Below are 52,937 nucleotides of genomic sequence, written 5' to 3' on the forward strand. Positions count from 1 at the left end.
CCGCTTGTACCAGCAAAGTACCAATGATAGGTCCGGTGCAGGAGAAAGAGACTAAAGCAAGTGTTCCAGCCATAAAGAATAATCCGGCTAAACCACCTTTATCAGAGTTGGCATCCATTTTATTTACCCATGATGAAGGTAAGGTGATTTCGAATGCACCCAAAAAGGAAATGGCAAAGATCATCAACAACACAAAGAAAAGGAAGTTGAATACCCCATTGGTAGAAAGGCTGTTTAGTGCATCAGCACCAAAGATCACAGTAACCAATAGTCCTAAAACTACATAGATTACAATGATCGACAGGCCATAAAATAAGGCCCGGCTTACTGCTTTGCCTTTTTCCCCACCTTTGGTGAAAAAGCTCACTGTAAGTGGCAACATCGGGAAGATACAAGGCATTAAAAGGGCTGCAAGACCACCAATAAAACCGGTGATAAAGATACCAATCAATGAGTTGTCTTCTTTTTGATCTGCAGGCTTATCTGTACCAGCTGTTACCGCTGTTACTGTAGCAGAATCAGTTACCGCTTTAACCTCTGCTGTTGCAGTATCGATTTTAGTATCTTTTGCTGTATCTACGGCTGTTTCAGTGCCCATCTCGGTAAAATCGAGATCAGCCGTTGAAGTATCAGCTTCCTGCGCTAATGTCAGGGTTGCAGAACCGAAAAATATAAAAAGTCCAATTACAAGTACACGAAGACTTATAAGGATATTGTGATTTAACTTCATTAACAAACTGTTTTAAAGTAAAAAGTATATTATTTTAAACGGCAAATTGGTTTGTATCCTGTAAACACAGTATCAGTAGATAAGAATGAATCCTTAATGGTTTCTTCTTTTACCAGGTCAGTGCTCAGGTACTTTTTATTACTATCGCTTAAAATAGTAACTACTACTGCATCCGCTCCCATTTGCTCTTTTAATTTGATAGCTCCGATCACATTTGCACCTGAAGAAATACCTACTGCTAAACCAAGTTCTTTAGCTAATTTCTGTGCCATGATAATTGCATCACCATCGTTAGCCTGAATCACTTCATCCAACTCATCAAGTTTTACAATTTCAGGAATAAACTCGTCAGAAATACCTTGAATACGGTGACTACCAACTTTATAACCGGTTGTTAAAGTCGGACTTTCCGCCGGCTCAAGCGGGTGAATTTTAATATTTGGGTTACGGGATTTCAATCCTTTACCAACACCCATTACGGTACCGCCAGTTCCAACACCTGCAACAAAAGCATCAGGAGTTAATCCGTTTAATTTTAGTTGCTCCCAGATCTCCATACCTGTCGTTTTCTCGTGAGCCTCTTCGTTATATTGATTTTCGAATTGTCTTGGTAAAAATACGCCACCTTCTTTAGCAAGGTCTTCGCACATTTTAATACTACCTAAAAAGCCACCTTCTTCTTTGCTGATCAGAATTACTTCTGCACCCATGCTTCTGATGATATCAATACGCTCTTTACTCAACCAGTTAGGCATGATAATTTTAACATTATGACCTAAAGCTCTACCTATCGCGGCAAATGCAATCCCTGTGTTTCCACTGGTAGCTTCAATAATTGTATCACCTGGTTTAATAGCGCATGATTTATAAGCTTCGTACATAATGTTCAAAGCCATTCTATCTTTTACACTACCGGTAAGGTTGTAATGTTCGCACTTTACATAAATTTTTCCCGGTTTTCCTTTGTAATCATACTGAAGTTCCAACATTGGCGTATTACCTACAAGGTGCCATAAGTGTTCGAATTTATTGGTAAGATCAGTAGTTAAGCAAGCCTGCTCTTTAGTTTCAACTAACATGTTTATATTAATATTATTTCCGGTAAAAATCCATAATGCAAGCTATAATAACAATGCTTACCTTTATTTCCGGAAATTTTACAGAAAAAAGATCATATTTAATAATTTCTTTCAGTTTGACTAAAGAATTAATACTATTGGCTGTTTTTTTTTCGATCCCTACTTTTGTTTACAACAAAGAACTTGCCTTTAGGCTCAACAAATCCATTGCTACAGTACCTGAGCGGATCCGGCGACTAAAAGAGCAGGGCTATATTGTACTCTCGGAGACGAAGCGCGATACAGTTTATCCTTTGTATTTTTTTTAGGCTCAATCAATCATAGCTCAGTTACCTTCAGGTTTCTGAAATGAATTTCTGCACCTTCAGATTCCAGGCACAAATAGCCTTTTTTTATGGTTGATTTACTGATGCCATTTACAAACTTCCCATTTACCGACAGTTTAATGGTACCATCTACACAAATCACTTTGTAGCTATTCCATTCTCCCTTCCCTTTGCACCGGTTTTCCACCGACTTACTACGGGTACCCCTTGGGTTATCCGGAACGGTCTCTACACCACCTACGCCAAAGAGTTCGCCATGCACATAGGCTATGGGCTGCTGCACACCATCTTTAGCATTTATATTGATCCAATCAAGTTCCAGCATCTGAACTTCTACTCCGCCCGGCAAGCGATTTTTCTCGCCAGGTTTCGCATCACTCCATACAAATACGCCCGAATTCCCTCCTGATTCCATATGCTTCCATTCTACTTCAAGTATGAAATTCTCATATATTTTTTCCGAACGCATCACGCCAATAGGCTTTCCCTTGCAGATCAGTAATTCCTTTTCTCTTCTCCAGGTGTCCGGATCAGTATTTACATTGACCCAGGTGATGACCTTATCCCTGGAACGTCCTTTGACAACATCAGTTTCGACTTCTTTTCCAAACTGGATCGTACCGCTTTGAGCATACATGGTAGAAGCGCATACTAAAATCATAGAAAAGGCCATACCAATCCCATTTAATAATTTCATCGTCATTATTTTTAGCGGTAAGAATTAAATGATTTTAGTAGATCCTGGCAATGCAACCGGCAGGTCATCCCATTTAAGGTCCCAGTTATAATCCTCTATTTTTGGTCCAAGTGCAATATTTGAATTTAATGCCTGCTCGAAAGTAACGGTCTGCCCGCTATATGCCGCCATCCTTGCCCAGATGGACAACAAGGTGCTATGTGCCATAAATTCACCGTTATTGATTGGCTTTCCACTACGGATAGAAGCAAAAAGTTCGTCATGCTGAGTCTGATACATGTTCTTCTTTTCCCCCTCGTACTTCCATGGATTTTTTCCAGATATCTCGTACCGCGTACCAACATTCACAAAGGCACTGCCATCGGTTCCCAATACATCAACTGTATTACGATGTGAGGTACCTTCCTGCTGCCTGCAGAAATGAAACCCTTTTGCACCATTCGCATACTCAAACTCTACAGCAAAATGGTCGTAAATATTGCCATAAATTTCATCAACACGAACTTGTCGCCCACCGGTACCTGTTGCACGAAGCGGCATTTTATCGCCCATTACCCACGACATCATATCCAGACTATGCACAGCTTGTTCTACAATAAAATCGCCAGAAAGCCAGTTGTGATAATGCCAGTTACGCAATTTATAAGTCAGGTCGTTCCAGTTTGGCTGGCGGGGATTAGACCAGTTCCCCGACCCATTTCTAAAGGTAGAAATGGTTTTAATCTCACCCAGATCGCCATTTAAAACACGGCTGAATACACCCCTGCTTGGCAGGTCGTACCTAAAGCAAAACCCTGAAACCAATGCCAGGTTCTTTTCCTGCGCTTTTTTTGCGGCATCCAAGACTTTACGGATACCCGGTGCATCAACAGCTACCGGCTTTTCGCAAAAAACATGTTTACCGGCATGGATAGCCGCAGTGAGCTGATCTGGTCTGAATGCAGGTGGGGTGGTCAGCAAAACCACATCTACACCTGAATCTATTACTTTCTGATAAGCATCAAAGCCAATAAACTTTCTTTTCTTATCTACTTTAACTCTTTTGGCATCAATGATGGTCAGCGCATTGAAAGCCGTTTCAAGTCTATCTTCAAAAATATCTCCTAAAGCAGTAATTACAACGTCAGGATCTGCCGCCAATGCCTGTGCCGCAGCACCGGTCCCACGCCCTCCACACCCAATCAAACCGACCTTGATGGTTGATTTTGTTGAAGAGAATAATGGGGAGGCAAAACCCGTCTGATAAGCCAGCGTGCTTCCCAGCAATACTATGCCCGACTTCTTTAAAAAAGCTCTGCGGTCGGCAGCGTGTAAATCATTAGTTTTCATTGCGTTTAGGTTTTTTGTGTGAACCTAAAAATAGGAAAATATTTTATTCTTCGCAAAATCAGAATCCCCTAAACTTTCCGCTTACCTTCTATATTTGGCAAAAGTCCGGTTATAACTCCTATCAAAGGCAGGAAAGCACAGATCCGAAATACATATTCGATGCTGGTCTGATCGGCTAATTTACCAAGAAGAGCAGAACCTAAACCACCCATACCGAAGGCAAAACCAAAAAATAATCCGGCGATCATGCCTACTTTTCCGGGAATCAGTTCAGTAGCATAAACCAATATGGCCGAGAAGGCTGATGCAATGATTACCCCAATGATTACCGACAATACCCCTGTCCAGAACAGAGACACAAATGGCAACAATAGCGTAAAGGGAGCTGCACCAAGTATCGATATCCAGATAATGTATTTCCTACCGAAACGATCACCCAATGGACCACCTATTAACGTTCCCGCAGCAACAGCACCTAAAAAGGCAAACAAATAAACCTGCGATTGTTGTACGGAAACATGAAACTTATCAATAAGATAAAAAGTATAATAGCTGGTCATAGAGGCCATATAAAAGTACTTAGAAAAGATCAGCACCAATAATACTCCCATTGCAAGGATTACACGCTTCTTTGTAAAAGTATGCTTCGTCTCTTCTGTAATGATGTGCTTACTTTTTGCTTTAAGCATCAGCTGTTGCTGGTACCATTTGGCCACTCTGGATAACACAACGATTCCTAGAATGGCGATCAGCGAAAACCAAACGATATACAATTGTCCGTTAGGCACCACAATAAGCGCAGCTAGTAAAGGTCCTATTGCACTTCCCGCATTTCCACCTAATTGAAAAATAGATTGGGCTAATCCCTTTTTACCACCTGAAGCCAAATGCGCAACCCTTGAAGATTCCGGATGAAATATGGATGAACCGATACCAATCAAACTCACAGCAAATAGAATATTAATAAAACTGTTGGCAAAAGATACCGCTACAAGACCTACAAGCGTAAAAGCCATAGCTATAGCCAGAGAATAAGGGCGCGGCTTCTTGTCTGTATAAAAACCAATAAAAGGTTGTAAAATTGATGCCGTAAGCTGATAGGTTAAGGTAATGAGTCCTATTTGCGTAAAACTAAGACTGAATTTCTCCTTCAATATCGGATATACAGCGGGAATAACAGCCTGCAACATATCGTTAAGCAGGTGTGTAAAACTAATGGTAAATAATATAGAGAAAACTGTTTGTTGCGCCAGTTGCTTAGGATCAATGGTAGAGGTAGTAGCTGTTTCTTTCATTTTTTATTGGGATACATGTCCGGTTATTTTTGCAGCAACGCTCCATGCTTTCTTTGCATCGCCGGCAATAATACTTTTTAACAATTGTTCATGGATATTATAGGTCTCTTCAAATACTGCAGCATCGGGATGGGTCTGCAGAAACCAGTTTTTTAGATGTATGGAAACAGATCTATAAAGATCTGCCAGAATTTCGTTTTTAGAAGCTTCAGCTATCGCGATGTGAAACTGTACATCCGCCTCGATACAGTCTTCGATTAAACCGGCCGCAGCCGCTCTTTTTCTATTTTCAAGATGCCCCCTGATGGCAATAATATCTGAATCTGTCCGATAAAGGGCTGCCTTTTCTGCAATTTTCATTTCCAGCAGCTGTCTTATTTCGTCCAGATCCTGGACCTTGGCCCGTTTTAACCTTTGGTCCATGGGCTCCCTGTTGCTGGTAGACTGCTCCACAAAGGTACCTATCCCCTGTTGCACCCTAAGCAAACCTGAATTCGCCAATATCTTTATGGCCTCCCTAATGGTAGATCTACCTACACCAAAGCTTTTCATCAATTCAGGCTCAATAGGTAATTTTTCATTTACCCTATATTTCCCTGAAGAAATTTGCTCTTGTATTCTGGAGGCGACTTCGTCCGCAAGTGATTTTTTCCTGATCAAATTACTAATATTAATTCATCATATCATCAGATGAATTTCAAAGGTATGAATTTCTTTTATATCAAACCACTTACTGAATTTAAATTTGCTATATAATCACGAATTTTTAACTTTCAGAGTACTATATTTGCTATACCTAAAAGGGACATTTTTTATTATTTTCAAAAACAACGCATAGCATAAAATATATGAAACACGGACTTTTGATTGACATGGACGGTGTCATTTATAGCGGAGAAAATTTAATTGAAGGGGCAGATAGGTTTATAGACAACTTACTCAAAAATGATATTCCCTTCACATTCATGACCAACAACAGTCAGCGCACCAGACTTGATGCCGTACGGAAATTGAAACTTCTTGGTATAGAGGTAACAGAAAACCATATTTACACCAGCGCTATGGCCACTGGAAAATTTCTGGGTGATCAGGGAAAACACGGAACAGCATATGTTTTGGGTGAAGGAGGTTTACTAACCAGCTTACATGAAAATGGTATTAGCCTGGTTAACACCGATCCTGAATTTGTTGTTTTAGGAGAAGGTAGGAACTTTACATTGGAGATGGTTCAGCGCGCGGTAGACATGATTCTGGCTGGTGCAAAATTCATCACAACCAACAGAGACCCCTCGCCTAAAAAACCAGGCTGGAGCAATTTAGGTATTGCAGCTACTACCGCGATGATTGAAGAAGCCACAGGCCGAAAAGCTTTTGTAATTGGCAAACCCAGTCCGGTAATGATGCGATCGGCACGTAAATATTTAGGTCTGGAAACAGCAGAAACAACCGTGGTTGGCGACACCATGGAGACAGATATTCAAGGTGGCGTACAAATGGGTTACAAAACCATATTGGTACTCTCAGGTATTGCTAAAAAGGAACACCTGAGTCATTATGCTTTTAAGCCAGATTTAATAGTAAGCTCGGTTGATCAGATTGATTTTCCACTAAAGTGGTGGTAATATTATACAAATATTTAGTGTTAAACACAAAGCCATACCAACGAACAGTACCCTGTACATTGGTATGGCCTAATTGTTTCGTATGCCGACATTTGTTTAAATGTCTACTCAACTTATATATATAACCGACACCAATATTATATATTATTCTCCCTTTTCCGGAAGATAATCAACAAAAGAACCCCATATTTTTATGAGGTTTTCTTGCCCTGGAATACCCCTGTGCGTTTTTTCCAACCTTTCAGTTAAAATTCTTCTTTAAATTCAATTAATACAATATTTTGGGTATATTAGATCTACTCCTTATTGAATATATTGAATCATATGCGTTGTCTAATATTGTTATTCATTCTGTTTGGGTACACTAATATTTTTGCTTCGGACCAGACTATACGTCTGGACAGCACCGCAAGCTACCGTAACTTAGGTAAAAGCATTTCTTATTTTGAAGACAAAAGTGCAAAGCTGAACCTAACTCAGGTGCAGGCCCTATCAAGGGGACAGTTTAAGCAAGGACAAACAAACATCCTCAACTTTGGAAATTCAAAATCAGCTTTTTGGTTAAAGATTGATTATGTAAGCGGCAGCGCCAGCAATGAGTATTTAATAGTAGACATTTCCAGTATTGAAAATGTTGATTTTTACACCCATACGTCAAAAGGCATTATCCATAGAACTGCAGGCTCTATTCATAAATCAGAACGAGGTGTAATTACCACAAACAATTTCCTTTTCGACTTACCCAGGGATACACAAAGCCAAATTACCAAAACCATATGGCTTAGATTAAAAACCAATAACATACTTATTGTGCCGGTTAAAATGGCTACTTCCGAAAACTTTATACCGGGGATTTCCATAAAAAAAAATCTGGAAGCCATGTATATAGGTGTATTGCTAACCTTATTCCTGTTCAATACCTTCCTATATTTCAGTATAAAAGACAGCGCGTACCTCTATTATAGCATATATGTCATTTCAATGGCTATTTACGTAGTTACCTATTTAAGAGGCTATAGCTATGTTTTGGGCGATAATTTCAGGATCTTCATCAACCACTACCCCCATCTTTTCCTTAGTGTATCCGTTATTTCTTCTATCTTATTCTCTGCCAAATTCCTAAATCTCAGGAAGCTATCTCCAAAACTAAACAGAACTTACCAGCTAGTTATTGCTTGTTGTCTGCTTATGTTTTTCTTTAGTCTAATCGGATTCAAAAGCTTTTCATCAACAATGGCCCAGCTCATTACCTTAATAGCTTCTGTAGTGATATGGATTTCAGGAGTGGTAGCCTACCAGAAAGGTCACAGAGCAGCAAAATACTATGTTTTAGCATGGACATTTATGTCAGTTACAATTGTTGCTGTAGTATTAAGTCTGGCCAATATACTTTCGTTTCAAGACTATACCTTTGATTTTGTACCCGTAGGCTCTACCATAGAGCTCTTATTACTGGCCTTTGCACTGGGCGACCGCTACCGAACCATCCTGAGCAATGAACAACTCGTACGCGATGAAAATTATCTGTTAATTCAAACGCAAAATCAGCGACTGGAAAAACTGGTGACCGACAGAACATTAAAGTTAAGCGATACCATCGTACAATTGAAGGCTTCAAATGCAGTGAAAAACAAACTGTTCTCGATCATTGCCCACGACTTGAGGAGTCCCTTTAACAGTCTAATGAGTATTTTTTCTTTAAAAGAAATGAACCTCCTCTCTTTTGACGAGCTTAAAATGTTACTCAACGAAAACAAGAAGAATATCGATACCATTCACAATACGCTCAATAATCTTTTATATTGGGCAAAAAGCCAGATGGAAGCTGTAAAAACAACGCCTACGACTTTTAACCTGGGGACACTTATTGAAGATCTTACCTTGGTTTACGCCCCTCTTACACAAATGAAGGGTATTAACATTGACGTTCAAATTCCTGAACAATCTTTGGTTTATGCTGATGAAAACCAAATTCAACTTGTCCTGCGTAACCTGATTGATAATGCAATAAAATTTACGCCATTTTCCCATACTATAAGCATTAGCTTATCCCACAAGAAGGAGCATTTGCAGATATGCGTGTCTAATACCGTTTCGAGCACCAATGAACTGAACATTGAGGGCATTACAAATCCTGACAGCCATGAGTCCACTTATGGTACAAGTCATGAAAAAGGGATAGGCCTGGGGCTGCATCTATGCCGCGAATATGTTAAGGGTAACGGCAGCAAACTACAGGTCAAAATAAACGACAGACTTGTTTCATTCTGTTTTGAACTTCCGCTTGTTCAGCAAACTAACACTATTCTGGCATAATTATCGTTTTAGTCTTTGTTATGAAGACCAAACTGATTCTATTTTTCCTGCTTTGCCATACAGCTATATACGCTCAACCATTTAAATTCCCTGTTCTTCCGGAGTCCGGAAAATCCGCAGAATCGCTTATTCCTTCCAATTGGAAAATAATTGACAGCATATCTGGAGATCTAAACAACGACAACATAAAAGACTTCGCCTTTGTAATAGAATTTTATCGCCCTGTGAAGGAAAACAGAGCCTATGGCGACAATGAGACTGAACTCATTACAGAAATACAAAAGCCGAGAATACTAGCTATTTATTTTAAAAGATCTGCAAAAGGAGCCTATCGTATGGCTACACAGAATAACAATTTCATCTTGCGTTCGGAAGAAGGCGGATCGATGGGCGATCCTTTAAGACCTTTAGCAATCAAGTCGAACAAGTTGTTATTGTCCTTTGAAGGTGGCGGCAACTGGCGCTGGATATTGAATTACCAGTTTAAATATCTCGACAAGGATTGGCAACTAACCGAAGCTAATAACTACACCTATCATAGTGCTTCAGGAGAAATGAATGATAAACAGTACGATTTTGTCAATAAAAAACGTAAAGTCATCAGCGGTAAAATCAATGATACTACAGCCTCGAATGAAACCTTTGAACAGCCTTTAACGGTAAAATCATTACGAACATTTAATAGTTTTAAAAAACCATGGACCTGGGAAATCAGTCCAGATGAGTTTTTATAGGACATAAAAAAGGCGTGTTAAAATTATTTAACACGCCTTTTTTATTATATATCTAAATACTAACGAGAGTAATTAGGGGCTTCTTTAGTGATCGCAACATCATGTGGATGACTTTCTCTCATACCTGCAGCAGTAATGCGTACAAATTTAGCTTTCTGTAAGTCTTCGATAGTAGCAGCACCACAGTAGTGCATTCCGGCTCTTAAACCACCTACATATTGATAGATTACTTCTGCCAAAGTTCCTTTGTAAGCTACACGGCCAACAATACCTTCCGGTACAAGTTTGGTAACTACATCAGTTTCATCCTGGAAGTAACGGTCTTTAGACCCTTGTTGCATGGCTTCTACTGAACCCATACCACGGTAAGATTTAAACTTACGTCCTTCATAAATGATCGTCTCACCTGGTGATTCTTCAACACCTGCGAATAACGAACCTGCCATGATTACACTTGCACCAGCTGCTATTGCTTTTACAATATCACCTGTTTGCTTGATACCACCATCGGCAATTACTGGAATTCCTGTTCCTATAAGTGCCTGAGCACATTCAAATACAGCATATAACTGAGGTACACCTACACCAGCAATGATTCTTGTAGTACAAATAGAACCTGGCCCGATACCTACTTTAACAGCATCAGCACCAGCAGCTGCCAAAGCAAGCGCTGCGTCAGCAGTTGCGATGTTACCCGCAATTACCTGTAAATCCGGCCATCTTTCTTTAATGGCCTTAACCATATCAATTACACCTTTTGAGTGACCATGGGCAGTATCAACTGTTACCACATCAACTCCTGCCTGTACCAATGCAGCTACGCGATCAATGTTATCTGCAGCAACACCTACAGCAGCACCAACGCGTAAACGTCCGCGCTCATCTTTACATGCTTTAGGGTAATTTTTATACTTCTGAATATCTTTGAAAGTAATCAATCCGGCTAAGTGGCCTTCTTTATTGATAACAGGAAGTTTTTCAATTTTATAATCCTGTAAAATCTCTTCGGCCTGTAAAAGCGTTGTTCCTTCAGGTGCAGTGATCAGATTTTCTCTGGTCATTACTTCTGAAACCTTACGCTGCATATCTTTCTGGAAGCGCAGATCTCTGTTGGTAATGATACCTACCAGTTTATTATCAGCATCAATAACCGGTATTCCACCGATTTTGAATTCTTTCATAATCTGGAATGCATCCGCAACTTTAGCATTTGCATTTAAAGTAACCGGATCCTGGATCATTCCGCTTTCTGAGCGCTTTACCTTCCTTACCTCCTCTGCCTGACGTTCGATGCTCATGTTTTTGTGCAGCATACCGATACCACCAGCCTGGGCAATGGCAATAGCCAAACCAGATTCAGTTACAGTATCCATAGCAGCAGAAACTACAGGAACATTAAGACGTATTTTTTTGGTTAAGAAACTTCCGGTATCCACGTCACGTGGCAAAACTTCAGAATAAGCTGGTACTAATAATACGTCATCGTATGTTAGTCCTTCGGCAATAAATTTATTGGGATCGAGTTGCATAGCAAATAATTTAAGAGTTACTATTTGCCGGGCAAAAATACGATTATTATTTATATCCCACAATAGTTTATCGAATATAGTCTGACTGCACCAAAAGATTACAATCAAATTAACAACGCATCTACCAATGTTAAAGGAGGTTAGCTCAATTAAAAATCAGCTCTTTTTATTTTACTACGCAATACCTAAAAGCAACGATAACATCTACCAGTTGAATCACAACAATTAATTTCGGTTACAATCAAAAAGGTGTAAATTGACCCTAGTCAATTTAACTGAAACATGAAACATCTTTTCTTTCTCGCTATTCTTATTACCTTCTTTTTAAGTACAAATGCGCAGACTTTTAAATATGCATTTGTTACCGATACACATGTAGGTACTGCTACAGGCGAGGAAGATTTGAGAAGAACAGTAAAGGACATCAACAAACAAGATGATCTTGATTTTATTTTGGTTACAGGCGATGTAACTGAAATGGGCACCACACAAGAAATCCAACGGGCCAAAGATATTTTGGGCAAACTGAAAAAACCATGTTATGTGATACCGGGAAATCATGATACCGGATGGTCTGAATCAGGCGGTGTAGATTTCATTAAAGCATTTGATGGTGATAAATTTACTTTCGATCACAATGGTTATCGTTTCATAGCATGCGCTTCAGGCCCTTATGTAAGGATGTCCGACGGGCATATCCCAAGAGATGCCATTGTTTGGCTGGATGAAATCCTAAAAAATACACCCGATACTTTGCCCATTGTATTTATTAATCACTACCCGCTCGACAATGGTTTAGATAACTGGTATGAAGCAATAGATAGGTTGAGAAAATACAACGTAAAATATGCCATCTGTGGCCATGGCCATAACAATCAGGCTTTTGATTTTGAAGGAATCTCCGGAACTATGGGGCGATCAAACCTAAGAGCTAAAGACCTTGTTGGCGGTTATAATATCGTAACCATGCGTCAGGATTCAGTCTTGTTTGCCGTAAAAAAACCTGCCCTGGAAATAGAAACGCCATGGAGAAAAATTAACCTGAAAACCACATTACCACCGCCGCCCTTAAAATATGCGCGTCCCTCCTATATATTAAATGAAATATATCCTAATGTTGAGCAAGCCTGGACCTACCACGCGCCTGCTAACGTTGTATTAACGCCTGCGGCTAATGATAGCCTGGTTGTATTTGGAAACAGTATCGGCGAAGTTGTGGCTCTATCTCTAGTGGACGGCAGCAAAAAATGGACTTTTAAAACTAAAGGCGCAATTTACTCTTCTCCGGCAATGGCGGATGGTATTGTTGTACTTGGCTCAGGAGATGGTTGCATCTATGCATTGGAAGTAAATACGGGCAAGCAGATTTGGAAGTTTAAAGCAAAAGCAGCAGTCTTGGGTACGCCTGTAATCGAAAAAAACGTAGTATATATTGGGGGAAGTGATCACCAATTCAGAGCCATAGATTTAGAAACCGGCGATCAGATTTGGTCATTTAAAGACGTTGAAGGAACGATCGTCGGCAAGCCTTTGCTCTATGAAGATAAAGTTATTTTTGGCTCCTGGGGCCGGCATTTATACGCAATAAACCAAAACAATGGCGACCTCTTATGGAAATGGAACAATGGACACGCTAACCGCATGTTCTCTCCGGCTATGTGTACCCCAGTAGCACACAAAGGTATTGTATATGTGGCCGCGCCCGACCGCGTACTCAGTGCTATCGATGCTAACAAAGGCACTACCCTATGGAGAAATAAAGAAGCCACAGTAAGGGAATCCATCGGTATTTCCGAAGATGGCTCCATGATTTTTGGAAAAACCATGAATGATGAGGTTGTTGCCTATAAAACACAGTCTACCGATCCTCGAGTAGCATGGAGATTAAATATGAGCTTTGGTTACGAACACGTACCATCCATGCTGATCGCAAAGGATAAGCAAGTATTTTTCGGAACTAAGAACGGTGTAGTTTACGCTTTTGATCCAGCGCTTCGTAAGCTTGTCTGGGCACATAAGATTGATAATTCTATGGTAAATACGGTAAATGTACTAAGCAAAAATGCCGTATTGGTTGCAACTATGGACGGTGTAGTTACGTTACTTAAGATTAAATAATAACAGGTATCCTGGCTAAAATAGAATAGCCAGGATATCTGTTATTATTTTTTACCCACTACAACTTTTGTAAAGTCATCCGTATTCAGGTATTTATTAGCCAAATCTTTCAAATCGGCTGCTGTAATTGATTTTACAGTTTTAATATAGTTTTCATAATAGCTGTAATCCAGCCCTGAGAAGTAAACATTCTTAAACTTATCAGCATGAGAGAAGGCATTTTCAAGACTACCCAGCATAGAACCCAGCATGTAGTTTCTCACTAAAGCCAGCTCACCATCCTGAACCAGTTCATCTTTTAAGATACTGATCTCTTTTTCGATTTCATTTAGTGCGCTATTGCACACTTCTGCTCCTACTTCCGTAGCAATAAAGAAGTAACCGGCATCTTTTAAAGAAGCTACTGCAGACCCAATACCATAAGTATACCCCTTATCCTCACGGATATTAGCCATCAAGCGAGAACCAAAATAACCGCCAAGCAGACAGTTCAACACCTGGAAGCCTGGGAAATCAGGATGATTCCTGGTAATTGCCAGCGTTCCCATCCTTATCGCCGATTGAATAGCATCCGGTCTTTCAACCAGGATCTCTCCCTTATGAATACTACTGAAGTTGAACTTATTGCCTACAGATGCTGCATCATTGTTCCATCCATTACCCATAATCCTATTAAGGATATTGAATTCAGTCTCTTCAAACTTTCCCGCAACAAAAATAGTACAGTTCTCAGGCTTGTAAGCTGCTTTAAAATAGTCGCAAAGATCAGCCCTTTTTAAGTCATCATAGTGTGAAGGCTGAATATTAGAACCATAAGGCGTATCGCCGAAAAGCGCATTTGCGAAATGCTTCCTGGCTAAGAAATCATTCTTTTGAAGGCTTACCTGTAAAGACTGCTTTTGATTTTGTATGAAAATTACCAGTTCCTGCTCTGGAAATATACTGTCATTTATGATAGAATGCAGAATTGGCAACACCGAGTTTAAGTGTTTATTTAGCGTATATAGCTTAACACAAGTTTGGTCTGCGCCATATTCTGTTTGCAGAAATGCACCATAATAATCCACCTTATCTGCAATTTCCTTAGCAGTGAGTGTGGTCGTACCATTATTGATTAAATGACTAACTGCAATCGCTTCAAGCGGCTTTGAAGGATCCCAATTTACATTTTCGAATATAAACTCAATACGAACAAGTTCCTGTTTACCTGCGTTAATAGTGAAAACCGGTATACCATTGTCCAGTACTTGTTTTAAGGGTTCAATGAAACTAATTTCATCAACCAATTTTGATTCCGGGGCTAGTGTACGGTTAAGCATCTTGGGTAGTTAATTGGGTGGTTAAATAGTATAAAGTTGAACATTGTTCCTTCGTAAAGGTAGCTTTTGCAGCTTGCTGTATGCGTGCTGGAGTAACCGCCAGATACTTGTCTATTTCGGTATTCAAAGTCGCCGCATCTCCCAACAATTCATAATAAGCAAGATTCATCGCCTTATCTAAAAGACTCATCTCTGCAAATACCATGATCGATTCCGACTTATTTTTCACCTTGGTAATCTCTACGTCAGTAACTTCTTCCGCTTTAAGTTTATCCAATTCAGCCCAGATTGCTGCTTCTGCATTTTCTACACTTACGCCCTCAACTAGTTTGCCTTCGATCACAAAAAGCCCTTCATCAATACTGCTAGAGATGTAAGCATGGATATCGCTAAACAGTTGCTGCTCTTTTAACAAACTGTGATACAACCTCGAAGATTGTCCCTGAGAAAGCACATCCGACATTAAATCGAAAGCCTGGTATTCACTATCAATTCTTGCCGGCATTTTAAAAGCCATATAAATGGCATTCAATGGAACATCAGTAATAACCGTATCTTTTCTTCCTTCAGTTTGCACTGCTTCCTTAGGCAGATTTCTAACGTATTTTTCTCCTGTTGGAATAGGTGCGAACCATTTTTCAGCCAAGACCTTTACTTCTTCAATTTTAACATTCCCACCAACTACCATAATGGCATTTTGCGGGTTATAGTGCTTTTTGAAAAATGCTTTCACATCTTCCATTTTAGCATCTTCAATCTGTTTCAAATCCTGACCAATAGTAGCCCAACGATAAGGATGGGTTTTATAAGCCAACGGTCTAAGCTTTAACCAAACATCGCCGTAAGGCTGATTCAGATAACGTTGCTTAAACTCTTCGCACACTACATTACGCTGCGTTTCCAAACTCTTCTCAGAAAAAGCAAGACTCAACATCCTGTCGCTTTCCAACCAAAATGCTGTTTCAAGGTTTACCGCAGGTAAAGTGATATAATAATTGGTGATGTCGTTGCTGGTGAAGGCATTGTTCTCACCCCCTACCCGCTGCAATGGTTCGTCGTAACTTGGAATATTTACTGACCCACCAAACATCAGGTGCTCAAACAAATGCGCGAAGCCGGTTTTATCCTGCTCCTCATCTCTGGCACCTACGTCATATAAGATATTTAGCACCGCCATAGGTGTTGTGTCATCTTCATGTACAAGTACACGCAACCCATTGGCTAATGTAAAACGGTTAAAATCTACCATATAATATATTAAAAATAATTGCGCCAAAGATAGGAATTATGGGCAGCCGAAAGCGGATCATATTTAATTAAGACAAACAAATTATATTGATAAAAACAACTTATGGTATATTTGCCCTATGAATACTGCCGAATTATTACACAGGGCCTTGCATTTCGACTTTTTAACAAAGGAAGAGGGTGTTTTTTTATATCATCATGCAGCAACTGCAGAGCTCGCTTACGTAGCCAATGAATTAAAGAAAAAACAAGTTCCCAGTGGTAAAGTTACCTGGCAGATCGATCGGAATGTAAATACCACCAACGTGTGTATAGCAAACTGTAAATTCTGTAATTTTTTTAGAAGACCCGGTCACGATGAAAGCTATATCACCGATATAGAAACCTATAAGGTAAAAATAGAAGAAACGTTCAGATTAGGTGGCGACCAATTGCTGCTGCAGGGCGGACATCATCCCGACCTGGGTTTAAAATTCTACGCTGACCTGTTTAAGCAGCTTAAAGAACTATATCCAGATTTGAAACTTCATGCCTTAGGTCCACCCGAAATTGCACACGTTGCTAAACTGGAAGGACTTTCACATACTGAAGTTTTATCGGCATTAAAAGCCGCAGGAATGGATTCATTACCTGGTGCTGGAGCTGAGATTTTGAACGACAGGGTTAGAAGACTGATATCAAAAGGCAAGTGTGGCGGACAGGAATGGCTGGATGTAATGAGGGCTGCACATCAGCTTGATATCACTACTTCTGCAACCATGATGTTTGGTCATGTTGAAACTATAGAAGAGCGTTTTGAGCACCTGGCATGGATCAGAGAAGTACAAAGTGAGAAACCGGCCGATGCCAAAGGTTTCCTTGCCTTTATTCCATGGCCTTTCCAGGATGACGGCACCTTGTTAAAACGTTTAAGAGGAATTAGCAACAATGTTTCCGGAGATGAATACATCAGGATGTTGGCTTTGAGTCGTATCATGTTGCCAAACATTAAAAATATACAAGCCTCATGGCTTACAGTAGGTAAAAATGTTGCTGAGCTTTGCTTACACGCAGGTGCTAACGATTTTGGTTCAATCATGATTGAAGAAAATGTGGTATCTGCCGCAGGTGCACCACACCGATTTACTGCAAAAGGAATTCAGGATGCCATCAGAGAAGCAGGTTTTGAACCTCAGCTACGTGGTCAGCAATATAATTACCGTGATTTACCAGACCATCTGGAAGAACAGGTAATTAATTACTAATAGCCGTATTCGCTTTTTTTTAATAAATTCACAAGATTAAATTAAAGCCGTGCTAAATACTATTATTGTTGATGATGAAGAATTTGCCCGCTCTTCATTGTATTTTCTATTATTGGAGAATTGCGAGAGCATACATATTTCGGGCATTGCTAAATCCGTAGCCGAGGCGCGTAACCTCCTCGCTCAGCACACTATTGATTTGATTTTCCTGGATATCGCAATGCCTGGAGAAAATGGCTTTGAACTGATCCCCGATGTGCAGAAGAGCAAGGCCCATATCATTTTTACCACAGCCTATGATCAATATGCGCTTAAGGCAATTAAAGCAAATGCCCTCGATTATCTTTTAAAACCCATAGACATTGATGAGCTAAAAGTTGCAGTTGAAAAAGCTGTAAAACTCATCGCCCTGAATAAAAATGGCAATGGTCGTAATGAGAATATGCAAAACCTGGCTGTAAACCTTTCGGAAAGAAACGAAATCAGGAAGATCAGCTTACCCAACGGACAAGGATATAGCCTGGTAAATATTGATGACATTATTCATATTGAAGCAGATAGCAATTATTCCGTTTTTTATCTGGCCAACAAAGACAAGATCACCGTTTCGAAAGTATTAAAGGAATATGAAGAAATATTGCCTGATAACCAGTTCATAAGAATACATAAATCAAGTATTGTAAACCTGAACTATGTGAAAGAATACAACTCAAAAAACGGGCTGGAAGTTATCCTTAAAAATGGAGAAAAAATTGCAGTATCGAGAAGACGTGCCAGTGATTTTGCTGAAAAAATTAAATCCTATACCCGTTTTGACAGTGATAAATAAACAGTTAATACCAAGGTTTTTGATCCTGGTGGGGCTAATGTTAACATTTAGCTATACCGGTAGTGCTCAAACTACCTATATTCAACATTTTAGCACAAAAAATGGACTTCCAAGCAACAACTGTTATTATACGTTACAGGATTCTAAAGGCTACATCTGGATCGCTACCGACGCCGGTGTAAGCAGGTTTGATGGTAAAGTATTTGAAAACTTCTCTATCGACGATGGACTACCCGACAACCAGATCATACAGCTAAAAGAAGACAAAAGCGGCAAGATTTGGTTTTTAGCACTAAACGGTCAGCTCAGTTATTTTTTCAACGGGAAAATTTATAATGAAAACAACGACAAGCTGCTAAGATTGCTAAAATTTAATGCGGTTGTTGTTTCTTTTCTGGAAGACAGCAAAGGCAGAATCTGGTTCGGAACCAATAAGAATGTATTGGTGATGTGGAATGGAAAAACAATTACGAAATACATTTCAGCTGATTCGGAGCACCAATATACCAGCACATTTGTACATGAAGATAAGCTTGGAAAAATATGGGCTTTCAGCAATCAATGCGTAAGGATTTTTGACAACAAAACATTCACCATTGTATCACATGGCACCCTGCCCATATCCTACAAAACCATATTAAATCTGCCCGACAAAAGCTTAGGTTATCTGGACAAAAACGGGCTAAACGTCAGAGTAGGCAGCGATCAACGTCTATCGTTAAAATTAGATTCCGCCTTATTGAACAACGACCCTGGGTTTTTCCTTGTGGATAGCAACAAAGACTTATGGCTGAGCAACAGCTCTGGGGTTTACTGCATCGAACCTTCCGGAAAAACAACCCAGTACCTCAAAAATATCCCATCCAGTCAGGTTATCAAAGACGCAAAAAACAACATGTGGTTTACCACAAACAGCGGGATCTACATGCTCCCTCAAAAAGATGAGCGCTTATATATCATCAATAAAACCAATGGCTTAAACACAGACATGGTAAAAAGCGTGGTAAAGGATAATAACAACAACTTATGGCTTGGCCTGGATGAAGGAAGCATGAACATACTGGACTTGAAAACCTATGGTGTCAACAGAAAGATCCAGCTGCCAGACAAAAAGAGATACAATGTCATCAAACAACTGGTTTATGATACCCTTCAGCAAACCATGTACTTTGCTTCCGATTATGGCTTAGGAAGAGTAAAAAACATTCATAGCAAACAAAACATCGAATATCTGAAAGAAACAAACAACAGTATGTTTGTTGTTAAAAGCTTTGCACTAAAAAACAACCATACCCTTGCACTTGCTTTGTCCTCAGGCGTATTTGTTTTGTCAGACCAGTTAAATAGATTCGAGTTCACATCCCTTAATTTTAAACAAGGTGTAGATTTATTCAATAACCGGGCTTACCGTGTTTTTTATGACCGGGGGCAGAATCTATGGTTTTCGAATATCAATGGTCTATCAGAATATTCGAAGGGCGCTTTGTATAATTATCACGGGGAGCATCCACTCCTTACAAAAAGAATTAACGACATACAGGAATTAAATGATGGCACCATTGTACTGGCTACAGACGGATATGGGCTTGTATTCCTTAAAAACAAAAAGGTGACCAGCGTAATCACTCAAAAAGACGGACTCGCTGATAACATTTGTAAAAGGTTATATGTAAAAGACAATTACATATGGATCATTACAAACAATGGTATAAACCGAATAGCATCAAATAAGAAACCGCTTTCAGTAGAATCATTTGAGTATACCAATGCCATGCTGGCTGATGATGTAAACGGCATGTTTATAGATGATCATTATGCTTATTTCGCTACAAATAATGGGCTTATATACTTCGATTACCACGGAGCAAGCAATAAGCATGAATCACCAAAAGTTTTAATCTCATCCATCATTAGCAACAAGACCAAACTTGGGCTGAATTATGCCACACATACCCTCGCTCCCTCAAGTAACAACATCACATTCACTTACAGCGCTATTGATTTTCAGAATAAAAGCATCACCTATCGCTATCGACTGAAAGCCGATGCAAACTGGACGGAAACCAGGAGCCGCCGGCTCGAGTTTTCTTCATTGGAGCCAGGAGACTATACTTTTGAGCTCAGCGCAAAATCAAACAATAGCAACTGGAGTACGCCTACCAGGGCCAACTTCTCTTTAAAAAGACATTTCTGGCAAACCATATGGTTTATGGCGGCCCTGTTTCTTTTTGCCGGATTTGCTTTTTACAAAGTGGCCGTTGTAGTCACCAGAATACAAAAAAACAAAGAACAGCAACAACTACTGCTCAAAAACAAGATTCTAATGCTCGAGCAACGTGCCTTGCAAGCCATGATGAATCCGCATTTTGTCTTCAATGTCATGAACTCTATTCAACATTACATCAATACAAAAGACACCAACTCGGCAAACAAGATATTAACAGGCTTTGCCAAACTGATCAGAAAGAACCTGGAAATATGTACAAAAAGCTTCATTAGTCTGGATGAAGAAGTTGAATACCTTGAACTTTACCTGAGTCTGGAGAAAAAAAGATTTGGCGAAAAATTTAAATACCACATCAAGCTAGGCAGAGACATCGATAAGGAAGAAACCTTAATCCCTTCTATGATCCTCCAACCTTACATAGAAAATGCCATATGGCACGGATTAATGCCTAAGGAAGATGGTGGTAACCTGAATATATGTATAGATCTTAAAGATGAAGATCATTTATTAATCCAAATTATTGACGATGGTGTGGGTATTGATAATTCACTGAAAAACAAAAAGGGACACCACGTAAGCAAAGGGATGAACCTGACCAAAGAACGCATCAATCTGTTAAACCAGGTTGAACCATACCCAATACTCTTGAAGATAAAACAGAGCGGCGATTCGGGTACGCACGTATCCATTTTGATTCCTTTGAATCATTAAATTACCGTTTACTCAATTATTCATACCACTTACTAAGTTTAAAAAAAACGTTTTAAAAATAACATTAAACTTGTTATAGATATTAAAACAAACAGCAGTTTGTAAGAACGTTCTTATAGGATTGATCAAAGATATTTTTACCTAACCTAAAACTATATCTCAATTCAGGTTTCATTTGTGTGTTAAAAAATGGTAAAGTTCATAGCTTTACCATTTTTTTTATCCCCTCTTTTTGCAAGGCAGCTAAATAGCTATCAAGCAGAAATACCCCCTCTCATTTATTTAATTCATCCTTTTTGCAGATTATTTTGAAAAAAAATTCTTTATGAATTTTCTTTTTGTCTTACTTTTGACTTACTGAAAATTTAAAAAACATCGTTCTTTTGAATCAAAAGATTTTTAGTAAATTTATATTATCAAATAAAACCCTTACGGAATTTATATTTTTTGTAATGAAAACTCCAAAAAAACCAATTAACAAAAGCAAAGCAGAAGATCCTGAAAACGACATGGAAGATTCGTATGAAGGAACAAGTAACAAAAAGTCGTATGATGACGATGATGACGATCTCGACATGCCATTAGATGACCTTGACACTTTTGATAGTTTTGGTTCGGAAGATGACGATGACGACTATTAATAGTTACAAAAATAATTACTGATAAAGCATCCCTCAAGGATGCTTTTTATTTTAATTCCATTAGGAGAAATGCAAATAACCACTGTATCCGGGAAGCGTTCCAGGAAAGATTTTTTAGCCACTGCCCGTTTTATTTATAAGGATGACAAGAATTGGATCTGCCCGCTGGATCAGGATATTGAAAACATATTTGACCCGGAAAAGAATCCATTCCACCAGCATGGTAAATGTATCAGATGGGTACTGCAGGACGACAATGGAAACAACATCGGTAGAATAGCCGCATTTATAAACGATAAAAAAGCATACCAGTATGAACAACCTACTGGTGGCATTGGCTTTTTTGAATGTGTAAACAATCAGGAAGCAGCTTTTTTACTGTTCGATACCGCTAAATCCTGGCTTCAGGAAAACGGAATGAAAGCGATGGATGGTCCAATCAACTTTGGAGAAAATGATTCTTTCTGGGGACTACTCGTTGAAGGCTTTACTCCCCCATCCTATGGAATGAATTATCATCACCCCTACTACCATGCTTTCTTTACCGATTATGGATTCAAAACAGAGTACGAGCAAATTACCAACCACCTGGCCGTAAGAAATCCTTTTCCGGAACGCTTCACAAAAATTGCCAATTGGGTAGCTAATAAACCGGGATATACATTCGAGCACTTCTCGAAAAAGAATGCAGCAAAATATGTAGCTGATCTAATGGAGATCTACAATGATGCCTGGAAAAACTTCGACAACTTCGTTCCGATAAAAAAAGAAACACTTGAGGAGAGTTTTCATAAGATGCAGACCATAATGGATGAAAAATTAATTTGGTTTGCTTACATCAACGGAGAACCGGCTTCATTCGTAGTAATCATCCCTGATGCTAATCAGATGATCAAAGGGTTTAACGGAAAACTAGGGCTGATAGAAAAACTGAAGTTTGTGTACAGACGCTGGGTGGGCGTAAGCCGAATGCGGGCAATCGTAATGGGCACTAAGGCTGCTTATCAAAAACATGGCTTAGAATCAGCACTGTTTATTAAGCTTAAGGAGTATGTTTTGCCAATGAATCAATATGATGAACTGGAACTGTCGTGGGTGGGTGACTTTAACGATAAAATGCTTTCTATTCATCAAGCAACAGGTGCCACTTTTGGAAAGCGACACCTGACTATGCGAAAGATCTTTTAGACCTATTTCTCTCTGATCTCTTCGTAAAGATCTATAACCTTCTTTTGAAGTTTTATAATCTCTTCTTCCCTTTGAGCAAGTCTCTCCTTTAAGTTGTTAATTTCCTCAAAATTAAGCGACTGAGGATTTTCTCCTTCTTTAGAGATAATATCCATGGTTGAAACCTCAAATAAATTTGCAATCTGTGCAAGTCTTGAAATGTTTATATCTGTAATACCAGTTTCGATTTTTGAGAACGCAGGGATAGAAATATTTAGACGTTTAGCTACTTCTCCCTGACTCCAACCATTCTTCTGGCGCAATTGTCTAATGTTTTTTCCAATGATATTCATATTATAAATTTAGGTGTGTAATCTTGTAATTATATTCTTTGCCCAACTGTATTCAACTCGCGTGCCAAATTAACAAGATCTACCCCACCAAAATTCCCTGAACTCATCAAGAGTAAGTTCGTACGATAAAAATTTACCTTAAGTAAACAATCCCTTAACATCTCGGAATTATCAAAAAACTGCAATTCATCGCTTTTAAATGCTGTTTGAACATCAATTTTGGTGAAAGGCTCTAATTTTTTATGCTGAAAAGTTTTTTCATCAATATATACAATTGCCGTGTCCGCATCCTTCATTGTATCCGCATATTGAACTAAAAACTCTTTATTCAGACTACTAAATGTATGTAACTCTATACAAGCAATTAATTTCCTGTCAGGAAACTGAGCTTTAACAGCTTCTATCGTTGCCTTTAATTTAGACGGAGAATGCGCGAAATCCTTATATACATTTGTCTCATTTTCGCTTAACAGGAGCTCCAGTCTTTTAGCCGCCCCCGTAAAGGAAGCAATAGCCGAATCAAATTTTTCATTGCTGATACCTAGTTGCGCACAAATTAATTTAGCAGCATTAAGGTTCATTAAATTATGATCACCAAATACTTTAAGTGCTGTTTCATCAGGTAATAAATAGGTAATGCCATCCTTCACTACATGCTCAGGAATTCCATAACCAATCTTTTCTATATCCGCAGTCGATTTCTTAACAATATCATTCAGGTCCTGGTCGGCATTACAATAAATTAACTTACCACCAGGTTGAATCGTATCAATAAATAACTCAAACTGTCTGGTATAATCCTGATAAGTCTTAAACACGTTAATATGATCCCATGCAATTCCACTGATCACCGCAAGATTTGCCTTATACAAGTGAAATTTAGGCCTTCTGTCTATAGGTGATGCCAAATACTCATCCCCTTCAATGATAACCACAGGTGCTTCGTCGGTAATTTTCACCATCGTATCAAAGCCCGCTAACTGCGCGCCAACCAGGTAATCAAAATCCCTTTCGTAAAAATTTAGCACATGCAGAATCATAGAGGTAATGGTCGTCTTACCATGACTACCACCTATTACAACCCGCACTTTGTCTTTAGTCTGCTCGTAAATATATTCGGGATAGGAATAAATCTTAAGTCCCAGTTCCTGAGCTTTCAGTAATTCAGGGTTATCAGTCAAAGCATGCATACCCAATATTACCGCATCAAGATCAGTTGTAATATTGGCTTCATTCCAGCCCATTGTTTCAGGCAAAATACCATGCCTGGCTAACCTGCTGCTTGAAGGTTCAAAAATAACATCATCCGAGCCTGTAACCTGATATCCTTTTTTATGAAGTGCTATTGCCAAATTGTGCATCGCACTTCCGCCTATAGCGATAAAATGTATACGCATACTGTGTTTTTATACCAATTAATCCTTTTTAAAATTAGCTGCAACCCATTCGCCAATCTTCTTATGATCAACATATCTGATTCCAAATGGTTCACAAGCTTCTTTGATCATATCCAAATCCGGCGACTCGTAAAAGCCACTAAAGAAGATACTTCCACCCGCTTTCAGCACATTTGCATAAGTAGGGATCTGGTCAAGAAGAATGTTCCTGTTGATGTTGGCCAGGATCATATCAAACTCCACCGCAGGAATAACTTCCTTCCCGCCACAAATCGCTTCCATGTTGTCAATGCCATTCAACGCTGCATTTTCAAGGCTACTTAAGTAACAAACCTCATCGTAGTCTATCGCAACAAGCTTCGAAGCCCCTTTTTTGGCAGCAAGAATAGCCAATATAGCCGTACCACAACCCATATCAAGGATTTCTTTATCCTTCACATCAGTAGCCATAATGTACTGCATCATCATCGTAGTCGTTTGATGATGTCCGGTACCAAAGGCCATCTTTGGATCTATAATAATTTCGTATTTATACTGTGGCTGCGCTTCATGAAAGGTTGCGCGCACATAACACTGATCATCAATAATCAATGGCTCGAAATTCTTCTCCCACTCCTCATTCCAGTTCTTGCCTTCAATTTCTGAGGCTACAAAACTGCAATCAAATTCCCCTTCAAACTGGTCCAGTACATTTTTCAGATTCTCTTCACTGTAAGTGTTGAAATCTATAAATGCTAAAAACCCATTTTCTATATCTTCAAAAGTATTAAAGCCAATATCCGCTAACTCAGCGATCAAAAGATCCTGCTGATATTCTTCAATGGCTTTAAAACTAAAAGTTACCTGTATATACTTCATTAAGAATTAAAAGCTTTAACTATGTCTACAAAATCCCTTGATTTTAACGATGCACCACCAATCAAACCACCGTCAATATCCTGCTGCGCAAAAAGTTCAGCAGCATTCTTAGGATTGCAGCTTCCACCATATAAAATAGAAGTTGCCTCAGCAATTTCATTACTGTATTTAGCAGCAATTTCTTTTCTGATATAAGCGTGTACTTCCTGAGCCTGTGCAGAAGTTGCAGTAAGACCTGTTCCTATTGCCCATACCGGTTCGTAAGCGATCACTACTTTTGAGAAATCAGCAGCACTTAAACCGAATACACCTTGCTCAAGTTGTGTTTTCAACACTTCAAAATAACTACCGTTATTTCTTTCATCAAGTGTTTCACCTATACAAAAAAGCGGAGTAAGGTCATTTTCCAAAGCCTTAACAGTTTTCTGAGCAAGTAACTCATTACTTTCTGCAAAATACTGACGTCTTTCAGAGTGGCCAATGATCACATATTCACAACCCACAGACTTAACCATACCTGCAGAGATTTCCCCTGTAAAGGCACCATTATCATTCTGGTGGCAGTTTTGTGCACCAATCTTAACAACTTCACCACCCAATTTAGCCAGGCTGTTTAAATGAATATATGGTGAGCAAATGATTGCGATCTGATCGCCATTTTTTTCATCTCTTACCATATTAACGATTTCCGAAAATAAAGATACGCCACTGGCATAATCCAAATTCATTTTCCAATTTCCTGCAACTATTTTTTTTCTCATTATGTATAATTGTTTATTTTTAGGTTTTATTTTAAGTTGTATCAAAGATTTACAGATCTAAAAGCGCCTGTAAGCTTGGGTAATTTCAAAAATAGTCGCTAAGATATCCATTTCAATCTTATCAAATGGCATATTTCTACGTTCATAAACCTTTTCAGCGGTTTCAAACATTTTATCCAGCTTATATACATCAAATCCGTTAGCACCGCCCCAGGCAAAATCAGGAATAAAATTCCTTAGAAAACCTGAGCCGAAAACATTCGCACTTACGCCTGCTACCGTACCGGTATTAAACATCGTATTGATGCCACACTTAGCGTGATCAGCCATAATCAATCCGCAGAATTGCAGCCCCGTTTCACGGAAGCTTTCTGTTTCATAATCCCATAACTTAACATCTGCGTAGTTATTTTTCAGGTTTGAATTGTTGGTGTCCGCACCAATGTTACACCATTGTCCCAATACCGAATTGCCCAGATAACCTTCATGACCCTTTGAAGAATATCCCCAGATCACAGCATTATTAATCTCTCCGCCAACGCGACTAAAAGGTCCGATCGTAGTTTGTCCGTAGATCTTCGCCCCCATCTTAATCTGCGAGTTATTGCACAATGCAAAAGAACCCCGGATGTGACAGCCTTCCCATACCTGCGAATTTGTACCTATATAAATAGGCCCACTTAAGCTGTTAAATGTAGAACATTCTGCCTCAGCTCCTTCCTCCGCGAAAAAATCATCTCCTAAAAACGTATTTGTACCGCTTAATTGAGCAGATGTTTTCCCTTTAGAAAGTAAAGCAAAATCCTTTCTCAGCTCCACGTCATTGTTCCTGAAAATATCTTCAGGGACCTGGATCCTTATAAAATCACTGATGTATGTTTTTGTACGAAGTTGCTGGTGCAAATCCGGACTATATACATCTGTGGGGCCTAACTTGTAAGCGATGAGTACATCATCCTTTTTAAGGGAATCACCTGCCTGAAGACCTGAAATGGCCTCAAGCAAAGCTTCATCCGGACAGATAGAACCATTGATATAAAGTTCAGCTCCTGGAATTAACTGGTATTTCACAGATAGATACGGCTCGGTAATGAAACCGTAATCCGCATTCAAGTGCTTTTGCCATTTTTCGGCTATAGTTAAAATTCCTATACGAAAGTCTGCAACCGGCCTGGTAAAAGATAATGGCCTTAAAGATTGCCATGCATTGTCATCAAATAAATTGATCATCATAAGCTACAAAAATAAAAAAAGTCCCGAAGCAACAGCATCGGGACTTAAATAATTTCTTATTTGTGTATAATTACTTTTTAGCGTAACGAGTTTTGAATTTATCGATACGACCAGCAGTATCAACCAATTTCATTTTACCTGTATAGAAAGGGTGAGAAGTGTGAGAAATCTCTAATTTATATAAAGGATACTCGTTGCCATCTTCCCATTTGATAGTTTCTTTAGTATCTACACAAGATTTAGTTAAAAAAGAATACTCGTTAGACATATCTTTAAATACTACAAATCTATAGTTCGATGGATGCAGATCTTTTTTCATGTTAATATTATATTATTATATACTTATTTGTCGCTTATTTTAAAGGATGCAAATATCAATAATTTATTTTTCAATAGCAAGTATGTGTGGAAAAATTATCGACTATACTTTTTTCTGGTCTCCACCTTCTCCTTTTGCCTGCTGATATAGGCATCCGCAATAACCGTTGCCGATGGCAGATTGGAATTACTGATTAATAGTTTCTTTAATTTCTCTTCGTCAACATCAGTACGATAAAGGATGTTCATCATTTTAGAGATGTCGTTATCCAGCAAATAAGCGAACGCTTCAATCAGGCGCTCCCGCAACAACTCCTCCGAAGGAATATCATCCACTTCGAAATCCTTATTCACAATCGTACTTAATGATTTAAAATCTTCCATATATTATTTAATATCCTGACACAACTCTATCAAAACACCATTGGTACCTTTTGGATGTACAAAGCATACCAATTTGTTATCAGCTCCGCGTTTAGGTGATTCGTTCAGCAATACAAACCCCTCCTGTTTCAATCTAGCCATCTCTGCAACGATATTCTCCACATCAAATGCAATATGATGTATCCCCTCTCCTCTTTTTTCCAGGAACTTAGCAATCGGACTTTCGGCCGAGGTTGCTGTAAGCAATTCGATCTTGTTTACACCTGTCCTAAAAAACGCGGTATTCACCCCCTCCGACGCCACTTCCTCCTTTTTATAGCAGGAAGTACCCAGCAACTTTTCATAAAGATCACAGGAAACATCCATATCCTTCACAGCGATACCTATGTGTTCTATTTTATTCATATCCCATTAAACGTTAAAAAAATGTAAAAATGCATGTTTTACCTATACCGTCATAGGTATTATTTATAATTGTTGGCAATCTTTTTTCGTATCTTTGTATATTAATAAGAACAAATATATATAATGGAACTTCCTATTTACTTAGATAATAACGCAACTACCCCTCTGGATCCGAGAGTGCTGGAAGCAATGTTGCCCTATTTCACAAACAAATTTGGTAACGCTGCAAGTCGTAACCACGCATTTGGATGGGTTGCTGAAGAAGGTGTTGACTACGCACGTGAACAAGTGGCTAAATTGATTGGCTGTACTGAAAAAGAAGTAATCTTCACATCAGGCGCTACAGAGGCCGACAACTTGGGCATTAAAGGTGTTTTTGAAATGTACCAGGACAAAGGTAATCACATTATTACCGCTACAACTGAACATAAAGCAGTTTTAGATACCTGCAAACACTTAGAGAAACTGGGTGCAAAAGTTACTTATCTGAAAGTAAAAGAAGATGGTTTAATCGATCTTCAGGAGCTTGAAGCTGCAATGACAGAGCAAACCATTCTTGTTACCATCATGTACGGAAACAACGAGATCGGTGTTATTCAACCTATAAAAGAAATTTCTGCTATCGCTCACAAATTTGGTGCTTTATTCATGACTGATGCTACGCAGGCTGTAGGTAAAATACCTGTAGATGTAAATGCTGATGGAATTGACTTAATGGCTTTCTCTGCACATAAAATGTACGGACCAAAAGGTGTTGGTGTATTATATGTACGTCGTAAAAATCCAAGAGTTAAAGTTACTGCCCAAATTGATGGTGGTGGCCATGAGCGTGGTATGCGTTCAGGTACTTTAAATGTACCGGGTATTGTTGGTTTAGGTAAAGCCTGCGAATTATGCCGCTTAGAAATGGATGAAGAAGCTAAACGCCTTTCAACCTTAAGAGATAAACTGGAAAACGCATTGACTCAACTTGAAGAAAGTTATGTAAATGGTAACACAGCACATCGCTTACCTCATGTAGCTAACATCTCTTTCAAATATGTTGAAGGTGAAGGCTTAATGATGGCTATGAAAGATTTAGCAGTATCATCAGGATCAGCTTGTACATCAGCTTCTCTGGAGCCTTCTTATGTATTAAAAAGCCTGGGTCTTTCTGATGATCTTGCACACTCTTCTATCCGTTACGGTTTAGGTCGTTTTACTACTGAAGAAGAAATAGACTACGCTATAGAAAACACTAAAAAAGCTGTAAATCACCTTAGAGACCTTTCTCCACTGTGGGAAATGTTCAAAGAAGGCGTTGATTTGAGCAAAATTGAGTGGGCTGAGCACTAAAACAATACTTTAAAAACATCGAATAATAAAATTCTAAAATATCATGGCATATTCAGAAAAAGTAATTGAACACTATACCAACCCAAGAAACGTTGGTACTTTAAATAAAGACAGTAAATCAGTTGGTACAGGCCTTGTTGGCGCACCTGAGTGCGGCGACGTAATGCGTCTGCAAATTGAAGTAGATGAGAACAACATGATTACCGATGCTAAATTCAAAACATTTGGTTGCGGATCAGCAATTGCATCATCTTCATTAGCCACAGAGTGGTTAAAAGGTAAAAGCATCGATGAAGCTTTAACAATAGACAATATGGATATCGTTGAAGAATTAGCTTTGCCACCGGTAAAAATCCACTGCTCAGTATTAGCAGAAGATGCAATTAAATCTGCGATCAACGATTACCGTGTTAAAAATGGCATGGAACCAATCGAAATGCCTAAGTCACACCACTAGCAGAAGTATAGTAGTAATTAGTAGTTATCTAATTACTAGACAAAAACGTTAATAAAATGATCACAATCACTGATAAAGCAAAAAGCAAAATCGACCAGCTAATGGAAGAGTCGCAAATGGATGCTACCTATTTTTTGCGTGTATCTGTTAAAGGAGGGGGATGTTCAGGATTATCCTATAACCTCGACTTCGATAATGAAGAAAAAGCGGGCGATCAGTTTTTTGAAGATAGAGGCATCAGAATTGCACTCGATATGAAGTCCTTCCTTTATCTGGCAGGTACTGAACTTGATTTTTCTGATGGCTTAAATGGAAAAGGATTTAACTTCAACAACCCAAATGCAAGTCGCTCATGCGGTTGCGGCGAGAGCTTTTCTGTTTAAAATACAATTATTATATTTGCATAGGCCGGTACAGTTCCATCTGTACCGGCCTATTTTTATAAATAACCAAACCTTTATCCATGGAATTATTTAACGAGCGCTCTACTATTCCGACCTTATTGCGAAATGTAGTAGCCAATATCCATAAACCTGAAGACACATTTCTCATCCATAAAAAGAATACCCAATGGGAAGAGATTTCGTATAAACATACACTGGATTGCGCAGATGCTGTTTCCGCATTCTTCCTGAATAAAGGCATTAACAAAGGCGACAGAATGGGCCTGATGATAGAAAACTCACCTGAGTATGTTTACTATGATCAGGGGATACAGCAAATAGGCGCCATCAATGTCTCCATTTACCCCACCCTATCTGAACATGAGGTTGCCTACATCGTTAACGATTCGGGCATGCGCGCCATCCTGATCGGGAACACCTTTCTTTATAAAAAGATACTTAAAATAGCAGCCAACTGCAGAAACCTCGAATACATTATCCCGGCATTTCCTGAATATACCAAAGTAACCATACCGGAAGATGTGAAAGCACAAGTAATCAGCTTCGACGACGTGCTTACCCAGGCAGGAAAATTAAGCCCGGAGCAACTTGCTGAGATCAGTAAAATACGCGATACCATCCGTCCTGCCGATACTTCATCCCTGATCTATACTTCCGGCACTACCGGAACACCAAAGGGCGTGATGCTCTCTCATAGTAACTTTGTGGAGAATGTAAAAGTATGCCTGCAACAAATACCAGTCATCGACGAGACAGAAACCTTTCTTTCTTTCCTCCCTTTATCGCATGTATTTGAACGTACAGCTACTTACCATGTTTGCTGCGCACAAGGCTGTAAAATAGCCTATGCCCAAAGTCTGGAACTATTGGCTAAAAACATGGCCGAGATCAAACCTACGGTGATGAGCTGTGTGCCGAGGTTACTTGAAAAGATCCACGACAAAGCCATAAAAAGTGGAACAGCAGGCGGAGGCATGAAAGCAAAAATATTCCTTTGGGCATTGCAGGTCGGACAAGATTATAGAAGAGTTAAAGAGGCCGGTAAAAATCCGGGAATGGTACTCAGCGCAAAAAAAGCATTGGCCGAGAAACTGGTATTTAGCAAAATCAAAGAAAAAACAGGAGGCAGATTAAAGTTCATGATCTCCGGCGGAGCTGCATTGCCTAAAAACGTAGGCGAATTCTTCGGAAACCTGGGCATTAAAATCCTGGAAGGCTTCGGCCTGACAGAAACATCGCCCGTAATGGCTGTTACAGAATTCCACCGACAGGTTTATGGTACCGTAGGAAGAGTAATTCCAGGTATTGAAATTGGCATCCAGAATGTAGACACAAAAGAAATGATCAGCATTCAGACGCATGAATCCTTCCAGGAGAATTTTGAATGCGAAGAAGGTGAAATCATTGTCCGCGGCCATTGCGTGATGCAAGGTTACTTCAATAAACCAGCCGAAACTGCCGAAGCAATTGATAAAGACAACTGGTTCCATACCGGTGACATCGGACGCTTTTACAGGGGGAACCTTCAAATCACCGACCGCTTAAAAAACATGATCGTAAATGCTTACGGAAAAAATGTTTACCCTACTCCTGTAGAGAATATTTACATGAAAAGTCTAAAAGTAGATCAGATCTTCCTGATTGGTGATAAGCGCGAATACCTTACCGCCATAGTGATCCCAAATAAGGAAAACCTGCAGGAAGCATTTAAATTGCCGGAATCCTTCTTCCAGAAACCTGAAGCATTTATAGATGAAAAAGAAATCATCGACTGGATCGGTCAGGATTTGAGGAAACTTTCGGCAGAGCTGGCTAAGTTCGAACGCATTAAAAACTTTAAGATCAAACGGAATCCTTTTAGCATTGAAGAGGGCGAAATTACGCCAACATTAAAGCCAAAGCGAAAAATAATTGAAGCAAAATATGCCGGTCCTATTAACGAAATGTATGCCGAGGCCGTAGAGGCAGATTAGCCGTTTTAAAATATTTTATGTTTCTTATTCCAATCGGCATAAAGAACTAAGGTAAATCCCTATTTTTGCCTAATTTTAATTATTATACAAATAAGCTATCAGGTTTGATGCCTGATACAAAAGATATATGAGTACAGGACTATCAGAACTAGAAGTATTGCGCCGTAATTCGCTAAACCAATTACGTGAGCTTGGAATCAATCCATACCCTGCTGAAGCATTCGGAATCAATGCCAATGCAGCAGACATATTAGCGAACTACGAACGCGATAAAACTGCCTATAAGAACATCAGTATTGCAGGCAGGATCATGAGCCGCCGTATCATGGGTAGCGCTTCTTTTGTAGAACTACAAGATTCAACAGGAAGAGTACAGGTTTATCTGAAAAGAGATGACCTTTGTCCAGATGAAGATAAAACACTTTACAACACCGTTTTCAAGAAATTAATGGATCTTGGTGACTTCATTGGCGTTAAAGGATATGTTTTCACTACACAAACCGGCGAGATCTCTGTCCACGTTACTGAACTGACCTTATTATCTAAGTCATTAAAACCTTTACCAATCGTTAAACGTGATGAGGAAGGTAATATCTATGATGGTTTTACGGATCCTGAAATGCGCTACAGACAACGTTATGTAGATCTTACGGTAAATCCTGGCTTTAAGCAGATCTTTATCAATCGCTCTAAAGTGATCAATACCATGCGTAATTATTTCGACAACCAGGGATGGATGGAAGTGGAAACACCAATTCTGCAACCGATCCATGGTGGTGCGGCTGCGCGTCCTTTCGCTACACATCATAATACGCTTGATATGCCGCTTTACCTTCGTATTGCGAACGAATTGTATTTGAAAAGATTGATCGTTGCAGGCTTCGACGGTGTGTATGAGTTTGGAAAAATGTTCAGAAATGAAGGAATGGACAGAACGCACAATCCTGAATTCACTTCTATGGAAATCTATGTAGCCTATAAAGACTACGTTTGGATGATGGGAATGGTTGAAGAATGTCTGGAGAAAGTTGCCCTTGCCATCCATGGAACAGCAGTAGTTAAAGTTGGCGAACATGAGATCAACTTTGAAGGTCCTTACGAAAAACTGACCATGTACGAATCCATCCAGAAATATACTGGTATTGATGTATCAAACATGACAGAAGAAGAACTTCAGGCAACCTGCAAAAGTCTGAATATTGAAATTGATGCAACAATGGGCAGAGGTAAACTTATCGATGAACTTTTCAGCGAAAAAGTAGAAGCCAACCTGATCCAGCCAACATACATTACCGACTACCCACTTGAAATGACTCCACTTGCTAAAAAACACAGAAGCAAAGAGGGTCTGGTAGAAAGATTTGAGCTGTTTGTAATGGGCAAAGAAATTGGCAATGCTTATTCAGAATTAAACGATCCGATAGATCAGCGTGAACGTTTTGAAGATCAGCTAAAACTGGCTGCCAGAGGTGATGATGAAGCAATGGCGATGGATGATGACTTTATCCGTGCATTAGAATATGGTATGCCTCCTACTTCAGGATTAGGTATCGGTATCGACCGCTTAGTGATGTTGATGACAGATCAGTCGACCATACAAGAAGTATTATTCTTCCCTCAGATGAGACCAGAGAAGAAAGCCAAAGTAACTACTGATGAAGATTTCGTAAATGCTGGTATCCCGGCTGAATGGGTTCCGGTAATCAGAAAAATGAACATCAATACCATAGACGAATTGAAAGCTGCAAATCCTAACAAAGTATTTAACGACTTAGGCGGAATGCGCAAGAAGATGAAACTGGAATTAACCATGCCTTCGAAAGAAGACGTTACAGCCTGGTTCGCTTAACATAATCATAACAAAAGCTTAAAAGCCTGCTACAAAAACTGTAGCAGGCTTTTTTTATTTTTACATGTATTAAAATTATAAATATATGAACAGTTCAATCTTAGAGATTACAGATAACGAATACTGTATAAAACTAAACAAAGAATCCTTTGACCTGACTTTAATCCGTCAGTTGATCACAAGGATACAATCAGAGCAATACTTCTTCAACAGAAGCAAAGATTACATGGAGGATGATATCATCAGCAGAGGAGCTTATGCAGATCAGAGCGACAGTTACGACAGATTAAGTGAAAAATAAAAGGCCACATTTGCATGTGGCCTTTGCTATTTATAGATTGTTTATACTATCTGTATCTTACTTGTTGTTGTTTATCCCACATCCCCAACTGATCTTTCATTTGTTTGATCTGATCAGCTAGTAACTTGCTCTTATCTGCTTTCTTAGCTTCAGCTAAATACATTGTCGCTTCACGCTTATTGCGTTTAGCCATTGCAATTCCGGCAAGACTTAACTTTGCCAGGGCAATGTTATGATCCATAGTCATTCCTAAGGTAAGAGACTTCTTAAAGTACTTCTCTGACTGCATAGGAGCTTTTCTTGATTCAATCAAACCAACCAAAAGGTTGTAGTAACCATGTTGTGCTCTAATCAGCTGCTTTTCATAATTAGTAATTCTATTCAAATAAGCTTCAGCTTTAGGCATATTGTCTTTTCTCAAAAACCATTGAGCCAACAGCATGTTCTCATTGAAGAAGAAAGTAACTATGATTAAAACGCTTATAAAAAAGGCTAGTATTCCCCATCCCCAGAAACCGAAGATCATAAGAGCTATTGCTCCACCCATCACTGCAAATCCTAAAATAAGACGAACTAAATTTGACATACGCTAATGTATTTTTTTTTGCAAATATCGTGTTTAAATACCAAAAAACAGATTTAACTTTACAATTTCAGTAAAAAAAAGAATTAGCAGCTGAATCAGTAAACAGCGCTAAAAAAACAAATCATCACTCCCAACATTAAAGCATAAACAACGCATGTCTGTCACTATAGAAGAAAGCTGGTTAAAGGTACTAAACGAAGAATTCAAAAAACCTTATATGGTAGCACTCAAAGCCTTTTTACTTGAAGAAGAACAAAAAGGACATACCATTTATCCGGAAAGTGCAGATATATTCAATGCTTTGAACCATATTCCCTTTGATCAGGTTAAAGTGGTTATTTTGGGGCAAGACCCCTACCATGGAACCGGTCAGGCCCACGGACTATCTTTCTCTGTACAAAAAGGCATCAAGGTACCACCTTCATTAAGGAACATTTATAAAGAACTGGCTACAGATATTCCCGGTTTTTCTATACCAGCACATGGCAACCTAACGCAATGGGCAAATCAGGGAGTTTTACTTTTGAATGCTACATTAACTGTAAGAGCAAACGAAGCAGGGTCCCATCAGAAAAAAGGTTGGGAAACTTTTACCGACAAAGTCATTACCGAGCTCTCTAAAAAAAGAAGTGGATTGATTTTCCTGCTATGGGGTAAATACGCACAAAATAAAGCAGCATTAATCGATCAGACAAAACATACCATCATTGCTGCAGCGCACCCCTCCCCACTTTCCGCTTATAACGGTTTTCTGGGTAGTGGTCCATTTTCCAGAACCAATGCTAAATTAATTGAACAAGGGCAAAGCCCGATCAACTGGCAAATTGATTAAAAAAAACGCCTGACCATCATAGATGACCAGGCGTTTCCTTTTTTAGATTCTTAATACTAGTATTCCAAAGGAACAATCGGTTCCTTTTTAGTAGTCGACATGATCATCATCGTCTGGAAAGTTTTCACTACAGAGATCTTACTGATTTTATCCATAATCAAACGCTCGTAAGCTTTAATATCATTCACATATACCTTCAACAGAAAATCTGCCTGTCCGGTCACGTGATGGCATTCCGTAATTTCTTTAATCTGGTTTACCTCATCCAGAAAAATCTGAATCGTGTTATTCTTATGAAAATCCAGTTGAACCTGGATAAAAGTTTTTATTCCTAAACCCAGTTTCTCTTCATCAACCAGGGCATGATAACTCTTAATAAAACCAGAAACCTCCAATTTCCTCACTCTTTCCAATGTCGGAGCAGGGGAAAGTCCAATCTCCTGAGATAACAACAGGTTCGTCATCCTGCCATTTTCCTGTAACAATTTAAGAATCTTAAAATCCGTTTTATCTAGTTCTGTCGCCATTTATTTTTAAAGTATCTTCAAAGATAGAATAAGAACACATTACACACCAAATTTAATTCTAAAAGAAATGCAATAATTTACAGTTTATTTCTCTAATATTTTTTTAGATTTGTCTAAACATATAGTTAGGCAAACAAAAATGCAGTCATTCACAGAAGAGAACTACCTGAAAATCATATATCATTTGTCGCAAAACAATGATGAGGCAGTCCAAACCAACGCTATTGCGGAGAAAATGCAGACTAAAGCTGCTTCGGTTACCGACATGATAAAGAAGCTAGCCGAAAAGCAACTTGTTGACTATAAAAAATACCAGGGCGTAAAATTAACCCCAGCCGGAAAATCAACTGCCGTTAATATTGTTAGAAAGCACCGCCTATGGGAAGTTTTCTTAGTAGAAAAGCTAAACTTCAAATGGGATGAGGTACATGATATTGCCGAAGACCTGGAACACATTAAATCGGTTGAGTTGATTGAACGACTCGACGAGTTTCTGGCTTTTCCTAAAAGTGATCCTCATGGCGATCCGATTCCTGATAAAAACGGACAATTTGATACCATTCCCTTTACAAAGCTTTCCAAACTTAAACCCGGCGAGAAAGGTTTAATTATGGGCGTTAGCGAACATTCATCCGCTTTCCTTAAACACCTCGAAAAACTAGGCTTAACCTTGGGAAAAAGAATACAAACCATGGAGATCACAGATTTTGACGGCTCCGTTGAACTCCTGATCGAACAGAAAAAAATTAGTGTCAGTCGCGAAGTCGCCAAACACATCCTTATAAAAATATAATATGAACCCCGAACATAAAGCCACCCAATCCTTAAGCGAAGTACACCAGAGTGTCGACACCCACAAGCGTACCGGCTGGAAACGCATTCTTTCCTTTCTCGGTCCCGCTTACCTCGTAAGCGTTGGCTATATGGACCCCGGTAATTGGGCTACCGACATAGCCGGAGGTAGCAAGTTCGGTTATCAATTGATATGGGTACTCCTCATGTCTAACCTGATTGCACTACTACTGCAATCACTCAGTGCCCGCTTGGGTATCGTAAGAGGTCTTGATCTCGCACAAGCTTCCAGAAACGGCTATCCAAGATGGATCAATTACCCCCTATTCGGATTGGCACAAACCGCCATCGTGGCCTGCGACCTTGCCGAAATCATCGGTATGGCCATCGGTTTAAATCTATTATTCGACCTCCCTTTAATCTGGGGTATCAGCATCACCATTTTCGATACCGTTCTGCTCCTGTTCCTGCTCAATAAAGGCATGCGTAAAATGGAAGCCTTCATTGTATCCATGGTGTTCATTGTTGGTGTATCCTTTCTGGCAGAGATGTTCATTGTTGAGCCTTCCCTATCAGAAATCGCTAAAGGATTTGAGCCCTCTATGCTATCAGGAGATGCCTTATACATCGCCATAGGGATCATTGGTGCCACCGTAATGCCACATAACCTATATCTACACTCCTCATTGGTACAAACCCGCAAATTCAACCGGGATAACGAAGGTATCAAGGAGGCTATAAAATTCAATTTCATCGATACTACCATTGCATTAAACCTTGCGTTTTTTGTAAATGCAGCCATCTTGATTCTTGCCGCTGCCGCATTTTATAAACACGGTCTTCACGAAGTTGCTGAGATCCAGGATGCACACAAACTGCTTAAACATATATTTGGTAACGTAGCACCGGCCCTTTTTGCCATTGCGTTAATCGCTGCCGGACAGAGCTCAACCATTACCGGAACTTTAGCCGGACAAATTGTAATGGAGGGCCACCTTAAATTAAGGATAGAACCCTGGTTGCGTAGGTTAATCACTCGATTATTAGCCATCATCCCTGCATTTTTTACCATTCTTTGGTATGGTGATGACGCATTGGGTGGCCTGCTTATTTTAAGTCAGGTTGTGTTAAGTCTGCAACTCGGCTTCGCCGTAATCCCACTGATCCACTTCACTTCAGATAAGAAAACGATGAAAGAATTTGCCATTAAGCCATGGGTAAAAGCCCTCGCCTGGATCAGCTCGCTCATTATTGTATCTTTAAATGTAAAACTGGTTGTTGAAGAAATTAGCGTCTGGGGAGCAGGTGGCCAATGGTACATTTATGCGATAGTAGTTCCCCTGGCCATACTCATCGGACTACTCTTATTGTTCATCTTTGTCTACCCTTTTGTAAGCCGTATCAGAAGAGAACAAAACATTACACCACATGGAGCCGCATTGAATATTGAAAACGTAGAAAAAATCGTTTACACACAAATAGGTATTACCATCGATTTTTCTAAAAACGACCGCAATACCATTCGCCACGCACTTATACAAGGTGGCAAACATGCACATTACCACCTGATCCACGTGGTAGAAACGGCTGCAGCAAGGTATTATGGAGATACCGCATTGGATTATGAAACACAGAGCGATACCTTAAACCTTCAGAAGTACTGTGATAACCTGGCTGAGTTAGGCTATAAATCTACTCCGCACATCGGTTATGGCAGCGCTGTAAAAGCAATTGTCGAGATCAGCAATGAAAACAAACTTCAGCTGCTGGTTATGGGTGCACACGGACATAAAGGTTTAAAAGATATCATACTTGGCACAACAGTGGATTCTGTACGTCATAAAGTGACCATACCAGTACTTATTGTAAGATAAAATTGAGATATTAGCGGATTCTTATGAAGAACGATATCCAGATAAAAAATAAAAGAGCCTACTTCGACTACCACATTATTGAGAAATACAATGCGGGTTTAGCCTTATTGGGTACTGAAATTAAAGCGATAAGACAGGGTAAGGCCAATATGACCGATGCTTTCTGCATGTTTATAGGCAATGTACTTTATGTAAGAAACCTTCACATTTCTGAATACAGTCACAGTTCCTTTCATCACCATGATATTAAGCGCGACCGTGTCCTGTTGCTCCATAAAAAAGAACTGAAAAAGCTTAGGGTAAAAAGCGAAGAAAAGGGCTACACCATTGTACCCCTACGCATATTTACCAACGAAAGAGGCTTTGCCAAAATAGAAATCGCATTGGCACAAGGTAAAAAGGAATTTGACAAAAGAGATAGCATCAAAGACAGAGAATCAAAAAGAGAAATGGACCGTGCAATGAAAATGTAAACGTTCCTACCAGGCCTGGTCGCCTACCAATGGTACAAACCTAAAGGTATCGAGTTCAATCCTATCAAAATCAGTTTCATTAACGCGGATCACGGTGACCATTTTTTGCGAATGCTCATCCCCAACGGGAATCACCAAAATCCCACCGATCCTAAGTTGCTTCAATAAAATCTCAGGAACAAAAGGCGCACCGGCAGTAACAATGATCTTGTCATAAGGTGCATGTTCGGAAATACCTTTTGAGCCATCACCAAAAAAGAAATGTGCATTATAGCCCATTCCAGGTAAAACGCGAATGGTATGGCGGTAGATGGCCTCCTGGCGCTCGATGGTATAAACATTGGCGCCCAACTCCATCAGGATACAAGTCTGATAACCTGAGCCTGTACCAATCTCCAGTACTTTGTCGCCTTTTTTAATGTGTAACAGTTCACTCTGATAAGCTACAGTATAAGGCTGAGAAATGGTTTGCCCATCCCCAATCGGGAAAGCAATATCCTTATAAGCCTGATTCCAGAAAGTTTCATCGAAAAAGAAATGTCTTGGAACTTTCCCTATTGCCTTAAGTACCCTCTTGTCAGCAATCCCTCTCGATTCGAGATGAGCTACTAAACGCTTCCTTGCCCCCTGCTCTCTGTAATTATCAACAAACTTGTATGCCATTTCACCCCAAAAATAGCTTTTTGAAAACTAATAATTCAATCTTTTCGGGGCTAAATGAGTTTTAAAAGCCTAATCAGCACAGGATCAATCCTAATAAAATCTAGTAAGGATCAACGTCAATCTGTATGTTCACAGCCCTGAAATCCTTTTCCGTTTGAAATTGCAGGATGGTATCTCTCAGGATAGATTTAACTTTCTGAATAGAAGTATCCTTATCGCTCTTAATAATCACCTGCTTGATGTAATAATTCCTTACCCTGGATACAAGCGGCTGCTCCGGTCCCAGCACCCTTTTACCTAAAGCGCCTCTCAGTGTTGAAGCAAATCGCTGCGCAGCAACATTTAAAAGATCCTGGTCTTTATGCTTGATATTGATGAATATCAACCTGCTAAATGGTGGGTAATTAAACAACTTACGCTCCACAAGCTCATCGTTGTACATTTCCACATATTTGTTTTCAATAACCTGCTTAATGATGCGATGCGAATCATCATAGGCTTGTATAATCACATTCCCCTGCTTCTCCCTTCTTCCGGCACGTCCCGCAACCTGAGCCAATAACTGATAGCTACGTTCAAATGCTCTGAAATCAGGATAATTAAACAAGGTATCTGCATTAATTACCCCAATCAGGGTAACATTATCAAAATCCAGACCTTTAGCTACCATCTGCGTACCAATCAGAATATCTGTCTTCTTTTCCTGAAAATCAGAAATGATCTGCGTCAATCCATTTTTTGTACGTGTACTATCCACATCCAGTCGGGCGATTTTAGCCTCAGGAAAAATCAGACTCAACTCTTCTTCTACCCTTTCTGTACCGAAACCTTTTTGCTCGATGTGCACAGAGCCACAAGCCGGACAAACATTTATACTGCTTTGGTGATAACCGCAATAATGACAATGCAGCTTACCACTGGTTTTATGATAGGTTAAGCTAACGTCGCAATTCACACATTTAGGTGCATAACCACAGGTAGCACAAATTAGAATGGTTGCATAACCACGTCTGTTCTGAAACAAGATCACCTGCTCCTTTTGCTCAATCACCAGGGTAATGGCATCAATCAGTTTACCCGAAAAATAAGAAACCATCTTTTTTTTCTTCGTTTCTTCAGAAATGCTCACTACCTCATGCAGCGGCAATTCAACCCCACCAAAACGTTCATTGATCACCACCAAACCATACTTATGGTTCAACGCATTAAAATAACTTTCTATCGATGGCGTTGCAGAGCCCAGCACCACTTTTGCCTGATGCAAATGCCCCAGCAAAACCGCTACATCCCTTGCCTGGTACCTTGGTGAAGGCTCTTGCTGTTTATAGGAAGACTCATGTTCCTCATCCACTACAATTAACTTCAGGTCCTTAAAGGGCAAAAACACAGCTGATCTGGCCCCCAGTACAACCCTGTATTTTCCATTCAATACCTTATTCCAGATCTCTACCCTTTCATTGTTGTTAAACTTAGAATGGTATACACCGATGGCATCCCCGAAATAACGTTGAATCCGCTGAACAATCTGAGTAGTCAAAGCAATTTCAGGTAACAGGAACAATACCTGCCCGCCATCCGCAATAGCTTTTTCAATGAGCTTGATATAAATCTGCGTCTTACCTGAGGCCGTTACCCCATGCAATAACACCACATCCTTTTGCTCAAATTCAGTCTCAATTCCTCTTAAAGCCGTATTTTGAGCCTCACTCAATTCAAAATTCAGAATAAAATCATCATCGTTCTCCTTCAACCTGCTTACAGGACGCTTCAATACCGTAAATATTCCCTTATCCATAAGCGTTTTAAAAGCCGCCTGTCCACAATCACTCTCTTCGAGCAACTGGTGTTTAGGAATCATGTTTTGTGTCCTGTAGAGCTTTATATAAGTAAGCAAAGCATTCAATTGCTTAGGTGCCCGTTCCAGTATGTCAAACAGCGCTTTCAGGTTTTCCTCTTCCTGGTAAAAAGGACTAAGTGATACGAAAGATTTTAACAGCGGTTTATATTTCTCTACAACCTCCTCGGCAATGTAAATCAGATCCTTCTCCAGTAAGGAATTGATAATCGGATAAACCGTTTTCTGGCCAAGTAAAGCCGATATATCGTCAATAGTTAAACGTTGCTGTTTATTTAAAGCTGTAATCAGTATTTGCTCCTTATCCGATAAAACCTCCTCAATAGGCTCATCATCTTTCCTTACAATAATGGTCTCGCTGGCCAGCTTTAAGCCTGTAGGTAAGGCGGCCGACATCACATCGCCTTCATTACACATATAATAATTAGTCATCCAATCCCAAAGCTGTAATTGCTGAGCGGTGATAATCGGATGCTCGTCTACTACATCAATGATATACTTGGCCTGGTAATGTTCGGGTGCAGCATGGCTGATACTTTTAACAAGTGCCGTATAGATTTTATTCTTACCAAACTGTACCACTACCCGTTTCCCTACCGCTACCTGTTCGTTTAATTCGAACGGAATGCGGTACATGTAGTTTTTAGATAAGGATAAAGGTAAAACAACCTCTACAAAAAGCGTTTCCCGCTCTTTAAATTCCAACAACCCTCCGTCCATAATTACTTACGTTTTGATGCTGCAACAAATAAAAATGCCCATCCAAGTATAAAGCACAGACCTCCGATCGGAGTAATTGGCCCAATATAATTTACGAACCCAATATTTAAAATCTCTCTGGTTGCCAGCAAATACAAGGAACCTGAAAACAATACAATACCTAAGCTAAAGCAGATGTACGACCATTTCACCAATTTATCATTATCCACAGCAAACTGAGAAAGGAAAAGTAAGGCTAGCGTATGATAAAACTGATACTCTACCCCTTTAGCCCAAATCTCAATAGATCCTGCACTTACGGCATTCTTTAAACTGTGTGCACCAAAGGCACCAAACATTACGGCTATAGCACCAAATAATGATGCGGTTAAAATGATACGTCTGCTCATGATAAATCGGCTTTAATCATGCAAAACTAAAGAAAATGACAGCATTTCCCTACTTATCCAAGTATTAAATTAAATAGTCGAAAATTCAGTTAAATTTGTAAGTAACAAATGAAAAAGCTCATCTTTAGTATCATCGTTCTGGTTACCGCCATTATTACTGTGGCGTACCTGTATTTTTCTAAACTTCATGCAGATCACAGTACGAGCGATGTTGGCCTTTATGCCGCTACTTCCAGTTCAGGGCTCATCTTTTCCTTCGAAAATGAGAAAAGCATTACCGATATATTAAAAGAACAACACCTGTTTAGTGAAATTCTGGGCTTGCAAAAGTATGAACAACTTAGCTTGCTGAAAAAACGCCTGCTTAGCCTGGTAACTGTTAACCGTGCCCTGGAAAATCAACAGGTATACATCAGCTTTATTCCTGGAGACAAGCAACAGATAGATTTTGTATGCACTACACAGCTCAACACCGGAATTCATACGCCACAAATACTGCATTCTATTAAAGCCAGTGGCATCCAGGTAGAAAGCACAAAAGACCTCAGCAAATTAACATTGGCCGATAGCAGCATATTTTACCTGGCTTTAAAAGAAAACCTGGTTGTGGTATCCAATTCCCAAACACAGGTAATTGCTGTTTTAGCCAAAAACCTGAACGACAAAGACGATAAATTTGCTGAATATATCAAGACAGGTAACAGGTTCAACAAAAACAGCCTTGCTCAATTATACATCAACTATAATACCCTTCCTGCACTGCTTAAAAATATCATTGCTGGTAAATTAAGCGGCGAATTAGCCAGTCTGAATAACCAGAATGCTTTCGCAGCACTATCTTACAATTATAGCAACGAAAAGATCCTGCTTACCGGAACCACGGTAGTTAACGACCCAAACAGTTATTACAACCTGTTCCCTAATCTGGAGGCGAAAAAAATCACTATACTGAACATCCTGCCAAAAAACACCTCATCTTATGCCATATTCGCTATAGACAGCTACCTACCCTGGAAAAAGAAATTAGACACTTGGTTTTCAAACAAACAGGAAGACAAAAAAATAACCAAACTTATTGCCGATATCAATGCTAAATATCACCTTAACCTTGATGAGATCTTCCCTAAATACTTTAAAGATCAGCTGATTACCTTCCAGCTTAGCACTACAGAAAAAATTGGAGCGATCAACCTCAGCAACGGAGATAAACTGAGTCAGCTTTTAATAGACCTGAGTACCGACTATAACGAAGAAATAAAAACATTGCGCGAATCGGATTTGCTGTATGCTTATTTCGGACAACCATTTGAGGGTTTCAAAAGACCATTCTATACCATTATCGACAATTACCTGGTATTTGCTAACCATGCCAATACGCTCGAATCATTTTTAATCAGTTACAAAAACAACCTGCTGTTCATCAATACCCCGAACTACATCAATGCCAATAACCAGCTGCCTGGCAATTCTACCATCAGCTTTTATATCGATCATGCCAATTCAAACGAAATCTTCAGGAAAAACATCTATGCACCTTTTTATAAGCATATGCAATCCGATAAAGGATTGAAAACATACGACTCATTCACCTACCAGTTAAGCGGCGATAAAGGTAAATTCCAAACCAATATCCTGATTGATAAACAGCCTGATATTTTACAAAAAGATTCTTTAGCTTTATAGCATCCAATCACCCTTATGTTGAAAAAGTACCTTATTCTAAGTTTGTTATTAAGCTGTAGTTCGCCTTTTTTAAAAGCGCAGCAATATGGATTATTCAATACGAAAACCCTTTTTGATGGTTTTGAGAACCCTGCACAGAAAACATTTGTCTTAGATTCCTCGCGGAAATACGCATCCAATTTCTTCCTGCCAAATTTCGGGTTCAATGCGGCCAATAGAGGGAATTCCGATTTTATCCGCAGAGCAATCAACGAAGGCACGACCAATATGAACGGCCTGCCTTTAAGAACCACGGAAATTAATGCGGTTTACCAAAACTCAAACATTTACCTGCTCACCTTAAAAATTTTTAAATCCTATAAGGATCAGAAGGAAATGGGTTTCGCCTGGCAAATTCGTAGCGATGCGCATTTAAATTACACCAACGAGACTTTGGCGATCCTGGATGATTACGAAAGATTTCAGCCCTATTCAAATGAGGACTTCACTGATGCTTTCAACAATAACGGATACGCACAATCCTACCATCAGTTCAGTTTTAATTATCGCGAAAACTATAGCAAAAGATTAGCATTCGGCGCCAAAGTCAGCTTATTAAGCGGTATACACTATAATAAACTGAGCATCACTGAATCATATTTTAATCCGGGTTCATCCACACAGCCTCTTGTAGCGGCACTACGTGGAAGTTATAAAGCCAGTTTCCTCGACACCGCTGAACTCTCTAGCAGAGATGCCATTCCTACGTTTAAAAACCCGGGACTTTCCCTTAGTTTCGGAACCAGCTATACTTCAAAAAGTGGCGTATTCATAATGGCCAATATAAAAGACCTTGGCTTTATCAAATGGGCAAAAAGTTCCTATTACAATAAGTTCAACAACCTGGATGATCCTTTAATCATTGATGATCCCGATATGAATTCTTCCGGTATCGAGGACAGAATTGCAGACATTGCGACAGAAAATGAGGAACGCAAAAGCTTCTTTTCTCCCACCAATGCGAAAGTCGATTTTATGATCTCGAAAGCTTATGCTATCAGCATTCCTTTCTCTTACACGCCAAGTCTGATCGTATCTAAAAATATATTTTATAAAGGTGGAGATGCTGCATTTGTGAGCAAATTCAAATACAACGGATTGTCATTGAGTGTAATCCCTACTTACAATTTCAACAACCTGATGTTAATGGGAATGCAGGGAATGTACCAAACGCCCAACTTTGAAGTGTTTTTGGGCTCAGACAACCTACTTAAAACAGTTTCTCAGGTTAATGGTCTAATCAAACAAGACCGCAGCATAGGAACCGGTTATAACGCAGCTTCGTTTTATATGGGCTTAGGTATAAAGTTTGGGAATACGGTTAATCACCCTCAAAACAGCAGCTATATGCCTGGTATAGGAGATGAAAGACCAAGCTTTTTCAAACGTCTGTTTGGCGGTTCAAAGAAACGCTAGTTTAGACTTTCTTTTTGGGTGTTGTTAGCACGAAGTCTTTCAGATAGAAAGGCTCAAAGTAAGCTACATCCTCAAATTTAGCGGCTGTAAAGGCTTCATAAGCCAGCTTGCTCATATGAGCGGCAGAATTAAAATTAACCTCCGAAAAAACGGCATTATCCTGTTGTAAAACAGCTGCACATTTCATCGCACCATCACCAATAAAAGTAACTTTCCCCTGAGCAAGCTCATCGGTAAAACTATTTTCATCAACAATCTTTGCTTCAGTAGGCAGCACAACATTCAGATTGGCATCATACATAGCTGTAAAGACCTCCATTCTGCGCGCATCAATCATCGAGCAGACTTGTCCGTCATAAGCCTCTTGAGTAGCTAAAAATCCCGCTGCCATCATTCTCAAGGTCTCCACACCAATAAGCGGCTTATCGAGCGCAAAACACAAGCCTTTGGCGGTCGACACGCCGATGCGCAAGCCTGTATAAGAACCCGGTCCTTTACTTACTGCAATCGCATCCAGATCAGTAAACTGCAATTCAGCAGCATCCATTACCTCTTTAATAAACAAGGTTAAACTGCCTGCATGAATATTACTTGCCATTTGCTCTTTTAAAGCAACAGTCTCCCCATTTATAGAAATAGCGGCGGAGCAAACTTGGGTAGCGGTTTCAATCTGAAGTATCGTAGCCATGATATGGATTTAATAGTAATCGAACGTGAATGAATTAAGGAACAGGATCATGACCATGACTGCCCCATGGGTGACAACGGCCGATGCGTTTTAAAGTTAACCAGCCCCCTTTAAACGGACCATGCTTCTTTATAGCTTCTATTCCATATTGTGAGCAGGTAGGCGTAAACCTACAATTTGCACCCAATAAAGGAGATATAAACCATTGATAGAGCTTAATCAGCCCTAAAAAGAACCAACCGATAATTTGTTTAACCAGCTCCATCAGCTTTCTTTAATTTATCAGCCTCAATAGTTGAAACCAATTTTTTAAAAGCAGCGGCCAGCTTCTTCTCTAAGAAGGAATAATCGTAAATCTTTTTACCAACAAACTGAAGAGAAAGCAATAGCAATTCTTCAGATTCAGGCAACAAAGCATAAAGCTCCTGCTCTTTTTGTAAACGGTAAGCCTCGCGACTGCGGCGCTTGATCTGGTTCCTGTCTACCGCCCTCTTGTACCTCTTCTTAGCAACGTTAATTACTACCTGTACAGGAAACTGGTGTTCGGCCGGAACATACAAATGAGATACGCGGTACGGATATAACAAAAAAGAAGAACCGTTCTTAAATAGCAGGTCTAAATATTTCCTGCTACATAACCGTTCTTCTTTATTAAATGTGTTCATCTTTTGATCGCAAATATGCAGATATTCTGATCTGCTAACACTTAACGTGCTGCAATCAAAAATTATCCTTTGTGGCGGCCTTCGCTTGAAACCGTTAATCTTTTTCTTCCTTTTGCGCGGCGTGAAGCTAATACTCTTCTACCGTTTGCTGTAGCCATTCTTTCGCGGAAGCCGTGTTTGTTTCTTCTCTTTCTTTGCGAAGGTTGGAATGTTCTTTTCATAACTGTATTATATCTTGACTAAATATTTTTAAATAAGAGGTGCAAATATAGCGTGATTTTTATTCAATTGCAAATAGATTTAGCTATAGTTTTTAATTTCTCTGTTATTCAGCTACATCCCTAATGCTGCTTTCAGCTTTATGTACCCTGTTTTGCTCACTGGCAGCCATATATCAGATTTTAAAAGCACAATATAACTGTCCTTTTCTTTTAGCTCAATACGAGAAACCTGCTGCATATTTATAATATAAGATCGATGAATCCTTATGAACTGATTATTTTCAAGTGCGCGCTCAAAAAAACTCATCGTTTTATTCTTCTGAAAAACCCCTTCTGCAGTACTCAGCTTCACATAATCATCATCTGCCTCCAGGTAATGAATATCCGTAACCGCAATAATTTTAATGACCCCATTCTTCTTAACCACTACCCTATTGCTTTGAGCCGGACTCAAACCTGCTACCTCCAGTAGTTCTTTATCCACTGCCCCCACATTGTTAAGTCGCGCAGGCAATTTTTGCATCGCCAGCTCAAACCTGCTCTGCTCAATTGGCTTCAGCAAATAATCCACAGCATTCACCTCAAAAGCTTTTATAGCATACTCATCAAAGGCAGTCGTAAATATTACGGCAGGATGCTTATCTATCAGCTCCAGCATCTCAAATCCACTGATCTTAGGCATTTGAATATCCAGGAAGATAAGATCCGGCTGATGCGCAGCAATCGCTTTTATTCCCTCAAAGCCATCACTACACTCGGCAACCACCTCAACATCCGGAAAGCTGCTCAGGTAATGTTTTACTACATCTCTTGCCAATGGCTCATCGTCAATTAGTATCGTCCTTATCATATAGTTGAGGTATTTTAAGCGTTGTTTCGAATTTGTTTTCCGGCCCGGCATTCGTTTGCAGTAAGCGTTCATCCGCAAACAAAAGATATAACCTTCTTCTGATTGCTGTTAAGCCGAAGCCTGTTCCTTCCGTCGACTTCATCTCCGGATCAAACGGGTTTTGCACCACAATCACCAGATGATTCTGCTCCAGTTTTACAAACAACGATATGGTAATTGCAGCAGCAGTATTGTATAGTCCGAATTTAATGGCATTCTCTACAATAGGTTGCAACAGCGTTCCCGGCAAGCGTAAATTTAATGTTTCTTCTGCTATTTCGAGTTCAATATTTAAACGGTGACTAAAGCGTACCTTTTCTATATCCAGGTACAGGCTAATGTATTCCATTTCCTCTTCCACGCTTACCCACACCTCATCATCCCTTTTTAAGGTACCCCTTAAAAAAGCCGCCAGTTTAGTAATCATGGTACCCGCCTCTTTAGGATTTACAATTGTTAACGCATAAACAGAGTTTAAGCTGTTAAATAAAAAGTGTGGCTGGAGCTGATGACGCAGCTTATTCAATTCTGCTTCCTTCGACAGGTTTTGCGCCATAAGCAGGCGTTCTTGTGTGGCCGACTGCTCTTCTAACCTATACCATAAAATATTGGCCAGGGCACACCAGGCAATAAACACAAACACAATCAAAAACCGTACAGCGAGCGAAAAATTCAGGAAGCTGAGGTAAGTCTGCTCACCGGTAAATAAAAGCACGAGTAAAAACTTACTCACGAAAGTGATAAACAGCGCCATGATAAAAGTAAGCGCCAGCACAAAAATGATGGTCTCATTTTTTGGCTGATAATAGCCCAGCAGGTTGCTCATGATGATACAAGCAAGTGCAAGCAGTCCATTTGTAATTAAACTATCTGCGAAGGATATCTGCCAGCTGAAGTTAAGCGTATAATAGAAGAGAATAACAAACACCATTACCCAGCCCAAAAATATGACTGAAGCAACCTTCTGAATCCTTCTGATTGATAATGGTCTGTTTGTCACAATACCTCAGTTAATAGTTTCTAATTTCTACCCCACCAAATATCGTCACTCCCTCAATTTTCAATATTTTACGTGGCTCTGTATTGTTCATCGGGCCAATCGATCTTTTATCGTCCAGTCCCCCAAAAATAGCCACCACATCCGATTTCACTTCCCAGCTTGCTGGCACAATAATTTTCACACCACCAAACAAAGCCAATACATCCAGCACAACTACGCCTTCAAAATCAGCCTGCGTTAAATTCACATCACAACCACCAAAAACAGCAATGGCATCTCCTCCTTTAAAGTTTTTTGAATGAATAAACTGATGGGTACCACCAAATACACTTACCGAATCCAGAATATCGTTACTATCTGCATTCAAAGGTATCGCACCTGCTTCCCCGGCAGGAGCCTGCGGTTTAAATCGTTGATCAAACTTACGCTCCCAGCGTTTCCCAATCTTCTTTTCCTTATTAAACGTACTTTTTGGTTTCAATATCAGATATAAGCCCAAAATGATAAAAGCTGCTGCAAAATAGTATTGAGCGAAGTCTCCCCCATCGATGCGCCTCAACGTGAAGTATCCGCCAACCAGTACCAATATCAGCCAGCCTCCACCATTAAAATTACGTTTAAAACCGATCAGCAGACCAATTAAAATGAGCAACATATGCCAACTTAATATCCATCCTGGTATACTAAGCCCAATATTCCTTAGCAGGAATATCATTCCTATCACTAAGATAACGATACCACTCCATATTCTGCTTGAATTATTATTGCTACTATTCCAGTTATCCATCTTCTTCTTTATTAGTATTGAGTTTACGACAATCTAAATATGTTTTAAAGTTAAGCACAATTAAAAGCTTACAAACAACGGCCTTGTATACCGGTCCAAATGGTCGGTAAAGTGGCGCATTTAATCGGTAAAAAAATACCGGTTAAAGCTAAAGGTGCTTACCCGGGAAAATAACATTCCAGAATAAGCACCTTTAATATGCCATTGATTGTACTGACTTCTATTTAGTTTTCAATAAATCTCTGATCTCTGTAAGTAATACTTCTTCTTTTGTTGGCGCTGCAGGGGCTGCCGGAGCTGCTTCCTGTTTACGTTTCATAGTATTAATACCTTTTACCAGCATAAATACAGCAAAAGCCAATAATAAGAAGTTGATGGCTACGGTGATAAAGTTACCATAAGCAAAAACAACTGCTTCCGGAACTTTCCTTGCATCAACAAGTGCCGTACCCGATTGAACCGTCCCCTTTAACACTACATACATGTTACTGAAATCTACAGATCCGATTATAGCTGATATCAGTGGCATGATTAAATCATTAACAACACTGTCTATAATCTTACCAAATGCACCCCCAATAATCACACCGACAGCAAGGTCCATCACACTGCCTTTAATGGCAAATTCCTTAAATTCTTTTACAAATCCCATAGGTAGTTTAATTAATTTAAGTAATAAATTTAAAAACTTTATTGTAAATCCAAAGCATTAAGATGCGCTGAATTTAATTTATTTTAACTTATTTTCTTTCTTCTGCTTATTATCAAGTTATTATATACTTTGCTTTGCAAACTTGATGTCGCAAATTGCGACATCAAGTTTGCAAACTCCTCTTCATTTAAAATAAAGCAAAAATCCTCGGGAAACCGATCCATATTACGCCGTACCTGTTCATTTAATCGCCTGGTTTCTACACCATATAATTCAGCTAAATCTTCGTCCAACATCACTTTCTGATCCCGGATTACATAAATCTTATTCATTATAACCTCATCAGGTACAGCAACAGCATTTATTTCAGTCATCAGCATATATTTTTAAATACTTATATCCACCACCTTGACCTCGCCCTCCAGCATCATGAATATAATCATTTAATTAAACAATATAATCAAATAGTAAATATTTTACCAATAACATAACTAACAATCTCTGTTAACTATCCTGACTACTACTAAAGTCGAGGGTTGGAATATCCTTGCAATATCATTACGCTATCCTTGATATATCATTGCATTATACAGGGGATAATGCAATGATATATCAAGGATAATCCAAGGATATTCCAACCCTGTATTTTAGCACTACTCTAATTATCATGTCTTATACTGGGATTAGTTTACAGTAAAAAAGCTAATTACTGATTAGTGTTTACTTTTATTTTTGATTTTACTAACTGTAGTTTACAATGATAATTTAAATTACTGGTTGGTGTTTACATCTGCTTTTTATTTTACTGAAATAGGTTTACTTCTTTTGAAGGAACTAGTGCTTTTTCCGGTTTTTGGGCAATATTCTCTAATACATGGGTGTTTTGTGGGGTTTGAAACTGGCAACTGGTGTGCAGCCGGCGATTATTGTATTTATGTATTCCTAGTTCAACACAATTCTTTGCCTGAGCAACATTTTTAAAGGTTTTTTCCATATC

General features: G+C 39.4%; 54 protein-coding genes. 22 read left to right on the plus strand and 32 right to left on the minus strand.

The genetic code is table 11. The annotated features are described in order from the left end of the window. Positions 1–730: cytochrome c biogenesis protein CcdA (locus B9A18_RS23880; RefSeq protein WP_317048261.1), on the minus strand; the 730-nt coding region annotated here is incomplete at its 3' end. A 29-nt stretch (positions 731–759) separates the two neighbouring features. Beyond that, complete coding sequence (locus B9A18_RS23885; RefSeq protein ID WP_084292282.1) at positions 760–1,809, minus strand: PLP-dependent cysteine synthase family protein; 1,050 nt, start codon at positions 1,807–1,809, stop codon at positions 760–762. A gap of 53 nt (positions 1,810–1,862) precedes the next feature. Between B9A18_RS23885 and B9A18_RS23890 the strand changes: the two genes are divergently transcribed. Further along, positions 1,863–2,117, plus strand: a complete 255-nt coding sequence (locus B9A18_RS23890; RefSeq protein WP_235005437.1) for a winged helix-turn-helix domain-containing protein — start codon at positions 1,863–1,865, stop codon at positions 2,115–2,117. 10 nt (positions 2,118–2,127) lie between these two features. On the opposite strand, the gene B9A18_RS23895 is transcribed toward B9A18_RS23890, so the two are convergent. From B9A18_RS23895 to B9A18_RS23910, 4 genes are all read right to left on the minus strand, one after another. Further along, positions 2,128–2,832 (minus strand): 3-keto-disaccharide hydrolase, encoded by a 705-nt coding sequence (locus tag B9A18_RS23895; protein WP_235005432.1) that lies wholly within the window; start codon positions 2,830–2,832, stop codon positions 2,128–2,130. Positions 2,833–2,856: 24 nt separating this feature from the next. Further along, positions 2,857–4,161, minus strand: a complete 1,305-nt coding sequence (locus B9A18_RS23900; protein ID WP_084292286.1) for a Gfo/Idh/MocA family protein — start codon at positions 4,159–4,161, stop codon at positions 2,857–2,859. Between the two features lie 68 nt (positions 4,162–4,229). Next, a complete protein-coding gene (locus tag B9A18_RS23905) occupies positions 4,230–5,456 on the minus strand; it encodes an MFS transporter (protein WP_084292288.1) in 1,227 nt (408 codons plus the stop codon). 3 nt (positions 5,457–5,459) lie between these two features. Next, positions 5,460–6,116, minus strand: a complete 657-nt coding sequence (locus B9A18_RS23910) for a FadR/GntR family transcriptional regulator (RefSeq protein ID WP_084292290.1) — start codon at positions 6,114–6,116, stop codon at positions 5,460–5,462. Positions 6,117–6,304: 188 nt separating this feature from the next. Between B9A18_RS23910 and B9A18_RS23915 the strand changes: the two genes are divergently transcribed. The 3 genes from B9A18_RS23915 to B9A18_RS23925 all read left to right on the plus strand — a co-directional run bounded on the left by B9A18_RS23915 (position 6,305) and on the right by B9A18_RS23925 (position 10,128). Beyond that, positions 6,305–7,078, plus strand: coding sequence for an HAD-IIA family hydrolase (locus B9A18_RS23915; RefSeq protein WP_084292292.1), 774 nt, complete (start codon positions 6,305–6,307; stop codon positions 7,076–7,078). Between the two features lie 324 nt (positions 7,079–7,402). Next, the gene (locus B9A18_RS23920; RefSeq protein ID WP_084292294.1) at positions 7,403–9,394 is read left to right on the plus strand and encodes a sensor histidine kinase; all 1,992 of its coding nucleotides are present in this window, start codon (positions 7,403–7,405) and stop codon (positions 9,392–9,394) included. Between the two features lie 20 nt (positions 9,395–9,414). After that, on the plus strand, positions 9,415–10,128 hold the full coding sequence (locus tag B9A18_RS23925; RefSeq protein ID WP_084292296.1) for a hypothetical protein: 714 nt from the start codon (positions 9,415–9,417) through the stop codon (positions 10,126–10,128). 59 nt (positions 10,129–10,187) lie between these two features. Here B9A18_RS23925 and guaB read toward each other — a convergent pair whose 3' ends face one another. Further along, positions 10,188–11,657, minus strand: coding sequence for an IMP dehydrogenase (guaB, locus tag B9A18_RS23930; protein ID WP_084292298.1), 1,470 nt, complete (start codon positions 11,655–11,657; stop codon positions 10,188–10,190). A gap of 282 nt (positions 11,658–11,939) precedes the next feature. Between guaB and B9A18_RS23935 the strand changes: the two genes are divergently transcribed. Further along, positions 11,940–13,775, plus strand: a complete 1,836-nt coding sequence (locus B9A18_RS23935; RefSeq protein WP_084292300.1) for an outer membrane protein assembly factor BamB family protein — start codon at positions 11,940–11,942, stop codon at positions 13,773–13,775. Between the two features lie 44 nt (positions 13,776–13,819). Here B9A18_RS23935 and B9A18_RS23940 read toward each other — a convergent pair whose 3' ends face one another. Further along, positions 13,820–15,094 (minus strand): M16 family metallopeptidase, encoded by a 1,275-nt coding sequence (locus tag B9A18_RS23940; RefSeq protein WP_084292302.1) that lies wholly within the window; start codon positions 15,092–15,094, stop codon positions 13,820–13,822. Further along, on the minus strand, positions 15,087–16,343 hold the full coding sequence (locus B9A18_RS23945) for a M16 family metallopeptidase (RefSeq protein WP_084292304.1): 1,257 nt from the start codon (positions 16,341–16,343) through the stop codon (positions 15,087–15,089). Before B9A18_RS23945 ends, B9A18_RS23940 begins: the two co-directional genes overlap by 8 nt. 118 nt (positions 16,344–16,461) lie before the next feature. Here B9A18_RS23945 and B9A18_RS23950 point away from each other — a divergent pair, with 118 nt between their 5' ends. The 5 genes from B9A18_RS23950 (at position 16,462) to B9A18_RS23970 (ending at position 23,182) form a co-directional block, all read left to right on the plus strand. Beyond that, positions 16,462–17,586, plus strand: a complete 1,125-nt coding sequence (locus B9A18_RS23950) for a CofH family radical SAM protein (protein ID WP_084292306.1) — start codon at positions 16,462–16,464, stop codon at positions 17,584–17,586. Positions 17,587–17,635: 49 nt separating this feature from the next. Then, the gene (locus B9A18_RS23955) at positions 17,636–18,415 is read left to right on the plus strand and encodes a LytR/AlgR family response regulator transcription factor (protein ID WP_084292308.1); all 780 of its coding nucleotides are present in this window, start codon (positions 17,636–17,638) and stop codon (positions 18,413–18,415) included. Between the two features lie 37 nt (positions 18,416–18,452). Then, positions 18,453–21,353, plus strand: coding sequence for a sensor histidine kinase (locus B9A18_RS23960; protein ID WP_084292372.1), 2,901 nt, complete (start codon positions 18,453–18,455; stop codon positions 21,351–21,353). Positions 21,354–21,805: 452 nt separating this feature from the next. Next, on the plus strand, positions 21,806–21,994 hold the full coding sequence (locus tag B9A18_RS23965) for a hypothetical protein (RefSeq protein WP_084292374.1): 189 nt from the start codon (positions 21,806–21,808) through the stop codon (positions 21,992–21,994). Between the two features lie 69 nt (positions 21,995–22,063). Next, positions 22,064–23,182 carry an N-acetyltransferase gene (locus B9A18_RS23970; RefSeq protein WP_084292376.1) on the plus strand — a complete coding sequence of 373 codons (1,119 nt, stop codon included), beginning with the start codon at positions 22,064–22,066 and terminating at the stop codon, positions 23,180–23,182. 2 nt (positions 23,183–23,184) lie between these two features. Here B9A18_RS23970 and B9A18_RS23975 read toward each other — a convergent pair whose 3' ends face one another. From B9A18_RS23975 to mce, 8 genes are all read right to left on the minus strand, one after another. After that, positions 23,185–23,514 carry a helix-turn-helix domain-containing protein gene (locus tag B9A18_RS23975; RefSeq protein WP_084292310.1) on the minus strand — a complete coding sequence of 110 codons (330 nt, stop codon included), beginning with the start codon at positions 23,512–23,514 and terminating at the stop codon, positions 23,185–23,187. A 29-nt stretch (positions 23,515–23,543) separates the two neighbouring features. Beyond that, positions 23,544–24,911, minus strand: coding sequence for a UDP-N-acetylmuramate--L-alanine ligase (locus tag B9A18_RS23980; RefSeq protein WP_084292312.1), 1,368 nt, complete (start codon positions 24,909–24,911; stop codon positions 23,544–23,546). Between the two features lie 18 nt (positions 24,912–24,929). After that, the gene (prmA, locus tag B9A18_RS23985; protein WP_084292314.1) at positions 24,930–25,769 is read right to left on the minus strand and encodes a 50S ribosomal protein L11 methyltransferase; all 840 of its coding nucleotides are present in this window, start codon (positions 25,767–25,769) and stop codon (positions 24,930–24,932) included. After that, on the minus strand, positions 25,769–26,530 hold the full coding sequence (gene tpiA, locus B9A18_RS23990; protein WP_084292316.1) for a triose-phosphate isomerase: 762 nt from the start codon (positions 26,528–26,530) through the stop codon (positions 25,769–25,771). Before tpiA ends, prmA begins: the two co-directional genes overlap by 1 nt. Positions 26,531–26,587: 57 nt before the next feature. Next, a complete protein-coding gene (locus tag B9A18_RS23995; protein WP_084292317.1) occupies positions 26,588–27,763 on the minus strand; it encodes a putative sugar nucleotidyl transferase in 1,176 nt (391 codons plus the stop codon). A gap of 70 nt (positions 27,764–27,833) precedes the next feature. Then, on the minus strand, positions 27,834–28,082 hold the full coding sequence (locus B9A18_RS24000; RefSeq protein WP_084292318.1) for a type B 50S ribosomal protein L31: 249 nt from the start codon (positions 28,080–28,082) through the stop codon (positions 27,834–27,836). Between the two features lie 95 nt (positions 28,083–28,177). Further along, complete coding sequence (locus B9A18_RS24005) at positions 28,178–28,465, minus strand: hypothetical protein (protein WP_084292319.1); 288 nt, start codon at positions 28,463–28,465, stop codon at positions 28,178–28,180. A gap of 3 nt (positions 28,466–28,468) precedes the next feature. After that, complete coding sequence (mce, locus tag B9A18_RS24010; RefSeq protein ID WP_084292321.1) at positions 28,469–28,870, minus strand: methylmalonyl-CoA epimerase; 402 nt, start codon at positions 28,868–28,870, stop codon at positions 28,469–28,471. A 123-nt stretch (positions 28,871–28,993) separates the two neighbouring features. Between mce and B9A18_RS24015 the strand changes: the two genes are divergently transcribed. From B9A18_RS24015 to B9A18_RS24040, 6 genes are all read left to right on the plus strand, one after another. Then, positions 28,994–30,205, plus strand: a complete 1,212-nt coding sequence (locus B9A18_RS24015) for an IscS subfamily cysteine desulfurase (RefSeq protein WP_084292323.1) — start codon at positions 28,994–28,996, stop codon at positions 30,203–30,205. A 43-nt stretch (positions 30,206–30,248) separates the two neighbouring features. Beyond that, positions 30,249–30,662 carry a Fe-S cluster assembly scaffold IscU gene (gene iscU / locus B9A18_RS24020; RefSeq protein ID WP_084292325.1) on the plus strand — a complete coding sequence of 138 codons (414 nt, stop codon included), beginning with the start codon at positions 30,249–30,251 and terminating at the stop codon, positions 30,660–30,662. Positions 30,663–30,718: 56 nt separating this feature from the next. Next, positions 30,719–31,045 (plus strand): HesB/IscA family protein, encoded by a 327-nt coding sequence (locus B9A18_RS24025; RefSeq protein WP_084292327.1) that lies wholly within the window; start codon positions 30,719–30,721, stop codon positions 31,043–31,045. An 80-nt stretch (positions 31,046–31,125) separates the two neighbouring features. Continuing rightward, positions 31,126–33,039 (plus strand): AMP-dependent synthetase/ligase, encoded by a 1,914-nt coding sequence (locus tag B9A18_RS24030; protein ID WP_084292329.1) that lies wholly within the window; start codon positions 31,126–31,128, stop codon positions 33,037–33,039. Between the two features lie 127 nt (positions 33,040–33,166). Then, positions 33,167–34,888, plus strand: a complete 1,722-nt coding sequence (gene lysS / locus B9A18_RS24035; protein ID WP_084292331.1) for a lysine--tRNA ligase — start codon at positions 33,167–33,169, stop codon at positions 34,886–34,888. An 85-nt stretch (positions 34,889–34,973) separates the two neighbouring features. Continuing rightward, complete coding sequence (locus B9A18_RS24040) at positions 34,974–35,189, plus strand: hypothetical protein (protein ID WP_084292333.1); 216 nt, start codon at positions 34,974–34,976, stop codon at positions 35,187–35,189. Positions 35,190–35,235: 46 nt separating this feature from the next. Here the strand turns inward: B9A18_RS24040 and B9A18_RS24045 are convergent, their stop codons facing one another. After that, a complete protein-coding gene (locus B9A18_RS24045) occupies positions 35,236–35,775 on the minus strand; it encodes a hypothetical protein (RefSeq protein ID WP_084292335.1) in 540 nt (179 codons plus the stop codon). Positions 35,776–35,929: 154 nt separating this feature from the next. On the opposite strand from B9A18_RS24045, the gene ung reads away from it, so the two are divergent. After that, the gene (ung, locus tag B9A18_RS24050) at positions 35,930–36,607 is read left to right on the plus strand and encodes a uracil-DNA glycosylase (protein ID WP_084292337.1); all 678 of its coding nucleotides are present in this window, start codon (positions 35,930–35,932) and stop codon (positions 36,605–36,607) included. A 56-nt stretch (positions 36,608–36,663) separates the two neighbouring features. Here the strand turns inward: ung and B9A18_RS24055 are convergent, their stop codons facing one another. Beyond that, positions 36,664–37,134 (minus strand): Lrp/AsnC family transcriptional regulator, encoded by a 471-nt coding sequence (locus tag B9A18_RS24055; RefSeq protein WP_015807383.1) that lies wholly within the window; start codon positions 37,132–37,134, stop codon positions 36,664–36,666. Positions 37,135–37,273: 139 nt separating this feature from the next. Between B9A18_RS24055 and B9A18_RS24060 the strand changes: the two genes are divergently transcribed. The 3 genes from B9A18_RS24060 to smpB are packed head-to-tail and all read left to right on the plus strand — an operon-like array spanning position 37,274 to position 40,273. Continuing rightward, the gene (locus tag B9A18_RS24060) at positions 37,274–37,927 is read left to right on the plus strand and encodes a metal-dependent transcriptional regulator (protein WP_084292339.1); all 654 of its coding nucleotides are present in this window, start codon (positions 37,274–37,276) and stop codon (positions 37,925–37,927) included. 1 nt (position 37,928) lies between these two features. After that, entirely contained in the window at positions 37,929–39,800 is a 1,872-nt protein-coding gene (locus B9A18_RS24065) for an Nramp family divalent metal transporter (protein ID WP_084292341.1), read from the plus strand. Between the two features lie 23 nt (positions 39,801–39,823). After that, positions 39,824–40,273: an SsrA-binding protein SmpB gene (gene smpB, locus B9A18_RS24070; protein ID WP_200816433.1), complete on the plus strand. Its 450-nt coding sequence runs from the start codon at positions 39,824–39,826 to the stop codon at positions 40,271–40,273. 6 nt (positions 40,274–40,279) lie between these two features. Here smpB and B9A18_RS24075 read toward each other — a convergent pair whose 3' ends face one another. From B9A18_RS24075 to B9A18_RS24085, 3 genes are all read right to left on the minus strand, one after another. Further along, the gene (locus B9A18_RS24075; protein ID WP_084292345.1) at positions 40,280–40,936 is read right to left on the minus strand and encodes a protein-L-isoaspartate(D-aspartate) O-methyltransferase; all 657 of its coding nucleotides are present in this window, start codon (positions 40,934–40,936) and stop codon (positions 40,280–40,282) included. A 100-nt stretch (positions 40,937–41,036) separates the two neighbouring features. Continuing rightward, the gene (priA, locus tag B9A18_RS24080) at positions 41,037–43,511 is read right to left on the minus strand and encodes a replication restart helicase PriA (RefSeq protein WP_084292347.1); all 2,475 of its coding nucleotides are present in this window, start codon (positions 43,509–43,511) and stop codon (positions 41,037–41,039) included. A 2-nt stretch (positions 43,512–43,513) separates the two neighbouring features. Beyond that, positions 43,514–43,900 (minus strand): DUF423 domain-containing protein, encoded by a 387-nt coding sequence (locus tag B9A18_RS24085; protein ID WP_084292349.1) that lies wholly within the window; start codon positions 43,898–43,900, stop codon positions 43,514–43,516. 108 nt (positions 43,901–44,008) lie between these two features. Here B9A18_RS24085 and B9A18_RS24090 point away from each other — a divergent pair, with 108 nt between their 5' ends. Both B9A18_RS24090 and B9A18_RS24095 read left to right on the plus strand, forming a co-directional pair. Beyond that, a complete protein-coding gene (locus B9A18_RS24090; RefSeq protein WP_084292351.1) occupies positions 44,009–45,583 on the plus strand; it encodes a hypothetical protein in 1,575 nt (524 codons plus the stop codon). Positions 45,584–45,598: 15 nt separating this feature from the next. Continuing rightward, complete coding sequence (locus B9A18_RS24095; RefSeq protein ID WP_084292353.1) at positions 45,599–47,038, plus strand: DUF5723 family protein; 1,440 nt, start codon at positions 45,599–45,601, stop codon at positions 47,036–47,038. Position 47,039: 1 nt separating this feature from the next. Here B9A18_RS24095 and tsaB read toward each other — a convergent pair whose 3' ends face one another. From tsaB to B9A18_RS25495, 10 genes are all read right to left on the minus strand, one after another. Beyond that, entirely contained in the window at positions 47,040–47,726 is a 687-nt protein-coding gene (gene tsaB, locus B9A18_RS24100) for a tRNA (adenosine(37)-N6)-threonylcarbamoyltransferase complex dimerization subunit type 1 TsaB (protein ID WP_084292355.1), read from the minus strand. A 34-nt stretch (positions 47,727–47,760) separates the two neighbouring features. Continuing rightward, positions 47,761–47,991: a membrane protein insertion efficiency factor YidD gene (yidD, locus tag B9A18_RS24105; RefSeq protein ID WP_084292357.1), complete on the minus strand. Its 231-nt coding sequence runs from the start codon at positions 47,989–47,991 to the stop codon at positions 47,761–47,763. After that, entirely contained in the window at positions 47,978–48,391 is a 414-nt protein-coding gene (locus B9A18_RS24110; RefSeq protein ID WP_084292359.1) for a ribonuclease P protein component, read from the minus strand. Before B9A18_RS24110 ends, yidD begins: the two co-directional genes overlap by 14 nt. Positions 48,392–48,453: 62 nt before the next feature. Beyond that, entirely contained in the window at positions 48,454–48,612 is a 159-nt protein-coding gene (gene rpmH / locus B9A18_RS24115) for a 50S ribosomal protein L34 (RefSeq protein WP_084292361.1), read from the minus strand. Between the two features lie 112 nt (positions 48,613–48,724). Further along, entirely contained in the window at positions 48,725–49,462 is a 738-nt protein-coding gene (locus B9A18_RS24120; RefSeq protein ID WP_084292363.1) for a LytR/AlgR family response regulator transcription factor, read from the minus strand. Beyond that, positions 49,440–50,501: a sensor histidine kinase gene (locus B9A18_RS24125; RefSeq protein ID WP_235005434.1), complete on the minus strand. Its 1,062-nt coding sequence runs from the start codon at positions 50,499–50,501 to the stop codon at positions 49,440–49,442. Before B9A18_RS24125 ends, B9A18_RS24120 begins: the two co-directional genes overlap by 23 nt. Positions 50,502–50,511: 10 nt before the next feature. Continuing rightward, complete coding sequence (locus B9A18_RS24130; RefSeq protein WP_084292365.1) at positions 50,512–51,288, minus strand: LiaF transmembrane domain-containing protein; 777 nt, start codon at positions 51,286–51,288, stop codon at positions 50,512–50,514. Positions 51,289–51,508: 220 nt separating this feature from the next. Then, positions 51,509–51,940 carry a large conductance mechanosensitive channel protein MscL gene (mscL, locus tag B9A18_RS24135; protein WP_084292367.1) on the minus strand — a complete coding sequence of 144 codons (432 nt, stop codon included), beginning with the start codon at positions 51,938–51,940 and terminating at the stop codon, positions 51,509–51,511. An 83-nt stretch (positions 51,941–52,023) separates the two neighbouring features. Beyond that, positions 52,024–52,314 (minus strand): ORF6N domain-containing protein, encoded by a 291-nt coding sequence (locus B9A18_RS24140; protein WP_084292380.1) that lies wholly within the window; start codon positions 52,312–52,314, stop codon positions 52,024–52,026. A gap of 428 nt (positions 52,315–52,742) precedes the next feature. Continuing rightward, on the minus strand, positions 52,743–52,937 hold a 195-nt coding region (locus B9A18_RS25495), incomplete at its 5' end, for a hypothetical protein (RefSeq protein WP_235005435.1).

This window comes from Pedobacter nyackensis, from assembly GCF_900176505.1.
GTDB classification, from domain to species: Bacteria; Bacteroidota; Bacteroidia; order Sphingobacteriales; family Sphingobacteriaceae; genus Pedobacter; species Pedobacter nyackensis.

Bases quoted from the DNA above. Each gene is read 5' to 3' on its own strand.
- B9A18_RS24130 (WP_084292365.1), bottom strand. From the start codon at position 51,288: ATGGATAACTGGAATAGTAGCAATAATAATTCAAGCAGAATATGGAGT.
- B9A18_RS23970 (WP_084292376.1), top strand. From the start codon at position 22,064: ATGCAAATAACCACTGTATCCGGGAAGCGTTCCAGGAAAGATTTTTTA.
- B9A18_RS23885 (WP_084292282.1), bottom strand. From the start codon at position 1,809: ATGTTAGTTGAAACTAAAGAGCAGGCTTGCTTAACTACTGATCTTACC.
- smpB (WP_200816433.1), top strand. From the start codon at position 39,824: ATGAAGAACGATATCCAGATAAAAAATAAAAGAGCCTACTTCGACTAC.
- B9A18_RS23950 (WP_084292306.1), top strand. From the start codon at position 16,462: ATGAATACTGCCGAATTATTACACAGGGCCTTGCATTTCGACTTTTTA.
- priA (WP_084292347.1), bottom strand. From the start codon at position 43,511: ATGGACGGAGGGTTGTTGGAATTTAAAGAGCGGGAAACGCTTTTTGTA.
- B9A18_RS23975 (WP_084292310.1), bottom strand. From the start codon at position 23,514: ATGAATATCATTGGAAAAAACATTAGACAATTGCGCCAGAAGAATGGT.
- B9A18_RS24030 (WP_084292329.1), top strand. From the start codon at position 31,126: ATGGAATTATTTAACGAGCGCTCTACTATTCCGACCTTATTGCGAAAT.
- B9A18_RS24060 (WP_084292339.1), top strand. From the start codon at position 37,274: ATGCAGTCATTCACAGAAGAGAACTACCTGAAAATCATATATCATTTG.
- B9A18_RS23945 (WP_084292304.1), bottom strand. From the start codon at position 16,343: ATGGTAGATTTTAACCGTTTTACATTAGCCAATGGGTTGCGTGTACTT.
- B9A18_RS24040 (WP_084292333.1), top strand. From the start codon at position 34,974: ATGAACAGTTCAATCTTAGAGATTACAGATAACGAATACTGTATAAAA.
- guaB (WP_084292298.1), bottom strand. From the start codon at position 11,657: ATGCAACTCGATCCCAATAAATTTATTGCCGAAGGACTAACATACGAT.
- B9A18_RS24000 (WP_084292318.1), bottom strand. From the start codon at position 28,082: ATGAAAAAAGATCTGCATCCATCGAACTATAGATTTGTAGTATTTAAA.
- B9A18_RS24025 (WP_084292327.1), top strand. From the start codon at position 30,719: ATGATCACAATCACTGATAAAGCAAAAAGCAAAATCGACCAGCTAATG.
- tsaB (WP_084292355.1), bottom strand. From the start codon at position 47,726: ATGGCTACGATACTTCAGATTGAAACCGCTACCCAAGTTTGCTCCGCC.
- B9A18_RS24075 (WP_084292345.1), bottom strand. From the start codon at position 40,936: ATGGCATACAAGTTTGTTGATAATTACAGAGAGCAGGGGGCAAGGAAG.
- B9A18_RS24085 (WP_084292349.1), bottom strand. From the start codon at position 43,900: ATGAGCAGACGTATCATTTTAACCGCATCATTATTTGGTGCTATAGCC.
- iscU (WP_084292325.1), top strand. From the start codon at position 30,249: ATGGCATATTCAGAAAAAGTAATTGAACACTATACCAACCCAAGAAAC.
- B9A18_RS23905 (WP_084292288.1), bottom strand. From the start codon at position 5,456: ATGAAAGAAACAGCTACTACCTCTACCATTGATCCTAAGCAACTGGCG.
- B9A18_RS23900 (WP_084292286.1), bottom strand. From the start codon at position 4,161: ATGAAAACTAATGATTTACACGCTGCCGACCGCAGAGCTTTTTTAAAG.
- lysS (WP_084292331.1), top strand. From the start codon at position 33,167: ATGAGTACAGGACTATCAGAACTAGAAGTATTGCGCCGTAATTCGCTA.
- B9A18_RS24095 (WP_084292353.1), top strand. From the start codon at position 45,599: ATGTTGAAAAAGTACCTTATTCTAAGTTTGTTATTAAGCTGTAGTTCG.
- B9A18_RS23940 (WP_084292302.1), bottom strand. From the start codon at position 15,094: ATGCTTAACCGTACACTAGCCCCGGAATCAAAATTGGTTGATGAAATT.
- B9A18_RS23995 (WP_084292317.1), bottom strand. From the start codon at position 27,763: ATGATGATCAATTTATTTGATGACAATGCATGGCAATCTTTAAGGCCA.
- B9A18_RS23980 (WP_084292312.1), bottom strand. From the start codon at position 24,911: ATGCGTATACATTTTATCGCTATAGGCGGAAGTGCGATGCACAATTTG.
- yidD (WP_084292357.1), bottom strand. From the start codon at position 47,991: ATGGAGCTGGTTAAACAAATTATCGGTTGGTTCTTTTTAGGGCTGATT.
- B9A18_RS23890 (WP_235005437.1), top strand. From the start codon at position 1,863: ATGCTTACCTTTATTTCCGGAAATTTTACAGAAAAAAGATCATATTTA.
- B9A18_RS23895 (WP_235005432.1), bottom strand. From the start codon at position 2,832: ATGAAATTATTAAATGGGATTGGTATGGCCTTTTCTATGATTTTAGTA.
- tpiA (WP_084292316.1), bottom strand. From the start codon at position 26,530: ATGAGAAAAAAAATAGTTGCAGGAAATTGGAAAATGAATTTGGATTAT.
- B9A18_RS24120 (WP_084292363.1), bottom strand. From the start codon at position 49,462: ATGATAAGGACGATACTAATTGACGATGAGCCATTGGCAAGAGATGTA.
- B9A18_RS24005 (WP_084292319.1), bottom strand. From the start codon at position 28,465: ATGGAAGATTTTAAATCATTAAGTACGATTGTGAATAAGGATTTCGAA.
- B9A18_RS23915 (WP_084292292.1), top strand. From the start codon at position 6,305: ATGAAACACGGACTTTTGATTGACATGGACGGTGTCATTTATAGCGGA.
- mscL (WP_084292367.1), bottom strand. From the start codon at position 51,940: ATGGGATTTGTAAAAGAATTTAAGGAATTTGCCATTAAAGGCAGTGTG.
- prmA (WP_084292314.1), bottom strand. From the start codon at position 25,769: ATGAAGTATATACAGGTAACTTTTAGTTTTAAAGCCATTGAAGAATAT.
- B9A18_RS23965 (WP_084292374.1), top strand. From the start codon at position 21,806: ATGAAAACTCCAAAAAAACCAATTAACAAAAGCAAAGCAGAAGATCCT.
- B9A18_RS24140 (WP_084292380.1), bottom strand. From the start codon at position 52,314: ATGACTGAAATAAATGCTGTTGCTGTACCTGATGAGGTTATAATGAAT.
- B9A18_RS23925 (WP_084292296.1), top strand. From the start codon at position 9,415: ATGAAGACCAAACTGATTCTATTTTTCCTGCTTTGCCATACAGCTATA.
- rpmH (WP_084292361.1), bottom strand. From the start codon at position 48,612: ATGAAAAGAACATTCCAACCTTCGCAAAGAAAGAGAAGAAACAAACAC.
- B9A18_RS23920 (WP_084292294.1), top strand. From the start codon at position 7,403: ATGCGTTGTCTAATATTGTTATTCATTCTGTTTGGGTACACTAATATT.
- B9A18_RS24090 (WP_084292351.1), top strand. From the start codon at position 44,009: ATGAAAAAGCTCATCTTTAGTATCATCGTTCTGGTTACCGCCATTATT.
- mce (WP_084292321.1), bottom strand. From the start codon at position 28,870: ATGAATAAAATAGAACACATAGGTATCGCTGTGAAGGATATGGATGTT.
- B9A18_RS23935 (WP_084292300.1), top strand. From the start codon at position 11,940: ATGAAACATCTTTTCTTTCTCGCTATTCTTATTACCTTCTTTTTAAGT.
- B9A18_RS24015 (WP_084292323.1), top strand. From the start codon at position 28,994: ATGGAACTTCCTATTTACTTAGATAATAACGCAACTACCCCTCTGGAT.
- ung (WP_084292337.1), top strand. From the start codon at position 35,930: ATGTCTGTCACTATAGAAGAAAGCTGGTTAAAGGTACTAAACGAAGAA.
- B9A18_RS23960 (WP_084292372.1), top strand. From the start codon at position 18,453: ATGTTAACATTTAGCTATACCGGTAGTGCTCAAACTACCTATATTCAA.
- B9A18_RS24045 (WP_084292335.1), bottom strand. From the start codon at position 35,775: ATGTCAAATTTAGTTCGTCTTATTTTAGGATTTGCAGTGATGGGTGGA.
- B9A18_RS24110 (WP_084292359.1), bottom strand. From the start codon at position 48,391: ATGAACACATTTAATAAAGAAGAACGGTTATGTAGCAGGAAATATTTA.
- B9A18_RS24055 (WP_015807383.1), bottom strand. From the start codon at position 37,134: ATGGCGACAGAACTAGATAAAACGGATTTTAAGATTCTTAAATTGTTA.
- B9A18_RS24065 (WP_084292341.1), top strand. From the start codon at position 37,929: ATGAACCCCGAACATAAAGCCACCCAATCCTTAAGCGAAGTACACCAG.